General features: G+C 62.9%; 57 protein-coding genes and 3 tRNA genes (1 of these 60 running past the window's edge). 29 read left to right on the forward strand and 31 right to left on the reverse strand.

Going from position 1 to position 52,841, the window contains the following annotated elements; genetic code table 11:
* Positions 1-865: the 5' portion of an elongation factor Tu gene (tuf, locus tag FJ956_RS19040; protein WP_140646975.1), read on the reverse strand. The gene continues 311 nt to the left of window position 1, outside the view; 865 of the gene's 1,176 nt are visible here — the first part of the coding sequence; the start codon lies at positions 863-865; the stop codon falls past the left edge of the window.
* A 228-nt stretch (positions 866-1,093) separates the two neighbouring features.
* On the opposite strand from tuf, the gene FJ956_RS19045 reads away from it, so the two are divergent.
* A complete protein-coding gene (locus tag FJ956_RS19045; RefSeq protein ID WP_140678350.1) occupies positions 1,094-1,981 on the forward strand; it encodes a DMT family transporter in 888 nt (295 codons plus the stop codon).
* Between the two features lie 74 nt (positions 1,982-2,055).
* Here the strand turns inward: FJ956_RS19045 and FJ956_RS19050 are convergent, their stop codons facing one another.
* Positions 2,056-2,313, reverse strand: coding sequence for a GlsB/YeaQ/YmgE family stress response membrane protein (locus FJ956_RS19050; RefSeq protein ID WP_027170387.1), 258 nt, complete (start codon positions 2,311-2,313; stop codon positions 2,056-2,058).
* 130 nt (positions 2,314-2,443) lie between these two features.
* Between FJ956_RS19050 and FJ956_RS19055 the strand changes: the two genes are divergently transcribed.
* Complete coding sequence (locus FJ956_RS19055) at positions 2,444-2,899, forward strand: YidB family protein (RefSeq protein WP_140678352.1); 456 nt, start codon at positions 2,444-2,446, stop codon at positions 2,897-2,899.
* Between the two features lie 73 nt (positions 2,900-2,972).
* Here FJ956_RS19055 and FJ956_RS19060 read toward each other — a convergent pair.
* Both FJ956_RS19060 and FJ956_RS19065 read right to left on the reverse strand, forming a co-directional pair.
* A tRNA-Gly gene (locus FJ956_RS19060) sits at positions 2,973-3,046 on the reverse strand.
* Positions 3,047-3,133: 87 nt separating this feature from the next.
* Positions 3,134-3,218, reverse strand: a tRNA-Tyr gene (locus FJ956_RS19065).
* 199 nt (positions 3,219-3,417) lie between these two features.
* Between FJ956_RS19065 and FJ956_RS19070 the strand changes: the two genes are divergently transcribed.
* Entirely contained in the window at positions 3,418-4,281 is an 864-nt protein-coding gene (locus FJ956_RS19070; protein ID WP_140678354.1) for an RNA methyltransferase, read from the forward strand.
* A 49-nt stretch (positions 4,282-4,330) separates the two neighbouring features.
* On the opposite strand, the gene FJ956_RS19075 is transcribed toward FJ956_RS19070, so the two are convergent.
* From FJ956_RS19075 to gcl, 3 genes are all read right to left on the reverse strand, one after another.
* Positions 4,331-5,221, reverse strand: coding sequence for a 2-hydroxy-3-oxopropionate reductase (locus FJ956_RS19075; protein WP_140678356.1), 891 nt, complete (start codon positions 5,219-5,221; stop codon positions 4,331-4,333).
* 105 nt (positions 5,222-5,326) lie between these two features.
* Entirely contained in the window at positions 5,327-6,124 is a 798-nt protein-coding gene (gene otnI, locus FJ956_RS19080) for a 2-oxo-tetronate isomerase (RefSeq protein WP_140678359.1), read from the reverse strand.
* A gap of 27 nt (positions 6,125-6,151) precedes the next feature.
* Positions 6,152-7,933: a glyoxylate carboligase gene (gene gcl, locus FJ956_RS19085; RefSeq protein ID WP_140678361.1), complete on the reverse strand. Its 1,782-nt coding sequence runs from the start codon at positions 7,931-7,933 to the stop codon at positions 6,152-6,154.
* Between the two features lie 203 nt (positions 7,934-8,136).
* Between gcl and bhcR the strand changes: the two genes are divergently transcribed.
* Positions 8,137-8,958, forward strand: a complete 822-nt coding sequence (bhcR, locus tag FJ956_RS19090) for an HTH-type transcriptional regulator BhcR (RefSeq protein ID WP_140678363.1) — start codon at positions 8,137-8,139, stop codon at positions 8,956-8,958.
* Here bhcR and FJ956_RS19095 read toward each other — a convergent pair whose 3' ends face one another.
* A complete protein-coding gene (locus FJ956_RS19095; protein ID WP_140678365.1) occupies positions 8,959-9,318 on the reverse strand; it encodes a hypothetical protein in 360 nt (119 codons plus the stop codon).
* A gap of 112 nt (positions 9,319-9,430) precedes the next feature.
* On the opposite strand from FJ956_RS19095, the gene FJ956_RS19100 reads away from it, so the two are divergent.
* Positions 9,431-9,895: a hypothetical protein gene (locus FJ956_RS19100; protein ID WP_246672086.1), complete on the forward strand. Its 465-nt coding sequence runs from the start codon at positions 9,431-9,433 to the stop codon at positions 9,893-9,895.
* Between the two features lie 108 nt (positions 9,896-10,003).
* Here FJ956_RS19100 and FJ956_RS19105 read toward each other — a convergent pair whose 3' ends face one another.
* From FJ956_RS19105 to FJ956_RS19115, 3 genes are all read right to left on the reverse strand, one after another.
* Positions 10,004-10,363, reverse strand: coding sequence for a BA14K family protein (locus tag FJ956_RS19105; RefSeq protein ID WP_246672087.1), 360 nt, complete (start codon positions 10,361-10,363; stop codon positions 10,004-10,006).
* Positions 10,364-10,513: 150 nt separating this feature from the next.
* Positions 10,514-10,714: a hypothetical protein gene (locus FJ956_RS19110; RefSeq protein WP_140678367.1), complete on the reverse strand. Its 201-nt coding sequence runs from the start codon at positions 10,712-10,714 to the stop codon at positions 10,514-10,516.
* Positions 10,715-10,896: 182 nt separating this feature from the next.
* Positions 10,897-11,064: a hypothetical protein gene (locus FJ956_RS19115; protein WP_140678369.1), complete on the reverse strand. Its 168-nt coding sequence runs from the start codon at positions 11,062-11,064 to the stop codon at positions 10,897-10,899.
* A gap of 149 nt (positions 11,065-11,213) precedes the next feature.
* Here FJ956_RS19115 and FJ956_RS19120 point away from each other — a divergent pair.
* From FJ956_RS19120 to FJ956_RS19135, 4 genes are all read left to right on the forward strand, one after another.
* Positions 11,214-11,289, forward strand: a tRNA-Thr gene (locus FJ956_RS19120).
* Between the two features lie 456 nt (positions 11,290-11,745).
* The gene (locus FJ956_RS19125; RefSeq protein ID WP_140678371.1) at positions 11,746-12,447 is read left to right on the forward strand and encodes a Crp/Fnr family transcriptional regulator; all 702 of its coding nucleotides are present in this window, start codon (positions 11,746-11,748) and stop codon (positions 12,445-12,447) included.
* Positions 12,448-12,530: 83 nt separating this feature from the next.
* Positions 12,531-12,776, forward strand: coding sequence for a hypothetical protein (locus tag FJ956_RS19130; protein WP_140657593.1), 246 nt, complete (start codon positions 12,531-12,533; stop codon positions 12,774-12,776).
* Positions 12,777-12,784: 8 nt separating this feature from the next.
* Positions 12,785-13,012, forward strand: a complete 228-nt coding sequence (locus FJ956_RS19135) for a hypothetical protein (protein WP_140678373.1) — start codon at positions 12,785-12,787, stop codon at positions 13,010-13,012.
* A gap of 276 nt (positions 13,013-13,288) precedes the next feature.
* Here FJ956_RS19135 and FJ956_RS19145 read toward each other — a convergent pair whose 3' ends face one another.
* Positions 13,289-13,903, reverse strand: coding sequence for a TetR/AcrR family transcriptional regulator (locus tag FJ956_RS19145; protein WP_140678375.1), 615 nt, complete (start codon positions 13,901-13,903; stop codon positions 13,289-13,291).
* Positions 13,904-13,996: 93 nt separating this feature from the next.
* Here FJ956_RS19145 and FJ956_RS19150 point away from each other — a divergent pair, with 93 nt between their 5' ends.
* The 7 genes from FJ956_RS19150 to FJ956_RS19185 all read left to right on the forward strand — a co-directional run bounded on the left by FJ956_RS19150 (position 13,997) and on the right by FJ956_RS19185 (position 21,492).
* Positions 13,997-15,079, forward strand: coding sequence for a spermidine/putrescine ABC transporter substrate-binding protein (locus FJ956_RS19150; RefSeq protein ID WP_140678377.1), 1,083 nt, complete (start codon positions 13,997-13,999; stop codon positions 15,077-15,079).
* A gap of 8 nt (positions 15,080-15,087) precedes the next feature.
* Positions 15,088-15,933, forward strand: a complete 846-nt coding sequence (locus tag FJ956_RS19155; protein WP_140678379.1) for an ABC transporter permease — start codon at positions 15,088-15,090, stop codon at positions 15,931-15,933.
* 2 nt (positions 15,934-15,935) lie between these two features.
* Positions 15,936-16,718 (forward strand): ABC transporter permease, encoded by a 783-nt coding sequence (locus FJ956_RS19160; RefSeq protein ID WP_140678381.1) that lies wholly within the window; start codon positions 15,936-15,938, stop codon positions 16,716-16,718.
* Positions 16,715-17,779, forward strand: coding sequence for an ABC transporter ATP-binding protein (locus tag FJ956_RS19165; RefSeq protein ID WP_140678383.1), 1,065 nt, complete (start codon positions 16,715-16,717; stop codon positions 17,777-17,779). The genes FJ956_RS19160 and FJ956_RS19165 overlap by 4 nt, the downstream gene beginning before the upstream one ends.
* 3 nt (positions 17,780-17,782) lie before the next feature.
* Positions 17,783-18,541, forward strand: a complete 759-nt coding sequence (locus tag FJ956_RS19170; RefSeq protein ID WP_140678385.1) for an MBL fold metallo-hydrolase — start codon at positions 17,783-17,785, stop codon at positions 18,539-18,541.
* Positions 18,542-18,971: 430 nt separating this feature from the next.
* The gene (locus FJ956_RS19180; protein WP_140678387.1) at positions 18,972-19,745 is read left to right on the forward strand and encodes an NAD kinase; all 774 of its coding nucleotides are present in this window, start codon (positions 18,972-18,974) and stop codon (positions 19,743-19,745) included.
* 190 nt (positions 19,746-19,935) lie between these two features.
* Positions 19,936-21,492 carry a DEAD/DEAH box helicase gene (locus FJ956_RS19185; RefSeq protein ID WP_181170227.1) on the forward strand — a complete coding sequence of 519 codons (1,557 nt, stop codon included), beginning with the start codon at positions 19,936-19,938 and terminating at the stop codon, positions 21,490-21,492.
* Positions 21,493-21,689: 197 nt separating this feature from the next.
* Here FJ956_RS19185 and FJ956_RS19190 read toward each other — a convergent pair whose 3' ends face one another.
* The 9 genes from FJ956_RS19190 to FJ956_RS30535 all read right to left on the reverse strand — a co-directional run bounded on the left by FJ956_RS19190 (position 21,690) and on the right by FJ956_RS30535 (position 30,810).
* The gene (locus tag FJ956_RS19190; RefSeq protein ID WP_140678393.1) at positions 21,690-22,292 is read right to left on the reverse strand and encodes a hypothetical protein; all 603 of its coding nucleotides are present in this window, start codon (positions 22,290-22,292) and stop codon (positions 21,690-21,692) included.
* Between the two features lie 254 nt (positions 22,293-22,546).
* Entirely contained in the window at positions 22,547-23,197 is a 651-nt protein-coding gene (locus tag FJ956_RS19195; RefSeq protein WP_112099652.1) for an OmpA family protein, read from the reverse strand.
* Between the two features lie 137 nt (positions 23,198-23,334).
* Positions 23,335-23,703, reverse strand: a complete 369-nt coding sequence (locus FJ956_RS19200) for a GFA family protein (RefSeq protein WP_140678395.1) — start codon at positions 23,701-23,703, stop codon at positions 23,335-23,337.
* A 186-nt stretch (positions 23,704-23,889) separates the two neighbouring features.
* Entirely contained in the window at positions 23,890-24,267 is a 378-nt protein-coding gene (locus FJ956_RS19205; RefSeq protein WP_140678397.1) for a hypothetical protein, read from the reverse strand.
* A gap of 297 nt (positions 24,268-24,564) precedes the next feature.
* The gene (locus FJ956_RS19210) at positions 24,565-24,969 is read right to left on the reverse strand and encodes a GFA family protein (protein ID WP_140678399.1); all 405 of its coding nucleotides are present in this window, start codon (positions 24,967-24,969) and stop codon (positions 24,565-24,567) included.
* Between the two features lie 30 nt (positions 24,970-24,999).
* Positions 25,000-26,131, reverse strand: a protein-coding gene (gene prfB / locus FJ956_RS19215; RefSeq protein ID WP_140678401.1) for a peptide chain release factor 2 whose coding sequence is annotated in 2 segments (ribosomal slippage) — positions 25,000-26,064 and positions 26,066-26,131 — 1,131 coding nt in all. Because the reading frame shifts where the segments join, the coding sequence is not laid out codon by codon here.
* A 181-nt stretch (positions 26,132-26,312) separates the two neighbouring features.
* The gene (locus tag FJ956_RS19220; protein ID WP_140678403.1) at positions 26,313-28,769 is read right to left on the reverse strand and encodes a penicillin-binding protein 1A; all 2,457 of its coding nucleotides are present in this window, start codon (positions 28,767-28,769) and stop codon (positions 26,313-26,315) included.
* 230 nt (positions 28,770-28,999) lie between these two features.
* Positions 29,000-30,199: an N-acetylmuramoyl-L-alanine amidase gene (locus FJ956_RS19225; protein WP_246672088.1), complete on the reverse strand. Its 1,200-nt coding sequence runs from the start codon at positions 30,197-30,199 to the stop codon at positions 29,000-29,002.
* 473 nt (positions 30,200-30,672) lie between these two features.
* The gene (locus FJ956_RS30535; RefSeq protein ID WP_176477023.1) at positions 30,673-30,810 is read right to left on the reverse strand and encodes a hypothetical protein; all 138 of its coding nucleotides are present in this window, start codon (positions 30,808-30,810) and stop codon (positions 30,673-30,675) included.
* Between the two features lie 92 nt (positions 30,811-30,902).
* Here FJ956_RS30535 and FJ956_RS19230 point away from each other — a divergent pair, with 92 nt between their 5' ends.
* Entirely contained in the window at positions 30,903-33,848 is a 2,946-nt protein-coding gene (locus tag FJ956_RS19230; protein ID WP_140678407.1) for a ribonuclease E/G, read from the forward strand.
* Positions 33,849-33,972: 124 nt separating this feature from the next.
* On the opposite strand, the gene FJ956_RS19235 is transcribed toward FJ956_RS19230, so the two are convergent.
* Both FJ956_RS19235 and FJ956_RS19240 read right to left on the reverse strand, forming a co-directional pair.
* Positions 33,973-34,902 carry a glutaminase gene (locus tag FJ956_RS19235; protein WP_140678410.1) on the reverse strand — a complete coding sequence of 310 codons (930 nt, stop codon included), beginning with the start codon at positions 34,900-34,902 and terminating at the stop codon, positions 33,973-33,975.
* A gap of 6 nt (positions 34,903-34,908) precedes the next feature.
* Complete coding sequence (locus tag FJ956_RS19240; RefSeq protein ID WP_140678413.1) at positions 34,909-36,057, reverse strand: aminotransferase class I/II-fold pyridoxal phosphate-dependent enzyme; 1,149 nt, start codon at positions 36,055-36,057, stop codon at positions 34,909-34,911.
* A 185-nt stretch (positions 36,058-36,242) separates the two neighbouring features.
* Between FJ956_RS19240 and FJ956_RS19245 the strand changes: the two genes are divergently transcribed.
* The 6 genes from FJ956_RS19245 to aat all read left to right on the forward strand — a co-directional run bounded on the left by FJ956_RS19245 (position 36,243) and on the right by aat (position 41,587).
* Entirely contained in the window at positions 36,243-37,655 is a 1,413-nt protein-coding gene (locus FJ956_RS19245) for a M48 family metalloprotease (RefSeq protein ID WP_140678415.1), read from the forward strand.
* Positions 37,656-37,714: 59 nt separating this feature from the next.
* Positions 37,715-38,542: a DsbA family protein gene (locus FJ956_RS19250; RefSeq protein WP_140678417.1), complete on the forward strand. Its 828-nt coding sequence runs from the start codon at positions 37,715-37,717 to the stop codon at positions 38,540-38,542.
* A 129-nt stretch (positions 38,543-38,671) separates the two neighbouring features.
* Positions 38,672-39,106: a type II 3-dehydroquinate dehydratase gene (aroQ, locus tag FJ956_RS19255; protein ID WP_095767887.1), complete on the forward strand. Its 435-nt coding sequence runs from the start codon at positions 38,672-38,674 to the stop codon at positions 39,104-39,106.
* A 26-nt stretch (positions 39,107-39,132) separates the two neighbouring features.
* Positions 39,133-39,594, forward strand: coding sequence for an acetyl-CoA carboxylase biotin carboxyl carrier protein (gene accB, locus FJ956_RS19260; RefSeq protein ID WP_140678419.1), 462 nt, complete (start codon positions 39,133-39,135; stop codon positions 39,592-39,594).
* A 19-nt stretch (positions 39,595-39,613) separates the two neighbouring features.
* Complete coding sequence (gene accC / locus FJ956_RS19265; RefSeq protein ID WP_140678421.1) at positions 39,614-40,957, forward strand: acetyl-CoA carboxylase biotin carboxylase subunit; 1,344 nt, start codon at positions 39,614-39,616, stop codon at positions 40,955-40,957.
* 12 nt (positions 40,958-40,969) lie between these two features.
* A complete protein-coding gene (gene aat / locus FJ956_RS19270) occupies positions 40,970-41,587 on the forward strand; it encodes a leucyl/phenylalanyl-tRNA--protein transferase (RefSeq protein WP_140678423.1) in 618 nt (205 codons plus the stop codon).
* Here aat and FJ956_RS19275 read toward each other — a convergent pair.
* From FJ956_RS19275 to FJ956_RS19285, 3 genes are all read right to left on the reverse strand, one after another.
* Positions 41,578-41,970 carry a hypothetical protein gene (locus FJ956_RS19275; RefSeq protein WP_140678425.1) on the reverse strand — a complete coding sequence of 131 codons (393 nt, stop codon included), beginning with the start codon at positions 41,968-41,970 and terminating at the stop codon, positions 41,578-41,580. The two genes, aat and FJ956_RS19275, sit on opposite strands and share 10 nt — an antisense overlap.
* Positions 41,971-42,028: 58 nt before the next feature.
* The gene (locus FJ956_RS19280; RefSeq protein ID WP_140678427.1) at positions 42,029-42,601 is read right to left on the reverse strand and encodes a DUF2155 domain-containing protein; all 573 of its coding nucleotides are present in this window, start codon (positions 42,599-42,601) and stop codon (positions 42,029-42,031) included.
* 120 nt (positions 42,602-42,721) lie between these two features.
* Positions 42,722-43,120, reverse strand: coding sequence for an NADH:ubiquinone oxidoreductase subunit NDUFA12 (locus FJ956_RS19285; RefSeq protein ID WP_140678429.1), 399 nt, complete (start codon positions 43,118-43,120; stop codon positions 42,722-42,724).
* Between the two features lie 382 nt (positions 43,121-43,502).
* On the opposite strand from FJ956_RS19285, the gene panB reads away from it, so the two are divergent.
* Together panB and panC are read left to right on the forward strand one after the other, a co-directional pair.
* Complete coding sequence (panB, locus tag FJ956_RS19290) at positions 43,503-44,342, forward strand: 3-methyl-2-oxobutanoate hydroxymethyltransferase (RefSeq protein ID WP_140678431.1); 840 nt, start codon at positions 43,503-43,505, stop codon at positions 44,340-44,342.
* Positions 44,339-45,190 (forward strand): pantoate--beta-alanine ligase, encoded by an 852-nt coding sequence (gene panC / locus FJ956_RS19295; RefSeq protein ID WP_140678433.1) that lies wholly within the window; start codon positions 44,339-44,341, stop codon positions 45,188-45,190. Before panB ends, panC begins: the two co-directional genes overlap by 4 nt.
* Before the next feature lie 29 nt (positions 45,191-45,219).
* On the opposite strand, the gene FJ956_RS19300 is transcribed toward panC, so the two are convergent.
* The 3 genes from FJ956_RS19300 to gatB form a co-directional block, all read right to left on the reverse strand.
* Positions 45,220-45,918 carry an AIM24 family protein gene (locus FJ956_RS19300; RefSeq protein ID WP_140678435.1) on the reverse strand — a complete coding sequence of 233 codons (699 nt, stop codon included), beginning with the start codon at positions 45,916-45,918 and terminating at the stop codon, positions 45,220-45,222.
* A 156-nt stretch (positions 45,919-46,074) separates the two neighbouring features.
* Complete coding sequence (locus FJ956_RS19305; RefSeq protein ID WP_140678437.1) at positions 46,075-46,569, reverse strand: GNAT family N-acetyltransferase; 495 nt, start codon at positions 46,567-46,569, stop codon at positions 46,075-46,077.
* A 2-nt stretch (positions 46,570-46,571) separates the two neighbouring features.
* Complete coding sequence (gatB, locus tag FJ956_RS19310; RefSeq protein ID WP_140678439.1) at positions 46,572-48,071, reverse strand: Asp-tRNA(Asn)/Glu-tRNA(Gln) amidotransferase subunit GatB; 1,500 nt, start codon at positions 48,069-48,071, stop codon at positions 46,572-46,574.
* Between the two features lie 274 nt (positions 48,072-48,345).
* Here gatB and FJ956_RS19315 point away from each other — a divergent pair, with 274 nt between their 5' ends.
* The gene (locus FJ956_RS19315) at positions 48,346-48,603 is read left to right on the forward strand and encodes a YjhX family toxin (protein WP_140678441.1); all 258 of its coding nucleotides are present in this window, start codon (positions 48,346-48,348) and stop codon (positions 48,601-48,603) included.
* Between the two features lie 108 nt (positions 48,604-48,711).
* Here FJ956_RS19315 and FJ956_RS19320 read toward each other — a convergent pair whose 3' ends face one another.
* Both FJ956_RS19320 and FJ956_RS19325 read right to left on the reverse strand, forming a co-directional pair.
* The gene (locus FJ956_RS19320) at positions 48,712-49,143 is read right to left on the reverse strand and encodes a CBS domain-containing protein (protein WP_140541349.1); all 432 of its coding nucleotides are present in this window, start codon (positions 49,141-49,143) and stop codon (positions 48,712-48,714) included.
* Between the two features lie 130 nt (positions 49,144-49,273).
* Positions 49,274-50,011 (reverse strand): rhomboid family intramembrane serine protease, encoded by a 738-nt coding sequence (locus FJ956_RS19325; protein ID WP_140678443.1) that lies wholly within the window; start codon positions 50,009-50,011, stop codon positions 49,274-49,276.
* Between the two features lie 426 nt (positions 50,012-50,437).
* Here FJ956_RS19325 and FJ956_RS19330 point away from each other — a divergent pair, with 426 nt between their 5' ends.
* From FJ956_RS19330 to FJ956_RS19340, 3 genes are all read left to right on the forward strand, one after another.
* Positions 50,438-51,076 carry a PAS domain-containing protein gene (locus FJ956_RS19330; RefSeq protein ID WP_140678445.1) on the forward strand — a complete coding sequence of 213 codons (639 nt, stop codon included), beginning with the start codon at positions 50,438-50,440 and terminating at the stop codon, positions 51,074-51,076.
* Between the two features lie 172 nt (positions 51,077-51,248).
* Entirely contained in the window at positions 51,249-51,866 is a 618-nt protein-coding gene (locus tag FJ956_RS19335; RefSeq protein ID WP_140678447.1) for a PilZ domain-containing protein, read from the forward strand.
* Between the two features lie 322 nt (positions 51,867-52,188).
* Positions 52,189-52,794: a transglutaminase-like cysteine peptidase gene (locus tag FJ956_RS19340; protein ID WP_140678449.1), complete on the forward strand. Its 606-nt coding sequence runs from the start codon at positions 52,189-52,191 to the stop codon at positions 52,792-52,794.
* Positions 52,795-52,841 lie beyond the last annotated feature (47 nt).

A 52,841-nucleotide genomic window follows, 5' to 3' on the forward strand; every position in this document is an offset into this window, starting at 1 on the left:
CCTGGCCGCGCTCCACGCCTTCACGGTCGACGCCGCGCAAGAGCGCGCCGATGTTGTCGCCGGCCTGGCCCTGGTCGAGCAGCTTGCGGAACATTTCGACGCCCGTGCAGGTCGTCTTGGTGGTCGGACGGATGCCGACGATCTCCAGCTCCTCGCCGACCTTGACGATGCCGCGCTCGACGCGGCCGGTCACCACCGTGCCGCGGCCCGAGATCGAGAACACGTCCTCGATCGGCATCAGGAACGGCTTGTCCAGCGGACGAACCGGCGTCGGGATATAGGCGTCGACCTGAGCCATCAGCTCGCGGATGGCGTCCTCGCCGATGGTCTTGTTGGAATCTTCCAACGCAGCCAGCGCCGAACCCTTGACGATCGGAATGTCGTCGCCGGGGAACTCGTTCTTCGACAGAAGCTCGCGAACCTCGAGCTCGACCAATTCCAGCAGCTCGGCGTCGTCGACCTGGTCGACCTTGTTCAGGAACACAACGATCGACGGCACGCCGACCTGGCGGGCAAGCAGGATGTGCTCGCGGGTCTGCGGCATCGGGCCGTCGGCGGCCGACACAACCAGGATCGCGCCGTCCATCTGCGCTGCACCCGTGATCATGTTCTTCACATAGTCGGCATGGCCGGGGCAGTCGACATGGGCATAGTGACGGTTGGCCGTCTCGTATTCCACGTGAGCCGTCGAGATCGTGATGCCGCGCGCCTTCTCTTCAGGTGCCGCGTCGATCTGGTCATAGCGCTTGTATTCGCCAAAATACTTCGTGATCGCCGCCGTCAGCGACGTCTTGCCATGATCGACATGGCCGATCGTGCCAATGTTCACATGCGGCTTGGTGCGCTCGAATTTACCTTTTGCCATAGTCTCTTTCCTTGGACGGCCTTGACCTTCAGTTCAGTCGAATGCGGGGCGATTAGCGACAACGGCCGAAAAACACAAGTGCCTTGTGGCTGAGCGGATTCCCGCTCGACCCGAACCAACGGTCGATTTCAGTGGGATATGGCACGGATATGGGGGCGCCGCGCGTAAAATCAAAGGCTCCGGGCTGGCCCATTGCCGCCGCCGCGCCGCTCTGATCTTGTTCGCCGGATGCAGTTCATTCCATCCAATATCCGCGGTCCGCTGTTCATGATCGTCTCGACGGGGTCCTACCTCGTCAACGACACGATGATGAAGCTCGCGACCGTCGGACTGCCGCCCTATGAAGTGCTCCTTCTGCGCGGCGCGGCCGCCACGCTGTGGGGCGTGCCGCTGCTTCTGATGCTGGGCTACGCAAGGCAGATCCCGCTGCTCTTCGAGCGCAAGGTGCTGCGCCGCAACCTGTTCGAGCTTCTGGCGATCCTCTGCTATGTCGTCGCCTTGGCCAACATGCAGATCGCGGATTCCACCGCGCTCGGGCAGGTCACGCCGCTCATCGTGCTGGTCGGCTCCTCGATGCTGTTCGGCGAGAAGATCGGCGTCACGCGCATGGCGCTGATCGGCCTTGGCTTTGTCGGAGCGATCATGGTGGCGCAGCCGACCATGCAAGGCATTTCGGTCTATGCGCTGCTCGCGCTCGGCAACGCCGCCTTCGCGGCGGTGCGCGACCTTGCCGGGCGCAAGGTGGGCGCCGAGGTGCCGGGCATGATCGTCGCCATCTCGGCTGTCGTGGTGGTGCTGGCCGGCTCAGGCGCGGCGCATCTCGTCTCCGAGCAATGGGTGATGCCGGAAGGACGTCATCTGCTGCTGATTGCCGGAGCCGGCCTGTTCCTGATCTTCGGCCATTTCTTCATCTTCATGGCCTACCGGGTCGGGCCGACAAGCGCGGTCGCGCCCTTCTACTACTGCTTCACTGTCTGGGCGGTCATTTCCGGGCTGCTGGTGTTCGGCCAGTTCCCCAACGCGCTCGCCGTCTGCGGCATCCTGCTGGTGATCGCCAGCGGCCTGGCGATCGTCTCGCTCGACGAACGAAAGCGCCGGCTGGCGATGGTCGCCTGACAACACGAATCCAACCTAGGTCGACCCGAACGGGTCGACCTTCAGCAGCCGATCAAATGCGGCTTTGCTTGCCCCTACAGCGTGCGCTTGCCGGAAATCTGGTGATAGGCCCACAGCACGACGACCGAGCCGATGACGGCCACGATCAGGCTCCAGATGTTGAGGCCGGTGACGCCCGACGCGCCGAAGGCGCTGAAGATAACGCCGCCGACAATGGCGCCGACGATGCCGAGCACGATATCCATGATCATGCCCTGACCGGTCTTGTTGACGATCTTGCTGCCGATGAAGCCGGCAACGATGCCCAGAATGATCCAGCTGATAATGCCCATAATTTCCCTCCAAATTTCCCCGCCGCGCCATCATGGTCATATGATTGTCAAAAGCTCAAGACAGCTTGAAATTCCGTCCGTTTGCGCCATTGTGGGGCCGGGCGGACTTGGCTGGATAAGGAGATCCACTATGGGCCTTTTCGACAACGCCGTTCCGGGCGGCAATATCACCAAACCCCTGATGATCGCGCTCGGCGCGCTTTTGGTCGGCAAGATGCTGAGCGGCAGGAGCGAAGAGGCGGCCACGCCGCAAGCGCCGACGCCGACGCCCGCGGGAACCGACGCGTCCGCCGATGGCGGCCTGCTCGGCGGTCTCGGCGGCCTGCTCGACAAGCTGAAGAATGCCGGCCATGGCAACGTCGCCGACTCATGGGTCGGCACCGGCCAGAACCAGTCAATCAACCCGGGCGATCTCGGCTCGGCGCTCGGCCCGGCGGTGATCCGCGAGATCGCGCAGCGCACCGGTATGAACGAGCAGGAACTGCTGCAGCAGCTCTCCACGGCGCTGCCCGGCATCGTCGACAAGCTGACGCCGAACGGCCAGGTGCCGCAGAACCATCAGGTCGCCTCGGCCTTCAACAGCTAAACGAAGCGGCCTGCTAACACGCCGCGTGCCACGGTGCGCGGCGTTTTCAATTGAGGTTCCCGAAGAAGAAATCTGGAGCGGGTAGCGGGAATCGAACCCGCATATTCAGCTTGGAAGGCTGCTGCTCTACCACTGAGCTATACCCGCGCCTTGCACTGAGGTACCGGATTCATCCGAAAAGCGCCATGCATTTTCGGTCCGAGACTTTTCGTTTCAGGGCTTCCGGGCCGGCAGTGGTGGAGAGGGTTGGATTCGAACCAACGTAGGCTAAGCCAACGGATTTACAGTCCGTCCCCTTTAACCACTCGGGCACCTCTCCAGTCTGCCGCCGGAGCCATGCAACGAGGCATTTTCGCCGATCCGGAGCCCGAGTAAGATCTTCTCCGAAATCAGCGAAGCGCCTTATGGCGGCAAGGCCGGTGGGTGTCAACCGGCGCGGCCAGGGTTTTTCGAGGATGTCCGGCATTCATTTCCCCAGCCCATATCCTTAGCCGGACGGGACGGGTATAGAGGCCGCCATGAGCGACGATAAAAGCAACAAGTCCGGCACGCGCAAGGACACCCACTATGCCAAGCTTAGGCGCGCGCATCGCGACCAGAAGACGGGCGGGCCGCCGGCATTCCGGCCGCGCCAGCCGGTGCCGCCAGGCGAGGCCGCCGCCGACGGGCTGGTGCGGCTTTACGGCCTGCACACGGTGCGGGCCGCGCTCGACAATCCGCGCCGCAAGATCAGGACGATGCTGGTGACGCGCAACGCAGCCGAGCGGCTTTCGATCGGCGACCTTGCCGCCCTGCCCTTCAGGGCCGAGCTGGTCGAGCCGAAGGACATCGACAGGATCACCGGATCCGACGCCGTGCACCAGGGCGTGCTGATCGAGGCGGAGCCGCTCAAAGCCAAGCGCCTCGACGCCCTCGGCGACACAAAGCTGGTGCTGGTGCTGGACCAGGTGACGGACCCGCACAATGTCGGCGCGATCCTTCGCTCCGCCGTCGCCTTCGGCGCCGGCGCGCTGATCACGACTGCCCGCCACAGCCCGCAGGAATCCGGCGTGCTGGCCAAATCCGCGTCCGGCGCGCTGGAGCATATCGACCAGATCGAGGTGAAGAACCTCGCCGATGCGCTGGGTCAGTTGCACGAAGCCGGCTTCCAGACCATCGGGCTCGATTCCGAAGGGCCGGCCGAGCTCGAAAAGACCTTCGATGGCGAGAAGATCGCGCTTGTGCTGGGCGCCGAGGGCAAGGGCCTGCGCCAGAAGACCCGCGAGACCGTGGCCGCGCTCGCCCGCCTCGACATGCCTGGCGCCATCCGCTCGCTCAACGTGTCGAATGCGGCGGCGGTGAGCCTTTATGCGGCGAGGAAATTCATAGTGAGTAGTGAGTAGGCTTTGACACCAATTCCCTACTGACTGCTGACTAATGACTAATAACTACTCACTTCTTACCCACCTCATGTCCCGCCATCCGCTCCAGCGCCCTGACCAGCGCCGAGTGATCTTCGCTGGACCCGCCATTGGCGGCGCAGGAATTGAACAGCTGCTGTGTCGTTGAAGTGTTGGGCAGCGACACGCCCAGCGCCTTGGCGCCTTCCAGCGCCAGATTGAGGTCCTTCTGGTGCAACTCGATGCGGAAGCCGGGCGCGAAGGTGCGCTTGATCATGCGCTCGCCATGCACTTCGAGGATGCGCGAGGCGGCGAGCCCGCCCATCAACGCCTGCCTGACCTTGGCCGGATCGGCGCCGGCTTTGGAGGCGAAGACCAACGCTTCGCCGACCGCTTCGATGGTCAATGCCACGACGATCTGGTTGGCGATCTTGGTGGTCTGGCCGACGCCGTTCGGGCCGACCAGCGTGATGTTCTTGCCCATCTTCTCGAACACCAGCTTTGCCCGTTCGAAGGCCTTCTCTTCGCCGCCGACCATGATGGTCAGCGAGGCCGCCTTGGCGCCGACCTCGCCGCCCGACACCGGCGCGTCGAGATAGTCGCAGCCGAGCTCGTTGATCTTCCTGGCGAATTCCTTGGTCGCGATCGGCGAGATCGAGCTCATATCGATGACGAGCTTGCCCTTCGACAGACCAGCGGCGACGCCGTTCTCGCCGAACAGCACGTCGGCGACCTGCGGGGTGTCAGGCACCATGGTGATGATGATGTCCGCGGCCTTGGCCACCGCGTTGTGGCCGGAAACGGTCTTCAGCCCCTTGGCGACGAGATCGGCCGGCGGCTTCGAGCGATGATCGCTGGCGACGACCTTGTAGCCGGCGTCGAGAAGGTGTCCCGCCATTGGCGCGCCCATGATGCCGAGGCCGATGAAACCAATGGTTTCCATTTGTGTCTCCGTCAATTTATCTAGGTCGCGTTCCTTCGCGCCCCCCTCTGGCCTGCCGGCCATCTCCCCCACGAGGGGGGAGATCAGCAGTTTCGTCGCCGGCTCTTAAGCCGCCGCACTGCCCTGCCCGGCGAATCCGCTGAACCAGCCGAGTCCGGCTTGCGTGCCGGCCTTCGGCTTGTATTCGGCGCCGATCCAGCCGGAATAGCCGAGGCGGTCGATGTGGTCGTAGAGGAAAGGATAGTTGATCTCGCCCGTCCCCGGCTCGTGACGGCCGGGATTGTCCGCAAGCTGGATATGCGCGATGCGACCGAGGTTCGCCTCGATGGTACGGGCGAGATCCCCCTCCATGATCTGCATGTGATAGATGTCGTATTGCAAATAGATATTCTTCGAGCCGATGCGGTCGATCAGCGCCAGCGCCTGGTCGGAATAGTTCAGGAAGAAGCCAGGGATGTCGCGGGTGTTGATCGGTTCGATCAAGAGCCTGATGCCGGCCTGCTCCAGCTTCTCGGCCGCGAAGGCGAGATTGTCGGCAAAGACATTCTCCAACACCGCGCGGTCAGCCCCCTGCGGCGCGATGCCGGCCAGGCAGTTGATCTGCTCGCAGCCCAGCGCATGGGCGTAGCTGATCGCCTTGGCGACGCCCTGGCGGAATTCCGGCACGCGGTCCGGCAGCACGGCAATGCCGCGCTCGCCCTTGCCCCAATCGCCGGCCGGCAGATTGAAGAGAACCTGGCTGAGGCCGTTCTTCTTCAGGCGCGCCGCGACGACGTCCGGGGCATGGTCATAGGGACCGATATATTCGACGCCCTTGAAGCCGGCGCGGGCGGCGGCATCGAAACGGTCGAGGAACTCGTGCTCGCCGAAGAGCATCGAGAGATTGGCTGAAAAACGCGGCATTCTTTTTCTCCTTCTATTCGCCGGGTCTCAATCGAGCATCACGATCGCTGTCGGCGCATCTTCATGGCTTTCGGCAAGGTCCTCGAATTCGGTGATCTTGTCGATTTCGGTGCCCATGGAAATGTTGGTGACGCGCTCGAGGATGAATTCGAGGACGACCGGAACCTGGTGCTCCTTCATCAGCCGCTGCGCCTCCTTGAAGGCGCCGGCGAATTCCTCGGGCTTCTTCACACGGACCGCCTTGCAGCCCATCGCCTCGGCGACCGCGACATGATCGACGCCGTAGCCGGCCTCCGGATCGCCTGCACGGTTGACGTTCTCGAAGGCGAGGCTCACCTCATAGTCCATCGAAAAACCGCGCTGGGCCTGGCGGATCAGGCCGAGATAGGCGTTGTTCACGACGACGTGGATGTAAGGCAGCTTGTGCTGCGCGCCCACCGCCAGCTCCTCGATCATGAACTGGAAGTCGTAGTCGCCGGACAATGCCACGATATCCCGGTCCGGATCGGCGGCGCGCACGCCGAGCGCCGCCGGCAGCGTCCAGCCGAGCGGGCCGGCCTGACCGCAATTGATCCAGTTGCGCGGCTTGTAGACATGCAGGAACTGGGCGCCGGCGATCTGCGACAGGCCGATCGTGGTGACATAGGTGGTGTCGCGGGCGAACGCCTTGTTCATCTCCTCATAGACGCGCTGCGGCTTAAGCGGCACCTGCTCGAAATGCGTCTTGCGCTTCATCGTCTTCTTGCGCTGCTGGCATTCCTTCGCCCAGCCCGACCAGTCGCGCAGCTTGCCGGCCGTGCGCCATTCGGTGGCGACGTCGAGCAGGATCTTCAGTGCGGCACCCGCGTCCGAGACCAATCCCAGATCCGGCGCGAAGACGCGGCCGATCTGGGTGGGTTCGATGTCGACATGGATGAATTTTTTCCCCTTGGTGTAGACGTCGACCGAACCGGTATGGCGGTTGGCCCAGCGGTTGCCGATGCCGAAGACGAAGTCGGCTTCAAGCATCGTCGCGTTGCCGTAGCGGTGCGAGGTCTGCAGGCCGCACATGCCGGCCATCAGCCGGTGGTCGTCGGGGATCGCGCCCCAGCCCATCAGCGTCGGGATGACCGGCACGCCGGTGACTTCGGCGAATTCGATCAAAAGATCGGAAGCGTCGGCGTTGATGATGCCGCCGCCGGCGACGATCAGCGGCTTTTCGGCTTCGTTGAGCATCGAAAGCGCCTTTTCGGCCTGGGCGCGCGTCATCGCCGGCTTGAACGGAGCGAGCGGCTCATAGGCGTCGATGTCAAATTCGATTTCGGCAAGCTGCACGTCGACCGGCAGGTCGACCAGCACCGGCCCGGGCCGCGAGGAGCGCATCAGGTGGAACGCCTTCTGCAGCGCCATCGGCACCAGATAGGGTTCCATGACGGTGACGGCCCATTTGGCGACCGGTGCCGCGATCGAAGCGATGTCGACGGCCTGGAAATCCTCCTTGTTGAGGCGCGCGCGCGGCGCCTGCCCGGTGATGCAGAGGATCGGGATCGAATCCGCCGAGGCCGAATAAAGGCCGGTGATCATGTCGGTGCCGGCCGGGCCGGAGGTGCCGATGCAAAGGCCGATATTGCCGGCCTTGGCCCGCGTATAGCCTTCGGCCATGTGCGAGGCGCCCTCGACATGGCGCGCCAGCACGTGGCGGATGGTCCCCCTCGCCTTCAGCGCCGAATAGAGCGGGTTGATCGCCGCGCCCGGCACGCCGAAAGCACTGGTGATGCCTTCCTTTTCGAGAACGAGAACCGCAGCGTCGACAGCGCGCATCCTGGCCATGACAAGCCTCCATTTCGTTGGTTGGCTTGACAATGACAGCGTGCCTTCGATTTTTCAATTTTTTCAGAATATTTTTTCATTTCTAGAAAACGGCTATTATCAATTGATTTTTCTTCGCTTTTCGTTTTCCAGAAAATCTTTCCTCGCGACTACTGAAAAACTTTTTCATTGCATCCGGTGTCAAATCGGCGAGAATGCAGCCCATGGAAACGACGGAAAAACGCCAACGCGGCCGGCCACGCGCCTTCAACGGCCCATCCGAAGCGGCGTCGGTGCAGTCGCTCGACCGGGCGCTGCGGATTCTCGCGATCGTCGCCGAGGCCAGCGGCTTGTCGCTCAGCGAGATCGCGGCGCAAAGCGGCATCGCCGCCTCCACCGCCTATCGCATGCTGACGACGCTGGAGAACCACGGCATGGTCGAGTTCGATACGACCGACCAGCTCTGGTCCGTCGGCGTCGAGACCTACCGCATGGGCGCGGCCTTCCTGCGCAGGCGCAAGCTCGTCGACCGCGCCCGTATCGTCATGCAGGAATTGATGGAAAAGACCGGCGAGACCGCCAATCTCGGCGTCGCCGAGGACGATTGCGTCGTCTTCGTCAGCCAGGTCGAGACGCACCAGGCGATCCGGGCCTTTTTTCGGCCGGGCACCCGCAGCCCCTTTCATGCTTCCGGAATCGGCAAGGCGGTGCTGGCGCATCTCGAGCCGGAACGGGTGGCGGCCATCCTGCGCAAGGCGGGCCTGCAGCGCTACACCGACAAGACGCTCTCCGACATTTCCGCGCTGGCCCATGATCTCGCCGTTATCAAGCATCGCGGCTGGTCGGTCGACGACGAGGAGCGCCATCCCGGCATGCGCTGCGTGGCCGCCGCCATTTTCAACGAGTTCGGCGAGCCTATCGGCGGCGTTTCGGTGTCCGGACCGACGGTGCGAGTGACGCCCGAGCGGCTGGCCGAGATCGGTCCGCTGGTGCGCGAGGCCGCGGTCGAGGTGACGAAGATGATCGGGGGCGTCAAAGCGTTCTGACTAGGAAACGCCCGGCAAAGCGCTCTTTGCCGATATGTCGAAGAAATCGAGCAGGATGGCCAGGCCGACGCCACAGGCCGCCAGGATGAGGCCGGCGATGAATATCCGACTGGCGCGGTCGTGAATGCTGCGCTGCAGGGATTTGATGTCGAGCAGAATGGCCAGCGCCCGGATCTGCAGCGCAATGCCGACCAGGATCGGCAGGACGGCAATCAGATGGTAGGTCTGCCATGGGATCGGGTTGGCCGCCCAATGGGTGATGAAGCCCAGCGAGAACGCCAGCAGGATGCCGACGATGGTGATGGTGCCGTTGCGGAAAACCGGTTCGACCCGTTCTTCCTTGGGATCCTGATTGTCCAAGCCACCCTCCCCTCGATTGCCGTCAAAGCCAGACTAAACGCTTGCAAAATCGCTGTACATCGTTGGTTGCTCGGCAGGAACGGACCGGCCATGGCCAGTTCGGGAGCTGGACTTGACCGTCTTGCCGGGGCGTTGGCATGCATGCGAAAGGGCACGGATGCGGAAAACAGCTTATCTCCTATCCGCCGCTTCACTTTGCGGATGCGTGGCGACGACACCGCCGCCGGCAGCACCCGTCGGCAGCCCCAGCAGCAACCCACAGGTCGATCCTATTCCAATCTCGCTGGCCCTGGAGGAAATCATCGCAGCCGGCGTCCGCCAGCACCTGAAAAACCCCCTCGCCGCAAAGTTCGGAACGATGCTCGCCGGAGAGCGCACGCTGAACGGCCGCGACGAGACCGTTGTGTGCGGCTATGTGGACGACAAGGACTCTCCCGGCGGCAGCGAAGCGTTCATCGGCAAGATCTATCCCGATGCCGGAAACAGTTTTGAACTCGTCGCGATAAACGACGCTTCAGTCAGCGGCGCCTGCCGCATGGCGGGATTGGCGTTGCCCGAGCTGAAACCCAGTTCCTAAGAACGTTGTCTGCCTCATATCAAACCAATCAGGCGGATGCGTAGCGCTCGAACGCAAGAAGAGGGGCTGCGTGCAGCCCCTCTTGCCTGTCGTTGATTTAGCCCCCTCTCAGAGCCGGCAATAGCGCGGACCGTCATAGCTCATATAGGTGTCGGAGCGCTCGTCGTAGCTGGCGTAGCGGGCGTAGCAGCGGCGGACGTGGATCGAGTCGTAGCCGTCGTCCTCGACATAGACCGTACGGGGCTGCTGGGCGAGCAGGCTGCCGAGCACGAAACCGCCGACGCCGGCGGCGATGCCGATGCCGAGCTCGCGGCGGTGATGATGGTCGTGGGCGGCCGAAGGCTGGACGGTGCCGACGAGCGAGCCGGCGGCGACGGTGGTGGCGATGAGGCCGGAAACGATGGTGCGCTTGAACATGACGATCTCCTGGGTTTCGTTGGAGAGGCGAACCATCCGCCTCTTGATCATGGGTCGCGGCCGGCCGAAAAAAGGTTCGAAGATTTTTCGATATTTTTTCGCCGGCGGTTCTGCCGGGCTTCCGTTCGTAGGCCGGCTCGGTCCCCGGAACGCAAAAAGGGCGGCCCCGAGGCCGCCCTTCGAAGACAAATGGTCTTCTCGTCAAAGGAAGATGATCACCTTGCCGTGGTGGTGATGGTGATGATGATTGTGGTGCCACCACCACCAGGGCTTGCCGTGATGATTGTGGTGATGATGATGGTGATGATTGCCATGGGCCGAGGACGTCTGAACCGTGGCGGCCAGCGCGCCGGTGGCGACGAAAACGGCGACGAGGCCTGACGTAAACGTACGCTTCAACATGATGATCTCCTGGATCCTTGATCGAGGCGACCATTCGCCTCTCGGGAGATCAGTCGTGGCGAAGCAGCAAAAGGTTCGAGAAATTGAGCGAATAGAGAGTAGCGAATGGTGAGTAGGGAAAAGATAGCGTGCGCTGAACCCAAATCCCTATTCGCTATTCGCTACTCTCTATTCGCTGCCTTTCACCCCATCCCCGTGACATGCCTCAGCCAGAAGGCCAGCACGATGAAGCCGATGAAGGTGGCGACGCCGGTCCAGTCGATGTTGGCCTTCTTCAGATCGCCGATGACCTTTACCAGGAGAAGCCAGGTCACGACGATGAGCGGCAGGATGATGACGAATCTGATCATGCGGCACCCGGTTCGATGCGATTGCACCTGGACAGGATGTAGGAAGCGGCGCGACGCTTTTCAGCATGCAGGCTCTGCGGCGATCCATTAGCAACCCAAAATGGAGTTTTGTCTTTACTGGCGCACGAAATATGCTACCGGAGCGCCATGCCCTTGTAGCTCAGCTGGTAGAGCAGCGGTTTTGTAAACCGAAGGTCGCGGGTTCGATTCCTGCCGGGGGCACCAGAAAGTCAGTCTTCCGGTCTTCCCCGCAAATCTAAGTGCGGCACTTGAGGTGGCAGGCTCGTTCAATCGCCTAACACTTTGGAAGCCGCTATCTTTTTCAACGCCGTGTTTGAGGGCTATACGCAGGGGTAATGTGCCGCTCTAGCCAAGCCCACGGCTTGTGGCACTCGGGCAAATCATCAAGCGAAACGCAACAGGTTTTGGACGATTTTGTTCCGCTCGCCTAATATTTTCAATTCCCCGGCGTATCTACTGGCGTTCCGCATTGGCCACAGGGGGCAAAACATACCGCGCCTTAAGCGATGCGAAATCCGGCAGGCAAAGTTTGGCATGCAAGCGAGCCGTCGTTGCTAATCGGCCGTCGGAAGCCTACGCTTTCGATATCGGCCGCCAGACACGTACGGATGCAGCCGACAGTGAGAGGAAAGTGCTCTTGCCCGCAACGGGAGAAGAGCCATGCCTCAATCCACTTTTCGCAATCACGTACTGAAATCCATCGCCCCTGATGATTTCGCACTCTTGCAGCCGTCGATACATCACGTCGAACTAGGCATCAAAGATCAGTTAGAGGTCCGATATCAGCCGATAGAGCAGGTGTATTTTCCCGAGACGGGGATCGCTTCGGTAGTCGCTGCCATGACTGGAGGGCGACAAAGCGAAGTCGGCATCATCGGCCACGATGGTATGACGGGTGTTACGGTCATTCTCGGCCAGGAGAGTTCTCCCAACGAGACCTACATTCAGATCGCTGGCCAGGGCTGGTGCCTGCCGGTTGAAAATCTTCGCGCGGCCCTCGCAAAAAGCCCGACCCTTGGCCGATCGTTGCTTCGATATGCCAACGCCTTCCTCATCCAGGCCTCCCGGACCGCGCTGGTCAACGGCCACTCGAAGATCGAGGAGCGACTGGCTCGGTGGCTGCTCATGGTCCACGATCGCTCTTCAGGAAGCAGGATTTACCTGACGCACGAATTTCTGGCGACCATGCTTGGCGCCCGGCGCCCAGGGGTCACAACGGCCCTGCAAATGCTTGAATATCGGGGGCTGGTCCAGGCCAGACGTGGCGAGATCACGATCGTCGATCGCAGCGGACTGATAAAGCTCACACACGGTGCCTATGGCGAGGAAGAGCAACGCCATTTCGGCATTGTCTCCGGCTGATTGTCCGGAAGCGTACATATGCTTGATGGTCGCTGAAAATAGGGCGTAAATCACGTTGGTTTGGGTTCAGGGAGGAACTCGCAATGACCAACGCTTTTCACAGCGTCACTGTTGAAAAGGCGACCGAGGCCTATGTCCTTTCCAGGGGGCGAGCCCGGTTCCTTTCCATCTCACAGGCAATCCGCGCCATCCGGACACTTATGCCTGCCTGCAGAACAAGCGACCACGAGTTGGAGGGTATGTTGGCGGCGGCCTGCATCGTTCACGGCATTCCCGTGGCCTTCGACGCAACGATGGCCGAGGGCGAGGAAATGCGGCTCCATTCGTAGGATCAGAGATGCTCACGGTCGCCCAGACAGCCATTTCGTCGGACGTTCGGCAGGCGATTGTCCGCTACCTGATCGATAAGGTCTACGATCCCAGCATTTCGATCGCCGACTCTGTCCATGCCGTGAGACAGATGTTCCCACTCTGCGAGTTGACGGATTGGCAACTTGGCGATCACATCGCACGAGCCGCGATCGACGCAGGATTTGCGGTTGAATTCGACGCCGAGGTTCCCTGAATGAAGACAATGGCAGGCGCATATCTGGATCACCTTTTGGAGTGCCCCTTTTGCGGGACGATCCGCCTTCAGATCCCGGCCGACGCCCAGCCCTCAACGCCAATCAGGTGCGCTGATTGCGGGCAAAATCTCGGCACATGGGACGATTTGCAGACCGATTTTGAGTCCCAGGGGGGCAATGACGGAATATTCCGCCTCGACAAGGGGCGCATCCTGAAGCTCGATTAACGCCCGCTCATCAAGCGAAACTTTGCATGCCGGGACCTTTCCTGAGGCTCACACCCCAATCGCCGCCACCAATATCCGGTTCTGCCTTCGTATCGCCGCGCGCAATTCCGGTATCTTCGCCTCGTCGCGCTTCACGAACTCGATGAACATCATGTTCATGTTGTTGAAGATCAGCTCGCCAACCGCCGGCCCATCGATGTCCGAGCGCACAAGGCCGATCTTCTGCAGGCGGACTATCAGCGCGCTGATCTGATTGGTCAGTTCCCGGTCCAGCCCGGTATAGGCTTGGCCGAAGGGGCTGTCGGGCAGTTGCGTCGAGATCGCCATCGCCTGGCGCCACATCTCCTTGCTGAGATAATTCAGCGAGTGCTCGATGTAGATGCCGATCAGTGTGTCGAGCGCGTCGCCGACATTTGCCGGCGGGCTGGCGACCACCCCTCGCCCGGCGTTCAGCACCTCGTTGACTTCCATCGACACGATGGCGCCGAGGATGTCGCCCTTGTTTTGGTAGTAGTTGTAGATGGTGCCGATCGAGACCTCTGCTTGCGCTGCGATCGCCTCGATCTTGGCGCCTTCATAGCCGGCCTCGCGGAAAAGCTCCGTCGCCGCATCGATGATGCGGCGGTGCCTGTCTGCCTTCTGCCGTTCGCGCAATCCACTCATATCGGCCTCTCTGCCACAAAATCATAATTGACTCAATTTTAGAATTGGTTCAACTTTTCTTCCAACAAGCCAGCAAGGCAGGGAGAACACTCGATGACCGTCAATGCCCGGACTCCGCTTTCCATCCTGAAGTCTCATCTTTCAGCCGCCTGCGCGGCCGCGGCGCTGCTGCTCGCTATGGGCGGCGCCCAGGCCGCCGAGCTCAACGCGCTGATCTGGTGCGACCATTCCGATCCGGCGCTGCTGCAGCCCTTCGAGGAGGCCAACAACATCAAGGTCAACGTCAAGGAATTCGAGGGCACCGGCGCCGGTCTCGCCATCGTCGACCAGTCGCAGCCGGGCGACTGGGACGTGATGGTGATCGATTCCATCGACGTGCCGCGCGGCGTCGAGAAAGGCCTGTTCGAGCCGCTGCCCGAGGACAAATTGCCCTTCGCCGACCTTTTTCCGGAAGTAAGGATGGACAAGTCCACCGTTGTCGACGGCAAGCGCTACGGCATCACCGAAAAGTTCGGCTACAACACGATCGGCTTCAACAAGACCAAGGTCGATCCGGCCGACATGCAGTCGCTGGCCTCGCTCACCAGCGACAAGTACAACGGAAAAGTCGCGATCTACGACTATTACCTGCCGGTGATCGGCATGGCGGCGCTCGCCATCGGCAAGAAGACTGCCGAGATCACCGAAGCCGACCTGCCGGCGCTCAAGGCCGAGCTTCTCAAGATGAAGGCCAACGCCAAGCTGGTCGGCGAAGTCACCGCCAGCCAGACCGCCTTAGCCACCGGCGAAGTCGACATCCTGGTCGGCGGCGGCGAATGGGTGACGGCGGGGCTCGCCAAGGAAAACCCGGCGCTCGACTTCTCGATCCCGAAGGAGGGTGCTGTGCTGTGGTCGCAGTCGCTCGCCATGTTCAAGGATTCCAAGAACAAGGACATGGCGCTGAAGTTCATCCAGTACATCATGAGCCCGGAAGGCCAGGCGCGGCTTGCGACCTCGTCCTGCTATTGGGGCATGCCGTCCAACACCAAGGCGGCGCTGACCGAGGAACAGAAGAAGATCCTGCGCTTCGACGAGCAGCCGGGCTTCCTCGCCCGCGCCCAGGCTTATCCGGCGCCGAACGCCGATCTCGACAAGAAGATGCAGGACATGTGGACCGAGATGCTGCAGGCGCAGTAAATCGGCCGATGGCATCCGCGGGAAACAATTCGAGTGCCCTGCCCTGGGCGCTGGTCACGCCGGCGCTGGCATGGACGCTTCTGTTCTTTGTGCTGCCCTTCATCGCCATGGGGTTTTCCAGCCTCACTGCGCATGAAGGACGCGGCTTCACTTTAGCCAATTACAGTCAGTTCTTCACGGACCCGTCCTACTGGCGGGCGATGGTGAACTCGCTGGAAGTGACGGCGATCGTCACCGTGATCTCGATCCTGCTTGCTTATCCCTTTGCCTGGATCCTGGCGGAACAAGTCCCGGAGCGCTGGCAACGGCTGGCGCTGATGCTGGCCGTGCTGCCGTTCTGGACCTCCTATGTCGTGCGCTCCTATTCCTGGCTGCTGGTGCTGGCGCAGAACGGCGTCATCAACCGGGCACTGACCGGCATCGGCCTCGTCGGCGAGCCGCTGCAGCTTGCCAATACGCGCTTCGCTACGGTCACCGGCTTCGTGCATTTCTTCGTCATGCTTCTGACGCTGACGATCTTCGCCAATTTGAAGCAGCTCAGCCCGAGCTACCGCAAGGCCGCCGCGGACCTCGGCGCCGGGCCGGTGCGCACCTTCGTGCATGTCGTGCTGCCGCTCACCTTGCCCGGCATCATGGTCGGCACCTTCCTGACTTTCGTGCTCTGCATCGGCGACTACATCACGCCGCAGATACTCGGCGGCAACAACGAGCTGCTCATGCCGCAGCTCGTGATGATGCAGATCGGCCGCCGCGGCGATTTCCCGCTGGCTTCCGCGCTGTCGATCATCCTGATGGCCGTCGTCACCATCGCCTATCTCGCCTGCGCGCGCTGGCTGAAGATCGAGCGGGCGTGACGATGCGCGCCGCCGTCCGCTTCGCCGCCTGGGTCTACGCCATCGCCGTCTACGGCTTCATCTTCCTGCCGGTGGTCGTGCTGGTGCTGTTTTCGCTGCAGGCGACGTCGTTTCCGATCCCGCCCTTCACCGGCCCGTCACTGCGCTGGTACCAGGCGGTGCTGTCCGATGCGCGGCTCACCTCGGCATTGGTCAATTCGCTGCTGGTGGCGGTGCTCTCCTCGCTTGCTTCGGTCACGCTAGGCTTTCTCTCCGCCTGGGGTTTCGCCCGCTTCGTGCTGCCGGGCTCGGCCATCCTGCGCGGCCTGATCACTCTGCCGCTGACCGTCAGCTACCTCATCATCGGCATGGGCTTGCTGGTGCTGTTCAACTGGGCTGGCGTGCCGAAATCGCTGCTTGCGGCCGGCATCGGCCATGTCGTGATCAACCTGCCGCTCTGCTTCGCCATCATCTACAGTCAGATGGGCGATCACCAGATCAACATCGAGCGCGCCGCGCGCGACCTCGGCGCCGCCGAATGGAAGGTGCTGCTCATGATCACCGTGCCGGTCATGGCGCCGGCGATCTTCGCAGGCTTCTTCCTGTCGATGACCTTCTCCTGGGACGAGTTCGTGATCTCCTTCCTGCTCACCCGTTTCGAGACGACGCTGCCCGTGGAAATCTGGAACCTGCTGCGCTCCGGCCTCAATCCCAAGACCAATGCCGTCGGCTCGCTGGTCTTTGCCGTCTCCATCGTTCTGGTGGTGTTTTTCGAGCTGACGCTGTTGCGGAGAAAGCCGGCATGAGCGCGCCCTTGGTCGATATCCGCAACGTCTCGCATCGCTTCGGCCAGCTACCGGTGCTGAAGAACGTCTCGCTGGCGATCGAGCCCGGCAGCTATACGATCCTGCTCGGCCCGTCCGGTTCCGGCAAGACGACGCTGCTTTCGATCCTCGGCGGCTTCGTCACGCCGAGCGAAGGCAAGGTCTTCATCCGCGGCGCGGATTGCACCGCGGTGCCGCCGGCCAAACGCCCGACGACCACCGTCTTCCAGGACTACGCGCTGTTTCCGCATATGAGCGTCGGCGGCAATGTCGGCTTCGGGCTGCGCATGCAGGGCGTCGATGGCGCGGCCCGGGCGGCCAAGGCGCGCGAGGCACTTGCGCTTGTCGGGTTGGCGGCCGCCTTCGACAAGAAGCCGCATCAGCTTTCCGGTGGCCAGCGCCAGCGCGTGGCGCTCGCCCGCGCGCTGGTCGTCGAACCAGCGGTGCTTCTGCTCGACGAGCCGCTCGGCGCGCTCGATCTCAAGCTGCGCCGGCAGATGCAGGACGAGTTGAAGGCGATCCAGAAGCGCGTCGGCACCGCCTTCATCCATGTCACGCACGACCAGGAAGAAGCGATGGCGCTGGCCGACCATTGCGTGGTGATGAATGACGGACGCATCGAGGACGAAGGTCCGCCAGAGCGGGTCTATGCGCGGCCGGCGACGCGCTTTTCCGCTACCTTCATGGGCGAGAGCACGATCCTTGCCGGCACAGTCACCGAGGCGGGGAACGGGACCGTCACGGTCTCCACGGCGGTGGGGCCGATTTCACTGCCAGGTGCCCCGCCTGCCGGCGCCCCGGTCGCGCTCGCCATTCGGCCCGAGCACCTGGTTCTCGGCGAAGTAAAAAGCGATGTCGCGCTGGGCACGGCCAAGGTCGGCGATGTCGTCTTCCAGGGCAGCTTCAAGCGCGTGCTGGCCACCTCGATGCAGGACCCGGCATTGCAGTTCATCGCCAAGGCTCCCGCTTCCGCCACCGTTCAGGCAGGCGACACGATCCCGGTTTCATGCAACGCTCAAGACATCATCCTGCTGGCGGACTGATCCATGGGTATGCTTCCGGTCATCGAGGCTCCGGACTGGTACGAAACCATCCGCATGGGCGACGGCGTCACGCTCATCCATGAGCCGTGGATAAAGCCGTTCTTCCGCTGCAACATGTGGCATGTGCGCGGGCGCGACCGCGATCTGTTGTTCGATACCGGCCTTGGCCATTTCAGCCTACGGCGCTATGTGCCGCTGGTGAGCGAGCGCGGGCTTACCTGCGTCGCCAGCCACACGCATTTCGACCATATCGGCTGCCATCACGAATTTCCCGACCGCTGCGTGCATTCGGCCGAGGCCCAAATCCTTGCCGATCCGCGCAACGAATGGACGGTCGCCGACCGTTACGCCAATGAGGAGATGTTCGACGGCGCGCCGGCGGGCTGGGACACGGCGCGCTATCGCATCCTGCCCGCGCCGGCCGACCGCCTGCTCGGGCATGGCGACGTCATCGATCTCGGCGACCGCGCCTTCGAGGTCATCCACACGCCTGGACATTCGCCCGGCGGCATCGCGTTTTACGAGAAAAGGACCGGCATCCTGCTGTCGGGCGACATCGTCTATGACGGGCCGCTGATCGACGACGTCTATCATTCCGATATCGAGGACTATGTCGGGACGCTGCTCGCCATGCGCGACCTCGACGTCTCGGTCGTGCATGGCGGCCATTTTCCGAGCTTCGGCAAGGTGCGCTATCGGCAACTCATCGACGAATATGTCGCGGGAAAGCGAAAGCCCGGCTGTCACCTGCAGGGTGGTTGAGCGAGCAGAAAAGCGCGGCCTACAGCGCCCTTTGCGGGCAAGGTGTTCCCGTGGCGTCGCCACAACGGGATGCCGTCGGCTGCGGCCGCTGGCTCATCTCTTCGGAATGACGCACCAGTTCAGCGAACATGAGCGCGAAACTTCCCATCATCAGGAAGACTATGATCAGACGCGTTACCGGCAATAGACAGGTCTCTCGACTGGCCAGCCCCCGCCAACCCATCCACTGTCGGCTAACATGATCGATCCGGCTTTACGAGTGTTTAAGCTCCGTCTTAACCATAGCAGCCATCACATTCATGTCGCGGCTGTCACGAAGCGCGATTGTCAGGTGTGACCCGCCCACCAGCGCAGCGCCCTTCACAGATGTGGGTGGCGCATGCTACGCCGTCGCCGGCGCGGCCCCGCAGACGGTCGCCCTCCGGGAGCCATGAGCAAAGCCTCCAACCGTTTCGCCTTCGTCTCTTCCGATACCGACGACGCCCGCGCGGCGCTGGAAAGCCTGTCCGCGCGCTATGGGCAGGTGCCTGTCGCGGAGGCCGAGATCGTCATTGCGCTCGGCGGCGACGGCTTTCTCCTGCAGACGCTGCGCGAGACGATGAGCACGGGCAAGAAGGTCTACGGCATGCACCGTGGCACCATCGGCTTTCTGATGAACGAATATCGCGCCGGTGGCCTCGAGGAACGCATCGCCAACGCGGTCGCCGAGACGATCCGGCCGCTCGAAATGGTCGCGGTGACGCATGACGGCGAAACCGTTTCGGCGCCGGCCATCAACGAGGTGGCGCTGTGGCGCCAGTCCTACCAGACGGCGAAGATCCGCATCACCGTCGATGGCCAGGTGCGGCTGGAGGAGCTCAACTGCGACGGCGTGATGATCGCGACGCCCGCCGGCTCCACCGCCTACAATCTATCGGCACATGGACCTATCCTGCCGCTCGATGCGCCGCTTCTGGCGCTGACGCCAGTGAGTCCTTTCCGACCGCGCCGCTGGCGTGGGGCGCTGCTGTCCAACAAGGCGACCATACGCTTCGACATCCTGGAAGCCGAAAAGCGCCCGGTGAATGCCGCGGCCGATCATACCGAGGTCAAGGCGGTGGCCTCCGTCACCGTGCGGGAATCGCCGACGGCGACGGCAACTTTGCTGTTCGATCCGAACCATTCATGGAACGAACGCATCCTTGCCGAGCAGTTCCGCTACTGAGCCGGCGCAACGATACTGTTTCGATTAAGCGTCGCGATTAAGGTTACGTCTTCACAATCGCTGTATTTCGGTCCGTTTCTGTTGACAAATCGAGGGCTTGCGCCTAACTGCAACACCGATCTTGCAGGCGCGCGGCGCCTGTCGCGGCTGCTGTGTCGCGATTTTCCCAACCAACAAAGACAACAAACACTTGTCCTCAGACACCACGATCGCTCAAGAAGCGTTGACATTCTCAGACCTCGGCCTGTCGCCGAAGGTGCTCTCCGCAGTCACCGATGCCGGCTACACCAAGCCGACGCCGATCCAGGCCGGCGCCATCCCGCATGCGCTGCTCGGCAAGGACGTGCTGGGTATCGCCCAGACCGGCACCGGCAAGACCGCTTCCTTCGTGCTGCCGATGCTGACGCGCCTGGAAAAGGGCCGGGCGCGAGCCCGCATGCCGCGCACGCTGATCCTCGAACCGACCCGTGAGCTGGCCGCGCAGGTCGAGGAAAACTTCATCAAATACGGCAAGAACCATAAGCTCAACATCGCGCTTCTGATCGGCGGCGTCTCATTCGACGAGCAGGACAAGAAGCTCGAGCGCGGCGCCGACGTGCTGATAGCCACGCCCGGCCGCCTGCTCGACCACCGCGAGCGCGGCAAGCTCCTTCTCAACGGCGTCGAGATTCTCGTCATCGACGAGGCCGACCGGATGCTCGACATGGGCTTCATTCCCGACATCGAGCGCATCTGCGAGATGATCCCGTTCACGCGCCAGACGCTGTTCTTCTCGGCGACGATGCCGCCAGAGATCACCAAGCTCACCGAAAAATTCCTGCACGCGCCGGTCCGCGTCGAGGTTTCCAAGGCCGCATCCGCTGCAACCAACATCATCCAGCGGCTGGTCAAGTCGGGCTCAAAACCCTGGGACAAGCGCGAGACGCTGCGCAATCTCATGAAGGCCGAAGACGCCGAGCTGAAGAATGCCATTATCTTCTGCAACCGCAAGATCGAGGTGTCGGAGCTGTTCCGCTCGCTGCTGAAGCATGATTTCGACGCCGGGGCGTTGCATGGCGACATGGACCAGCGGGCGCGCATGCAGATGCTGGCCAATTTCCGCGACGGCAAGCTGCGCTATCTCGTCGCTTCCGATGTCGCCGCGCGAGGCCTCGACATTCCCGATGTCAGCCATGTCTTCAATTACGACGTGCCGATCCATGCCGAGGACTATGTCCATCGTATCGGCCGCACCGGCCGAGCCGGGCGCTCGGGCAAGTCGTTCACCATCGCGACCAAGTCCGACACCAAATATATCGACGCCATCGAGCGCCTGATCGGCACCAAGATCGAGTGGCATGACGGCGATCTGTCGACCGTCGTCGCCAGCGAAGCCGAGGACGAGGCGCCGCGCCGTGGCCGCGGCGCGCCGCGGCGTGCCGGCCGCAAGGACGAGGACCGCAAGGACGATCGCAAGGACCGCGGCGAGCGCAAGAAGGACCGTCACGCCAAGCGCGACGAGACGCCCGATACGGCACGCGAGGAACAGCCTGTCGCCGAAGTGGCCGATATCGCCGAACGCCGCGCCCGCAAGGACGCGATCCGTTCCGAGAACGAGCGCAAGGGCCCGGGCAACCGTCACGAGCAGCGCGGCGACGCCCGTCCGCAGCGCGACCGCCCCGGCCGCCACCGTCAGGAAGAAGACGACGCAACCGTCGGCTTCGGTGACGACGTGCCGGCCTTCATGCGGATCGTCGCGAAGGTCTGAAGTCGATGCCAGCATAGCCTGGAATGAAAGCGGCCCCGTAAACGGGGCCGTTTCTTTTCTGCTTCGCCCTAAAGCGCGTCGCGATCTTTCAGATTCGCTCCATGCGCTTTAGTTATTGATTCTATGCATGTCTTTGTCCCGAAACCGGTTCCCACTTTCGGGAGACATGCATTAGGCAATCCAGCCAAAGGCGATGCCTACATCGGTCCCGGCATCATCTTGGTCGGCTTCTCCAGCATGGGGAAATCGGCCTTGCTGCATTTCACGTTCGGGTTCGTTGGGGTGAACATGCCGTTCGGATTGTCCCTGAACAGCCATGCATGCAGGTCGTAGTGGACGAACTCCCTCGGAATGAGCGGATAGTGCCCTTCCATCGGCCCCATGAATTTTTGGCCCAACAATGTCGGTGCCGCCTTGGTGTCCGGTGTCAGCGGCACCAGCCATTCCACGCCGACCAGCTTCAAGCCCTTCTTCGTCGGCTCGTAGATCAGGACATTGGGCTTCATCGGATCGAGCGGCTTGCCGATACTCGGGACGTTGACGAAATGGATGCCCATGGCGCCCTTCGGATAGTACATCGCGCCGTCTATCTTCTCGCCGCTATAGTGGACGCAGCCGACGGTCGACAAATAGAGGTCGCGGACAGCGGCCGTGTAATCTTCATACTTGGCCAGCGATTTCTTCAAGGCTTCGATGTCGGCCTTGTTGGCGTCTTCGGCCCGGGCGACCCCGAACGATGTGCCGATAAGACACGCCAAAGCGAGAACGCCGCAGCGCCCCAAGCGAGCTGTTCTTGTCATTCATTCCTCCCAGATTCCCTTGATCTGGCCGTGCAAGACCGGGGCGGTAGATGTTGATTGCGCGGCCAATTGACCGCCCCATCCCCTCTGGAACAGCAGGATGGTAGTCCTTTCCTCGGCTCTGGAAAAGTATCAATTAGAAAAAGCTAATGTCCTAAGACCTTCGACCCCATCTTTGGACCCTTTCAAACAAAAACGGCCCCGAACGGGGCCGTTTGCCTTGATGGAGTTGCGCCTCCACGCGCCGTTTTCTCTCAGGTGAGCGGCGACAGCTGGATTTCGACGCGCCGGTTCTGCTCGCGGCCGGCGGCGGTCGCATTGGATGCGATCGGGCGGGTCTTGCCGAAGCCGGTGACGGCGAAGCGGCGCTGATCGACGCCCTGGCCGGACAGGTAATTTGCGACGGCAAGCGCGCGACGCTGCGACAGATCGAAATTGTGCTGGTCGCCGCCGGTCGAATCGGTGTGGCCGAAAACGTCCACCGTGGTCTGGCGGAACTTCTTCAGCACCAGCGCTACCGAATTCAGCACCGGATAGAAGCCCGGCTTCACCGCGTCCTGGTCGACATTGAAGGTGATGTCGGACGGCATGTTGAGGATGATCTGGTCGCCGCTGCGGGTGACGCTGACGCCGGTGCCCTGCAGCTGACGGCGAAGCTCCGCCTCGTTCTGGTCCATCGTCGCGCCGATCGCGCCGCCTGCGAGCGCGCCGATGCCTGCACCGATCAGGGCGTTGCGGCGGTCATTGCCGCCGGCCAGCAGACCGAGGCTGGCGCCTGCCAGCGCGCCGAGGCCGGCGCCGGCTGCCGTATTGGAGATCTTCTGATCGCCGGTATACGGATCGGTGGTGGTGCAGGCGCTCACCAATAGAGCCGTCGCAACGGCGACGAGCACAGTCTTCTTCATGAGATTGGTCCCTCTCCAATTCGCGGCCTTTGCGACCGCGCCAAATCAGCCCTTCCGCAGCCTTGTAGCATGAAATGCGGCGAAAAACGGAACGGGGATACGGCCGGCAAAGTCTGGCGGTCGTTCCCGCTTCGCGTCTACCACAAATTCTTGCCGTCGATGACCACCACCTCGACCTTATCCAGGTCGAAATCGTCGAACAGGCGCGAATTGACGCTGATCTTCGGGTTGTCGAAGTCCGGCTTTCCGGTCGACCAATCAGGCGTTTCGGTGAAGGTGCCGCAGCCGCAGGTGGCGCAGAACCCGTGCTTTACGGTCTTCGAGCCCCAGCGATAGAAGGAGACGTTCTCCGACGGGCTCGTGAGCTTGAATTGCGACGGCACATAATACGCCCATAGCGACCCGCGCTTCGAGCAGAACGAGCATGTGCATTGCGTCACCGTCCGCGGCGCCTCGGCAACCTCGAAGGTTGTCGCCTTGCAATGGCAGCTTCCCTTGATGGTCATGGACTCACCTCTCCCTTGTCCGCCACGCGCTTTCTTTCACGCAATTCCGAACGGAAAACCTGGAATTGCTCCGTGGCAAGGCAACATAAAGAAGCCGTCCTGACAACTGTCTGTCAGCAGGGTATGCAGCATTCTGCTGCCGTGGATCGAGGCCCGCGTCTTGCCTTCCGCGGCAGGTCCAAAGCCCTAGTAAGAGGGTGGCGGCACGAACAGGCAGATGGTCTTGCCGGCGTCGAGCCCGGCCTGATGCGCGCACCAGTGGTACTCGCCGTCGGGCGAATTCTTGACCCGCTTGTCGGCGTAAGCCACCACCTCGCCCGTGCCTTTTATGACATAGCCCTCGGGCCGCTCGCTGATCGACGACTGCGGCACCTCCTTGCAATCGAAGTTGGCACAACAGGCAAAGGGGTATTTCCAGCCTTGCGGCATGGCCGCCGTGGGCTGGGCGTCGTGCGCGATGGCCGGCGGCGCCAGCACCGAGATGGCTCCAACAGCGAACAGGGAAAACAAAAGTCGGCCAGCCGGTCGAACGGCTTGGGCCGATCTTGATATGGCAGCAGACATCGAAACGTTCCTTTCGAGCATCAAGCGTTTTCGCTTGCCCGTTCCCGGAACGTATCTTCCCAGTGGCCGGATCGTCGGTCGCAGATATGCCGCACCCGGCCATAAATGCTTTTATCCCACAGCCCGAATGCTGAGCTGATTCCATAGCCAGCGCAAGAAGTGGGCGCGCCGTGGCGGCGCGCCGGGCTTCAAGCCTCGGCGACGGAAAGATGCGCAGACTTGGCTGGTAAGAACCAGACGACCGACCTGCGCCCAGGGTGCCTAAGAACGAAGTTCCGCTGACGGAGGTTCCGGCCTTCAGCCGTCGACATGTTCACGATATTGCGGCAGATCGTCTGTAATCGTGAACCACGGCGCCTTTGAACCGACTAAGATATGTGCGCTCGGGCGAATGCCTGGATCGTCCATCAACGTCCCCATGGCGACATGGACGTAGGCGCCATCACGCACCAATGAATAGACGAGCGAGCCACATCGGCCGCAATGCGCGTCGTGGCCGCTCACGTCGCCGAAGATCAGTAGTTCGTCCTCGCTCGTGACGAGACGGAACTTTTCGCGCTCGATTCCGGCGAAGGGTTTGAACGCCGACCCCGTGGTGCGCCGGCAGTTCGAGCAATGGCAGTTGGCCGCGTAAGAGAACTCGTCCGCCACCTCGTAGCGGGCGGCGCCGCAAAAGCATTTTCCGGTAAGTGTGCGCGTCACCGGCTCCTCCGTCGTGTAGCGCCGGGACTCCTAATCGAGGTCCGCCACCGCTTCGCCGGCGCCGCCCTCGATGCGATGCGAGAGCGAGGCTTCCATGAACTCGTCGAGATCGCCATCGAGCACGCTCGACGGCGAGGTGCTTTCGACGCCGGTGCGCAGATCCTTCACGAGCTGATAGGGCTGCAGCACGTAGGAGCGGATCTGGTGGCCCCAGCCGATATCGCTCTTCGACGCCTCGGTGGCGTTGGCGACCGCCTCGCGCTTCTTCAGCTCTTCCTCGTAAAGCCGCGAGCGCAGCATTTCCCAGGCCTTGGCGCGGTTCTTGTGCTGCGAGCGCTCGGCCTGGCAGGCGACCGCGATACCGGTCGCCAAATGGGTGATGCGCACCGCCGAGTCGGTGGTGTTGACGTGCTGGCCGCCCGAACCCGAGGAACGATAGGTGTCGATGCGCACATCGGATTCGGAAACGTCGATTTCTATCTTGTCGTCGACGACAGGATAGACCCAGATACTGGAGAACGACGTGTGGCGGCGTGCATTGCTGTCATAGGGCGAGATGCGAACCAGGCGGTGGACGCCGGACTCTGTCTTCAGCCAGCCATAGGCGTTGTGGCCCTTGATCAGCACGGTGGCGGACTTGATGCCCGCCTCTTCTCCGTCATGGATTTCCAGCACCTCGACCTTGAAGCGGCGGCGCTCAGCCCAGCGCGTGTACATGCGCAGGAGCATCGAGGCCCAGTCCTGGCTCTCGGTGCCGCCGGCGCCGGCATGGATTTCGAGATAGCTGTCGTTGGCGTCGGCCTCGCCCGAGAGCAGCGTCTCGACCTGGCGGGCCTTCGCCTCGCCCTGCATCGAACGCAGCGCCGCCTCCGCTTCCGCGATAATGCCGTCGTCGCCCTCTTCCTCGCCGAGCTCGATCAGGCCGATATTGTCTTCCAGCGCCTGCGTCATCCCCTTGACGGCGGCGATGCCGTCCTCGAGCTCCTGGCGCTCCCGCATCAGCTTCTGCGCTTCGATCGGATCATTCCAGAGGCTGGAATCCTCGGCGCGCGAATTCAGGTATTCAAGCCGCTTTACAGCCTGATCCCAGTCAAAGATGCCTCCTCAGCAGGGTTATCGCCTGCCTGATCTCGTCTACAATGTTGAGCGTTTCCGCGCGCATGGCTCTTCGTTCGGTCCTGTTCTTTTCGGTCTTTTCGGAATAGGCGCGATACATAGGCACGGCATCGCCGCCTGTAAAGCGAAATGGGCCGGCTCAACCGTGACCGAAAAGTGGAAACCGGTTTTCGGAAAAGGTCACGGTCTAGGAATAAGTCGCCGGCCCATTTCGAGAATTCAGGAGGTCAGTAGAGGCCGCCGCCGCCGTCCTGGATGGCCTGGTTGGCCTGCGGCGACAGCCCCGCGCCGGAACCGTTGGAGCCATCGGCGCCCATGCCGATCACCCAGTAGCTGTCGGCCGGACCGGTGCCGGGCTTGAACGCCTCGATGATGGTGTTCGGATCGCCTTCGGCGGCACGCATGCCGGTCTTGCGGTTGATTGCGATCAGCTTCATGCCATCGGGAACCTGGAAGTCGGTGTTCGGCTTGCCGTCGAGCGCAACGCGCATGAAGTCCTTGAATATCGGGGCTGCCAAGCCGCCGCCAGTGGCACCATGGCCAAGGCCGCGCGGCGTGTCGTAGCCCATATAGAGGCCGACGACGAGGTTCGGGGTGAAGCCGATGAACCAGGCATCCTTCTCGTCATTGGTCGTGCCGGTCTTGCCGGCGATGTGGCGGCCGAGCTCGCCGATGGTGGCGCCGGTGCCGCGCTGCACCACGCCCTCCATCATCGAGGTGATCTGGTAGGCGGTCATCGGGTCGAGCACCTGCTCGGAATTGTCGACCAGCTCCGGCTCCGGCTGGTTCTTCCAGTCGGCGGCGTTGCAGCCTTCGCAGCCGCGGTCGTCCTGCTTGAACACCGTCTTGCCGTAGCGGTCCTGGATGCGGTCGATCAGCGACGGTTTGATCGATTTGCCGCCATTGGCCATGATCGAATAGGCCGACACCATGCGCATGACGGTCGTCTCGCCGGAGCCCAGCGCCATCGGCAGATAGGGCGCCAGATGATCGTAGACGCCGAAGCGCTCGGCATATTCCACGACCAGTTTCATGCCCATGTCGTTGGCGAGCCGCACGGTCATCAGATTGCGCGACTTCTCGATGCCGGAGCGCAAGGTGGCCGGACCGGCGACCGTGCCGTCATAGTTCTTCGGCGTCCAGGTGGTGTTGCCGCTCTGGATGGTGATCGGGCCGTCCATGATCACCGAGGCCGGCGTATAGCCATTGTCGAGCGCCGCCGAATAGACGATCGGCTTGAACGAGGAACCGGGCTGGCGCATCGCCTGGGTGGCGCGGTTGAATTCCGACTGCGCGTAGGAGAAGCCGCCGACCATGGCGAGCACGCGGCCGGTGTGCGGATCCATGGCGACGAGGCCGCCCTCGACCTCCGGCACCTGGCGCAGCATGTAGGTGTTGTCGGAGCCGTCATTCTTCTGCACGAAGACCACATCGCCTGGCTCCAGCACTTCCGCCGGCGACTTCGCCCTGACGGACTTGCCGTTGACGAAGTGGCGCATGGCGAAGCCCATGTCCTCCTTGCTGACGGTGCCCTGGACACGTTCCTTGACCAGATCGCCGGAAATCTGCCGCGTCGGCTGGATGCCGATGGTCAGCCCGGTTGCCGAGCTGTCGAGCACGACGGCCAGCGTCCATTCCGGCACGTCCTCGAGGCCCTTCACATTGCCGAGCGGCACGCCCCAGTCGCCGGAGACGTCGATATGCGTCACCGGACCGCGATAGCCGCGCAGCATGTCGTATTTGAGCAGGCCGTTCTGCATCGCCTTGCGGGCGATAAGCTGGACCTTCGGATCGAGCGTGGTGCGCACCGACAGGCCGCCTTCGTAAAGCGCGTTCTCGCCGTAGCGCGCGATGATCTGGCGGCGGACTTCCTCGGTGAAGTACTCGCCGGCAAACAGGTAGGAACCGTTGCGGCGCGGCGTCACGCCGAGCGGTTCGGCCTTGGCCTTGTCGCCCTCCTCGCGGGTGACGTAGCCATTCTCGACCATCTGGTCGATGACCCAGTTGCGGCGCTCCAGGGCACGGTCGGCGTGCTTGAAGGGGTGATAGTTGTTCGGGCCTTTCGGCAACGAGGCGAGATAAGCGGCTTCCGCGACAGTCAGCTCGTTGACGGACTTGTCGAAATAGGTGAGCGCGGCGCCCGCGACGCCATAGGCGCCAAAGCCGAAGAAGATTTCGTTGAGATAGAGTTCGAGGATGCGGTCCTTCGAATAGGCCTGCTCGATGCGGAAGGCCAGAATCATCTCCTTGATCTTGCGCTCATAGGTCTGATCGGAAGAGAGCAGGAAGTTCTTCGCCACCTGCTGCGTGATAGTCGAGGCGCCGACCTGCCGCCGGCCGGAACCGAGATTCTGCAGGTTGACGATGACGGCGCGGCCAAGGCCGGTGATGTCGATGCCGGGATGGTTGTAGAAGTTCTTGTCCTCGGCAGACATGAAAGCGGCCTTGACGCGGTCCGGGATGGCCTGGATCGGCAGATAGAGACGCCGCTCGCGCGCATATTCAGCCATCAGCGCGCCGTCGGAGGCGTGGATGCGCGTCGTCACCGGCGGTTCGTATTTGGCCAGAACCTCGTAGTCGGGCAGGTCCTTGGTCAGATGGCTGATGTAGATGGCAAGACCGGCCGCCACCAGCAGCGCCAGCGTCGTGCCGATGCCAAAGAAATAGCCGATGAGACGAATCATGCCCGCTCCAGTCCGAGGTTCGGGAATTTCCTAAACGAAGCCGACAGTCGCGCAAGCTTCCCGGGGCGGTCCCAATCCGCAATCGAAAAACCCATGTCGCGGCCATGTGGACAAAATACGGCAGCGCGAAATTTGAGGACTCGGTTGCCGAATAATAACGCCGGGTGTTGTCGTCATGCAACGCTGCTTGTGGTTGCAGACGTCCGGCGGTTGCAGGCAGGTGCGGCGGGTCAGCCGCCCGTCGCGGTTCCGGCCTTGGCGGCGGCAAACAGGGCAACCGCGTTGGTTATGCTTTGCGCCGCCTTGCCGCGCCAGTCGGCGTTCAGCAGTTGCGCCTCGTCCTTGTTGTTGGAGAGGTAGCCGAGCTCGACCAGGACGGATGGCACGTCCGGAGCCTTGAGCACCCTGAAGCCGGCCGAACGCTGCGGATTGTTGATCAGGCCGACGCTCGTCGACAGCTGACCGACCAGCGTGTGGGCGAAGCTCATAGAGAAACCATGGGTCTCACGGCGGATCAGGTCGATCAGGATGTCAGTGACTTCCTTGTTGTCGTCCTCGATCTTCAGTCCGGCGAACTGGTCGGACAGGTTCTCTCGATCGGCGAGCGCCTGGGCCTCCGGATCGGAAGCCTTGTCCGAAAGCGTGTAGACCGTGGCGCCGCGAAGACCTTTGACGGCGATCGTATCGGCATGGATGGAGATCAAAAGATCGGCCTCGTGCTGGCGCGCGATGCGCACGCGTTCGTCGAGCGCCAGGTACACGTCGTCGTCGCGTGTCATGTAGACATCGTATTTGCCGACCGCGGCCAGCTTGTCGCGCAGTTCCTTTGCAAAAGCGAGCGTGACGTCCTTCTCGACCGTGCCGGCGGAGCTTTCGGCGCCGCCATCGACGCCGCCATGACCGGGATCGATAACCACCGTGAAGTGATGGCCGGGCGCCGAGACCGGTCCGGTGCCGACCCGCTCGCCCTTTTCGGTCGAAACCGTCGAACCGGTCGTCAGCGACTGGTTGGCGAGAGCTTCGTCGAACTCCCTCTCGGAGGCAGCCGACATATCGATGGCGATGCGATAGCCGCTGCCGTCGTCGTTCTTGAGCACGTCGAGCTTGTCGACGGCGAAAGGGCCTTTGCCGGTGAGGATCAGGCGCGAGCCATGTCCCTGATCGCCGTAGCGAACGGCCCGCACAAGGCCGCGCGGCTTCACATCCTTGGCGTCGAGCCCGAATCGCGTGCGCGGCAGATCGACGACCAGGCGATTGGGGCCGCGCAGCAGGAACCATTTGACGTCCGGCTCGCGGTCGAAATTCACGACGATGCGCATCTTTGTGGCGTCGCCGGCCATCTTGTAGCCGGTCGCGCCAAGCAGAGTGTCGGCACGCGCGGCGGCTGTAAGGCAGAACAACAGCGCCAGCAGCAAGGCAGTCCAGGCCACGCGCAGGAAATGCCCAGCGGCCCCACCCCTCTTGTCTGCGGCGCCCGCCGGTCCCATCTCTTATCCGTCGCTCCCGGTTTGACGCATTGCGCCCGGTTTTCTCGCACAGTGCCTGTCAGGCCGCCAACTCGATTAACGATTGGTATTCAGAGAAGGTTAACCAAGCCTTTCATGGAGCGGGAAGAAGGCACCTTCCCCGGGGGAAGCGCTTTTTGCCGGCATCCGAAATCGGGGTTGCCTTCCATCCCGCCAAATCATAAAAGCGACGTTGGATCACTGCAATCCTGGAACCGCTCGCCTCAGCAGTTTCCTGCCAAAGGTTGGATGCAAAGGCGGCTCCTTTACCCTTCCAGGCTCGGGTGGTCGCGACGATTTTCGCAGGCGTGCCCTCGTGGCGGGGGAATCGCTTGCGTGAGGAAAACGGCCGGGTTGGTCCCGCGCCGGCTCTTTATGAGCAAACAAGCTGGTCCGGCTTAGCCCGGGCTTTGGTTCAAAAGGTTCTGCCGGGTGCCGATGGCTTCAAGCGCAATCATGGAAAGGTCCGCATCAAACCGCGCCGTAATGGCTGCGGGCGGCACCGCCATTGCGCTCAAGCGGCGGCCGGCGGACATTCAATTATCCGGCATGCACACAGATACAGGCGCACAGCGGCGGGCATTGCCACGCCAGCTGCCGCTGTCGGCTGCCGGCAGGAAACAAAATAATGCCCAACAAAATGCTGATAGACGCCTCCCACCCGGAGGAAACACGCGTTGTTGTCGTTCGCGGTAACCGCATCGAAGAATTCGACTTTGAATCCCAGGACAAGAAGCAGCTCAAAGGAAACATCTACCTCGCCCGCGTAACCCGCGTCGAACCTTCCCTCCAGGCAGCCTTTGTCGAATATGGCGGCAACCGTCACGGTTTTCTCGCCTTCAGCGAAATTCATCCCGATTATTACCAGATCCCGGTCGCCGACCGTCAGGCCCTGCTGCGCGCCGAAGCGCAGGAGGCCGAAGACGAAGACGACGAGGAGGCCGAGAACGGCGAAGAGCAGCAGGCGCGCGATCGCGGCGGCCGGCGCAACCGGCGTCGTGGCGGCAAGAGCCGCGACCGCGGCGAACACAAGCACGCTTCCTCTGAGAACGAGGAAAGCACGGTCGAGACTATAGCCGTTGACGAAACCGCCGCCGAGGTTGCCGGGGGCGAGGAAGCCGGCGGCGAGACCGATACCCCGGCAGAAAATGCCGGAACAGCCTCCGAGGCCGTCGAGGCCGTATCGGAAACGGCTGAAGAACCTGCCGCCGAGGCTGGCGGAGATGACACCACGGACGATGAGGATGGCAAGCCATCCGAAGGTGGCCCGACCTCGATTGCCGCCAGCATCGAAGCAGATGTGATTTCCGAGGCGGTCCCGCAGGCGGATCAGCCCGAGCAGAGCGGCGAAGCCGCCGCCAGCGACGATGATCGCGGCATGCTGGAGGACGTCTCGGCCTCGCACTCGGACGAGCACGAGGTCGAATCGGTCGGCGCCGAGGACGCGCTCGAGGAAATCCGCAACCGCCGCAAGCCGGTGCGTCGCCAGTACAAGATCCAGGAAGTCATCAAGCGCCGCCAGATCCTTTTGGTGCAGGTGGTCAAGGAAGAGCGCGGCAACAAGGGCGCGGCGCTCACCACCTATCTGTCGCTTGCCGGCCGCTATTCGGTGCTGATGCCGAACACGGCGCGCGGCGGCGGCATCTCGCGCAAGATCACCAACGCCCAGGACCGCAAGCGGCTGAAGGAGGTCGTGACCGATCTCGACGTGCCGCAGGGCATGGGCGTCATCCTGCGCACTGCCGGCGAAAGCCGCACCAAGGCGGAAATCAAGCGCGACTACGAATATCTGATGCGGCTTTGGGAAAACGTCCGCAACCTGACGCTGCAGTCCTCGGCCCCTGCCCTGGTCTATGAGGAAGGCAGCCTGATCAAGCGTTCGGTGCGCGACCTCTACAACAAGGACATCGACGAGATCCTGGTCTCCGGCGAAGACGGCTACCGCGAGGCCAAGGATTTCATGCGCATGCTGATGCCGAGCCACGCCAAGGTGGTTCAGCCATTCCGCGACACCACGCCTATCTTCGTGCGCAACGGCATCGAGGCGCAGCTCGACCGCATGCTGCAGCCGCAGGTGACGCTGAAGAGCGGTGGCTACATCATCATCAACCAGACCGAGGCGCTGGTTTCGATCGACGTCAACTCCGGCCGCTCCACCAAGGAGCATTCGATCGAGGAGACCGCGCTCCACACCAATCTGGAGGCGGCAGAGGAAGTCGCGCGGCAGTTGCGATTGCGCGACCTTGCCGGTCTGATCGTCATCGACTTCATCGACATGGAGGAGAACCGCAACAACCGCTCCGTCGAGAAGCGGCTGAAGGATCACCTCAAGAACGACCGCGCCCGCATCCAGGTAGGCCGCATCTCACACTTCGGCCTGATGGAAATGTCGCGCCAGCGCATCCGCGCCAGCGTGCTGGAATCGACCATGAAGCCTTGCCCGCATTGCGGCGGCACGGGCCATGTGCGCTCCGATTCCTCCGTGGCGCTGATGGTCGTGCGGGCGATCGAGGAATTCCTGCTCAAGGATTCGCGCAGCCACATCGTCGTGCGCACGCCGTCGGCGACCGCGCTCTATGTGCTCAACCACAAGCGCGCCAACCTGGTGGAACTCGAAGCCCGCTTCGGCCTGACGATCACGATCGAGGCTGACGAGACGCTCGGCACTCAGCACTACGCGATCTTCCGCGGCGCCGTTGCGGAGAAGCCGGAAGGCTTTGTCGAGGTGCGCAGCCTGCCGGCCTATGTCGAGCCGGAAGAGCCCGAGGACGAGATCGTCGTCGAGGAAGAGGAAGATGAAGTCTCGGCCCAGGCCGAACAGCCGCGCCACGCGCAGCAGGGCCAGCACCAGCAGCGGTCCGAGGATGGCGAAGGCCGTGATCGCAAGCGTCGCAAGCGTCGGCGGCGGCGCGGCGGCAGGGATCGCGACCGCGAGCACAACGGGGACGTCGCGGCGGCGCCGATGGAAGCCGGCGAAGCCGATGATGATGATGCAACGGAAGAGACCGCCGAGGAGGTGATCGCCGGCGACGAGGCCGTGGCGGCCGCTGCCGACGACGGTTCCGGAAAGAAGCGCCGGCGCGGGAAGCGCGGTGGCAAGCGCAACCGCCGTGAGGACGAAGCTTCAGACGCCGTTGCCGGCGAAACTGTCGGCGATATCGAGGGTGAGTCGGTTGAAGGCCAGGACGCCGCAAGCGAGCCGGCAATCGCCGCTCCTGCGGAAGAACCTGCCGCTCCGGCGGCAGCTAATGACGATGCCGAGGCGGTCGAAAAGCCGAAGAAGCCCCGCCGTTCGAGGGCTAAGAAGGTGTCCGAGGAAGCCGCGGCCGAGACGGTGTCCGAACCTGTGGCTGAGGCCCAGGTCGCGCCCGTGGCTGCCGAGCCGGAGCCGACAGCTACCGCTCCCGCGGCCACCGAGGCCGAGCCTGCCACCAGCGCCCACCCGACGCGGCGCAAGCCGCAGTCGGTCGACGCGCCGGTCGTTCCCGTCGTGTCTTCGAAGGTGTCCGACGAGGCCAAGGCCGAAGACAAGCCGAAGCGCGCCGGCTGGTGGCAGCGCAAGGGCTTTTTCTAGACCTTTCAGATCGTTAGGCTGACCTTTTGAAACAATCCCGCGCCGCTCCGGCGCGGGATTTTTCATTTCGCCGAAAGGCTTTCCAACGCAGTTCCGGGTGGAAAAACGCCAGCGTTTTGCTGCTTTATGGCGCGAAGATCGACCAGTTCATCATCCTGGCGAGCTTCTCCAGCGCGATGGAGCCGAGCTTGGAGTTGCCGTTCTCGTTGAGGCCGGGCGACCACGCCGCCAGCGAAGCAACCCCTGGAACGATGCCGAGAATGCCGCCGCCGACACCGCTTTTGCCGGGGATGCCGACGCGGAAGGCAAAATCGCCGGAACCGTCATAGTGGCCGCAGGTCAGCATCAGCGCGCCGATGCGGCGCGCCCGTTCGGCCGAGACGACCGAATGCCCGGTCGCCGGGTTCCTGCCGCCATTGGCAAGAAACCGGCCGGCCAAAGCGAGCTGACGGCAGCTCATGGCAATCGCGCAATGGTGGAAATAGACCCCCAGCGCCAGCTCCGGTTCGTGATGGAGATTGCCGAAGGATTTCATGTAGTTGGCGAGGGCGAAGTTGCGGTAGCCGGTGGCGCGCTCGGAGGCCGCCACCTCGCGGTCGATGATGATCGTCTCGTCATCGGCGAGGAACTGGATGAAGCGCAGGATTTCGCCGATCGCCTCGCGCGGCTGATGGCCGGCGAGCAGGACGTCGGAGACGACGACGGCGCCGGCATTGATGAACGGATTGCGCGGGATGCCGTTCTCGTGCTCGAGCTGGACGATCGAGTTGAACGGGTTGCCGGACGGCTCGCGGCCGACGCGATGCCATAGCGCGTCGCCGACCTTGCCAAGCGCCAGCGTGAGCGTGAAGACTTTCGAGACGCTCTGGATCGAAAAGGGTTGATCGGCATCGCCGGCAAGGATGACGCGGCCGTCATTGGTCACGGCGGCGATGCCAAATTTCTTCGGGTCGACCTTGCCGAGCTGCGGGATGTAGGTCGCCACCTCGCCGCGATCGCTTCGCTGCCCCATTTCGGCGGCCACTTCGGCCAGTGCCTGCTCGAGTTCCGGCATGGCTTTCTATTTCAGCCAGCGTTCGATGCGCGCCAGCGCCTCGACCATGTCGTCATGGCTGCCGGCATAGGAAAAGCGCATGGTGCGATGGCCTTGCAGCGGGTCGAAATCACGGCCGGGCGTCGCCGCGACATGCGCCTCGGCCAGCATTTTGCGCGCAAAGGCCATGCTGTCATTGGTGTGGCGGGTGACATCGCAGAAGGCATAGAAGGCGCCGTCCATCGGCGCGGCGAGCGCAAAGCCGAGTTCCGGCAGGCGCTTCATCAGAAGATCCCGGTTCCAGGAGTAGCGCGCCTTCACCGCTTCCAGCTCGGCCGTTGCCTTGAACGCCTCGATCGCTGCGACCTGCGACAGTTCAGGCGGCGAGATATAGAGGCTCTGGGCGACACGCTCTACCGGCCGGACAAGCTCTTCCGGCAGCACCATCCAGCCGACGCGCCAGCCGGTCATGCAATAGTATTTCGAGAAGGAATTGATCACGGTCACGCCGGCGCCGTGCTCCAGCGCGGTGACATCCGGCGCCGCGTAGGCCAGCCGGTGATAGATTTCGTCCGAGATCACGGCGATGCCGAGTTCCTCGGCCGTCCTGACCAGCGCGGCAAGCTCGTCGGCCGGAATCACCGCGCCGGTCGGATTGGCGGGGCTGGCGAACAGCACGCCCTTCAGCGGCTTGTCGCGATGCGCGGCCTTGAGGTGCTCGGCATGCAGATAGGCATCCGCGCCGAGCTCGATTTCGACGATCTCGATGCCGAGCGCGGCCATGATGTTGCGGTAGGCCGGATAGCCGGGCGCGGCGATGGCGACGCGGTCGCCCGGATCGAACATGGCCAGGAAAGCAAGGTTGAAGGCGGCGGACGAGCCGGTCGTGACGGCAATGCGCGATGGCGCGACGTCGATCCCATAGTGCTCGCCATAATGCGCCGCGATCGCCTTGCGCAGATCGGCGAGACCCAAGGCGTCGGTGTAGCCGATGCGGCCATGCCGCAGGGCCGCGGCCGCCGCCTCGCGGACGCCGACCGGCGCGGGATCCGATGGTTGGCCGACGGCCATCGACACCACGGGCACTCCGGTGGCCTTCAGCCGGTTGGCTTCGGCCAGGATGTCCATGGCGTGGAAGGGCTCGACTTCCCCTCGGCGCGAAAGCGAAACGACCATCTGACCTCTTCCAACTGCTCTATTTCGGCGAATTCTGGACGCAAGCCAGAGCAGACTTGCCGTTGAACTGCCCTAGTTAAAGGACAGCGCCGCACAAATGCCCGATTGATGTGGGGATCACAAGCGCGCAGGAAGTTGCCGGCGCCGACTTTTCATCTTTCGCCCGCTCGTCTACCAGTGGACCTATGTTGAGCCGACCCCGACCCTCGATTGGCAAATCGACCTCCCTTAGCCGAACCGCGCGCGGCTTCGCGACGCTTCTGCTTGCCGCCACCGTTGCTTTGTCGAGCTCGGTCAGCGCCTTCGCGCAAGGCGTGCCGGTGGTGCGCGACGCCGAGATCGAGGCGCTGGTGCGCGATTATGCCCGGCCGATCTTCAAGGCGGCGGGGCTTGCCAATGACGGCATCGACATCGTTCTGGTCAACGACCAGAGCTTCAACGCCTTCGTCACCGGGCGGCGGCTGTTCATCAACACCGGCGCGCTGGTGACCGCCGAAACGCCGAACGAGATCATCGGCGTCATCGCGCACGAGGCCGGCCATATCGCCGGCGGCCACCAGCAGAAATTGCGCGACCAGCTCGACCGCGCCAAGACCATGGCCATCATCGCCACGCTGCTCGGCGCCGGCGCCATGGTTGCAGGCGCCACCACGAACAGCCGCGGCCTTGCCGGCGCCGGCATGGGGGTCGCCGCCGGTGGCGGCGAGATGGCGCAGCGCTCGATCCTCGCCTATCAGCGCACCGAAGAGATCACCGCCGACCGCTCGGCGATCACCTATCTCAACGCCACCGGCCAGTCCGGCATGGGCATGCTGAAGACCTTCGGCCGCTTCCAGAGCGCGCTCTCGCTCGCCGGCACCCAGGTCGACCCCTACCGGATCAGCCATCCGATGCCGCAGGAGCGCATCGCCAACCTGGAAGTGCTCGTCAAGCAGAGCCCGTTCGTCAACGTTGTCGACCCGCCGTCGCTGCAGCAGCGGCATGACATGATGCGCATCAAGATCGCCGCCTATATGCAGGGCCAGGCAGCCGTCGCGCGGCTGATGCGCAAGAACCCGGCCAGCCTTGCCTCGCGGTACGGCGATGCGCAGCAGACCTATCTCTTCGGCAGTCCGGGCGCGGCGCTCACCAAGACGGCGGCGCTGATCGAGGAACAACCGAAGAACCCCTATTTCCAGGAATTGCGCGGCGATATCCTGATGAAGGCCAACAAGCCGAAGGACGCGGCGGATGCCTATGCCAAGGCGGTCAGCCTCGATCCCGCGCGCTCCGGCCTGCTGCTGGTTTCGGTTGGCCAGTCGCTGATGGCGGTCGGCACGCCCGATTCGCTGAAAAAGGCTGTCGCCCAGCTCAACAACGGCGTCGCGCGGGACAGGGAAAATGCCGACGCCTATCGCTTTCTGGCGCAGGCATATGGCGAACTCGGTGACATTCCGGCTGCCGATCTTGCCACCGCCGAGGGCCACTATTATGCGGGCGACTACAAAAACGCTAAGATCTTCGCCATGCGCGCTCAACAGAAATTGAAGCGCGGCGAACCCCGCTGGGTCCGCGCGCAGGATATTATAAACTACACGCCATCGAACAAGCTCAAATGAACCTCCCGGACGTTGGCGGCGACCAAGGCGGACCGGAAAAGGCAAAAGGATCGACAATCATGAACAAGGCAATCCTGCTTGGCAGCGCTGGCGGTCTGGCTGTGGCGCTCGGCATGCTGGCTTTCGGTTTCATGGCGGGAAACCCGCAGCCCGCGAGGGCCGACACCGTGCAAGTCGCCCAGGTCACGTCTTCCACCGATACCAAGGCCTCCACCGACACCAAGATCGATCGCAAGGAGGTCGAAGGCATCATCCGCGATTATCTCTTGAAGAACCCGGAAGTTCTGCTCGAGGTTCAGGACGCGCTCGAGGCCAAGCAGAAGGAAGAGCAGCGGCTCGCGGCACTCGGCGTCATCAAGGGCTCCAAGGACGAGATCTTCAACTCCACCTTCGACGGCGTCGTCGGCAATCCGAAGGGCAAGGTCACGATCGTCGAGTTCTACGATTACAATTGCGGCTTCTGCAAACGCGCCATCGAGGACATGCAGGCGCTGACCAAGTCCGATCCGGACCTGCGCTTCGTGCTCAAGGAGTTCCCGATCCTCAGCCCGGATTCGCAGAAGGCCAGCGTCGTCTCCATGGCGTTCCACCTGATGCATCCGGAGAAATATCGTGAGTTCCACACCGCGCTGCTCGGCGGCCAGGGCCGCGCCACCGAAGCGACCGCGATCAAGGTTGCGCTTTCGCTGGGCGCAGACGAGGCAGCGCTGCGCGAGAAGATGAAGGATCCGCGCATCGCCGAAACGCTCTCGCGCACCTACGACCTAGCGACGAAACTGTCGATCACCGGCACGCCGTCCTATGTGGTCGGCAACGAAGTGATCTTCGGAGCGCTCGGCCAGCAGGTTCTGGCGGAAAAGATCGAAGAGGCAAAGAGCGCGCTCTAGACGCCCGCGGTGCAAGCCGGCCGTTGTGGACGGCGAAAGAACGCACTTGCGCTCTTTTCGCGGGCGGTTATGCCCATTATAGAGGCCCAGTGCGCCGGCTTGGGGTCGGCGTAGAACAAGGTCGGCATATTGAAAACGATTTTCGTCCTCAACGGTCCCAATCTCAATGCGCTCGGCAAGCGCGAGCCGGGGATTTATGGCGGCAAGACGCTTGCGGCCATCGCCGAGGACTGCAAGGCGGCCGGCGCCGCGCTCGGGCTCGAGATCGATTTTCGCCAATCCAACCATGAGGGCGATCTGGTCGACTGGATCCAGGAAGCCAGCGAGAAGGCGGCAGGCATCGTTATCAATCCCGGCGCCTACAGCCACACATCGATCGCCATCCACGACGCCATCCGCGCCGCAGCACCGCTGCCCGTCGCGGAAGTCCATCTTTCCAACATTCACGCGCGGGAGCCCTTCCGCCACGTCTCCATGGTCGCGCCGGTCGCTGTCGGCATGATCTGCGGGTTCGGGCCGCTCGGCTACACGCTCGCGCTGCAGGCACTGGCGGCTCGCCTGTGACCGGCCCCCAAACAGAAGGCTCGAAAATGTCGATAAAAAAGACCGGTGTTGACCAGCAGCTGATCCGCGATCTGGCGGGCATTCTGAACGACACCAATCTGACCGAGATCGAGGTCGAGCTCGGCGATCTCAAGGTGCGCGTCTCGCGCCAAACGCAGGCCGTCCACGCCGTCGCCGCGCCGCTTGCCGCGGTTGCTCCCGTTGCCGCGGTAGCGGCTCAGCCCGCAACGGCAGCCGCGGCCGCCGATGTGTCCAAGAACGCAGTGCCCTCGCCGATGGTCGGCACTGCCTATCTGGCACCCTCGCCCGACGCCAAGGCGTTCATCGAGGTCGGCCAGAAGGTCAAGGAAGGCCAGACGCTGCTCATCATCGAAGCGATGAAGACGATGAACCAGATCCCCTCGCCGCGTGCCGGCACGGTGACGGCGATCCTCATCGAGGATGCCCAGCCGGTCGAATACGGCATGCCGCTGGTGGTTCTTGAGTAGAGCCGGGAACAACCAAGAGATGTTCCAGAAGATCCTCATCGCCAATCGCGGCGAAATCGCGCTCCGGGTGCTGCGCGCCTGCAAGGAACTCGGCATCCAGACGGTGGTGGTCCACTCGACCGCGGATTCCGACGCCATGCATGTTCGGCTTGCCGACGAGAGCGTCTGCATCGGCCCGCCGCCCTCGCGCGAAAGCTATCTCAACATCCACCAGATCGTCGCCGCCTGCGAGATCACCGGCGCCGACGCCGTGCATCCGGGCTACGGCTTCCTGTCGGAGAATGCCAAGTTCGCCGACATCCTGGCGGCCCACAACATCACCTTCATCGGCCCGTCGGGCGACCATATCCGCATCATGGGCGACAAGATCGAGGCCAAGCGCACGGCAAAGCGCCTCGGCATACCAGTGGTGCCCGGCTCCGACGGCGCGATCAACGACGACAAGGAAGCCAAACGCGTCGCCGCCGAGATCGGCTATCCGGTGATCATCAAGGCCTCCGCCGGCGGCGGCGGTCGCGGCATGAAGGTGGCGCACACCGAAGCGGATCTCGAAGTCGCCTTGCAGACGGCAAAGTCGGAGGCGGGCGCGGCCTTCGGCGACGACGCCGTCTATATCGAGAAATACCTGGAGAAGCCGCGCCATATCGAGGTGCAGGTGTTCGGCGACGGCGCCGGCCGCGGCGTGCATTTCGGCGAGCGCGACTGCTCGCTGCAGCGCCGCCACCAGAAAGTCTGGGAGGAGGCCAATTCCCCCGCGCTCAACGCCGAGGAGCGTTCGCGCATCGGCGGTATCTGCGCCAAGGCCATTGCCGATCTCGGCTATTCGGGCGCCGGCACGATCGAATTCCTCTACGAGAATGGCGAGTTCTATTTCATCGAGATGAACACGCGCCTGCAGGTCGAGCATCCGGTCACCGAAGCGATCACTGGCATCGACCTCGTGCATGAGCAGATCCGCGTCGCCTCGGGCGGCGGGCTGTCGGTCAAGCAGGAAGACATCAAGTTCAACGGCCATGCCATCGAGTGCCGCATCAACGCCGAGGATCCGCGCACCTTCACGCCCTCGCCCGGCACGATCACGCATTTCCACACGCCCGGCGGCCTCGGCATCCGCGTCGATTCCGGCGTTTATTCCGGCTACAAGATCCCGCCCTACTACGACAGCCTGATCGGCAAGCTGATCGTGCATGGCCGCAACCGCGTCGAATGCATGATGCGGCTGCGCCGCGCGCTCGACGAATTCGTCGTCGACGGCATCAAGACGACGCTGCCGCTGTTCCGCGACCTTGTCGGCAATCCCGACATCGCCAATGGCGACTACGACATCCACTGGCTGGAAAAATACCTGGCCAAGGGTGAATAGCACGGGGATGCGATGACCCGCCCCTACGCGCCAGGCTATCGCATTCCGACCGACCTGCTGCTCAGGGCCTATGCCTCGGGAGTCTTCCCGATGGCCGAGAGCGCCAACGACCCCGAAGTGTTCTGGGTGCGGCCGGAAACGCGCGGCATCATTCCGCTGGACGGGTTCCACACGCCGCGCAGCCTGAAGAAGACGATCCGCAAGCATCCGTTCGAGATCCGCTACGACTTCGATTTCGAGGCGACGATCGACGGCTGCGCCGAAAAGAGCGAGGAGCGCCGCTCGACCTGGATCAATGCGCCGATCCGCGAAGCCTATGTCGAGCTCTATCGCCTGGGCCACTGCCATTCGGTCGAGGCGTGGCGCGAGGAACGCCTGGTCGGCGGCCTCTACGGCGTCTCGCTCGGACGCGTGTTCTTCGGCGAAAGCATGTTCGCCAGGGAGACCGACGCTTCGAAGACCTGCCTCTACCATCTCGTCGAGCGGCTGAAGGCGCGCGGCTTCGCGCTGCTCGACACGCAGTTCACCACCGAGCATTTGAAGCGCTTCGGCGCCGTCGACGTGCCGCGCGGCCAGTATGAGAAGCTGCTCGCCGAAGCGCTGAAGGGCGAGGCCGTCTTTTATCCTTGAGCTGGCTCTGCCGCCTCGATCGGCGTCTGCGCATGGAACATCATCTTCCAGCCGTCGGCTCGATGGACATAGCCGGTGCTGACCAGAGCGGCATAGGACTGGCCGTTCTCGCGCGTCGCGCGCGCCTCGTAAGTCAGCATGACGATGTCGCTGCCCGGCTCGACCATGCCCTTCAACTTGATGTCCAGGTCGCGCCATTTGTTGGGCTTGGTGGCGGTCTTTGCGAGATCGGCATTGGTCATCGCCTGCGCCATCTGCGGGAACGCCACCAGGCACTCCACATCGGCATTGGCTTCATAGTAGGCGGAATCGCCCGACCAAAAGCCCTTCTCGATATCGAGAAGCTCCTGCTTGTTGGCGGTGATTGTTTTCGTGACAGTCATCGCGGAATCCTCCTCGCCTTGCCGATTTGAACGGCCAAAGGGCGGGCAGGTTCCGAGGTCAGTTCGCGTTGGTCGTGTCGTCCGGGTCCGGCGCCGCATCAGCCGGCTCGGACGCGGCGTCAGCCGGTTGCGCCGGAGCATTGGGCTTGGCGACATTGGTCTTCGGCTTGGCCGTGTCGGCCTTGGCCGCGGTCGGCGGCGGCACGTCCGACTTCTGCTTGCAACCCTTGAGCCAGACGTCATAGACGGCGTGCTCGACGGCGTTGAGGCCCGGGCTTTCGGCAAACATCCAGCCGGTGAAGATGCGGCGGATCTTGCGGTCGAGCGTGATCTCGTCGACCTCGACGAAGGAATCGGTCTTCGGCTGTTCCGTATCCGGCCGCGAATAGCAGACGCGCGGCGTCACCTGCAAAGCGCCGAACTGCACGGTTTCGTCGATATAGACGTCGAAGGTGATGATGCGACCGGTGATCTTGTCGATGCCGGCGAATTCGGCCACCGGATTGGTGACGCGGTCGGAGGCCGCGGGCGCTGCGGCCGGCGCCTGCGCGGCGGCGAACGCCGCCGTCGAGGCAACCAGAATGGACGCCGCCGCGATCAGCGCCTTTGAGGTATGGCCGAAAGAGCTCATGCAAAATACCGGTGGTTGTGCCCGGGTGATTCTCTCAACGCCCAAGGCTAGTCATGGCTGCGCAGTCAGCAAGCAGCTAAATGCCAATTGTGGCGATAAAGGACCGAATAGCGCCTTCGATTATGATCCGGGCGTCCAGGCGTCGTAATCGCCGGTCACCTGCGGACGATGCTGGTTGGTCAGGATGGAACCCTGCGGACGATAGGCGCCGGGCGTTCCGGTCAGGTTCGGCCGATGCTCCTTCTGCCACTCGCGAGCCTTGTAGCTCTCGCTCGATGGAGGTGTATCGACGCGATGATGGATCCAGCCATGCCAGCCCGGCGGGATCTTCGAGGCTTCCGAATAATCGCGATAGATGACCCAGCGGCGGGTGCGGCCTTCCGAATCGATGCCGCCCTCATAGTAGACGTTGCCGGCTTCGTCCTCGCCGACCCTCTTGCCGAAGCGCCAGGTGTGGAAGCGCGTGCCGAGCGTCTGGCTGTTCCACCAGGTGAAGAACTGCAGCAGGAAAGTTTTCATCCACATCCTCGCGGCGGCAGCGGCTGCGCCTTTCCCCTGCTTATGGCGTCACGCCACCGCGAAGGCAAGGGTTTTGCCACACCCCGAATGGAAATGCTCCATGCGTTCATATCTTGATGCATGTCATCGTCCCAGAACCGCTCCACACTTCTAGGCGACATGCATTAAATCGATGCAGTTGTGCTGCAGGCGGCAGCGCGGCTTGCCAAGCGCCGCCTGTCTTCCTAAAGCTCGGCCCGCCCGTTTCGGGGTACGCCCAGAGCCGGATGATTTCAGGTCGAATCGACCTGAAATCATCCGGCTCTAAATCAAAGAGATAGAGCATGATGTCGTCCGAAAACCGCTACACACTTTTCGGCATCATGCTCTAGGGAGGTGACGATTGAGCCGGGATCCGTCCGCCGACAGCCGGATCAGCGCCGAGGACATTCGCCGCCGCAAGGGCGGCGTGCCGATCGTCTGCCTTACCGCCTACACCTATCCCGTCGCCCGCCTGCTCGATCCCCATGTCGACCTGCTGCTGGTCGGCGACAGCGTCGCCATGGTCCTGCACGGCCACGCCACAACGCTCGGCGCCTCGCTGGAGATGATGATCGCGCACGGCCAGGCCGTGATGCGCGGCTCGGCCAAGGCCTGCATCGTGGTCGACATGCCGGCGGGCAGCTATGAGGCCTCGCCGGCACAGGCCGCGGCGTCGGCAAGACGGATCGTCGGGGAAACAGGCTGCCAGGCCGTGAAGCTCGAAGGCGGCGTCGACATGGCCTCCCGGATCGCCGCGATCGCCGCCGAGGGAATACCGGTCATGGGCCACATCGGCCTGCAACCGCAATCGGTGGAGAAGGACGGCGGCTACAAGATCAAGGGCCGGACAGAGGACAATATCGCTGCGCTGCTCAGCGATGCCGAGGCGGTGGAACAAGCCGGAGCCTTCTCGGTCGTCATCGAAGGCACGATGGAGGCCGTGGCCGCGAAGCTTACCCATCACATTTCCATACCGACCATCGGCATCGGCGCCAGCGCCGACTGCGACGGCCAGATCCTGGTGATCGACGACATGGTCGGCCTGACCATCGACCGCGTGCCGAAATTCGTCAAGGAATACGCGGACTTGCGCAGCGCGATAGCGGATGCGGCGGCGCGCTACGCAGCCGAGGTGCGGAGCCGCGCCTTCCCCGGCCCCGACCACGTCTTCACGACGGCACCCGGCAAGGACAAGACATGAACGCGCCAATCGTCGCCGACAGCGTCACCGCCCTTCGCGCCCAGGTCCGGGACTGGCGGCGGGCCGGCCTCAAGGTGGCCATGGTGCCGACCATGGGCGCGCTGCATGAAGGCCATATCTCGCTGGTCAGGATCGCGCTCGAACGGGCCGATCGCTGCGTCGTCTCGATCTTCGTCAATCCGACGCAGTTCGCGCCGACGGAAGATCTCGACAAATACCCGCGCCAGTTGGCGCGCGACCTCGACCGGCTGCACGACGCGGGCGCGCATCTCGCCTTCACGCCTGGCGTAAACGAAATATACCCCTCCGGCTTCGCCACGAAAATCTCGGTCGGCGGCCCCTCCCACGGCCTGGAGACCGACTTCAGGCCGAGTTTCTTCGACGGCGTCGCGACAGTGGTGGCCAAGCTCTTCCTGCAGGCGGCGCCCGATTGCGCCGTGTTCGGCGAGAAGGATTATCAGCAACTTTGCGTGGTCAGGCAGCTCTGCCGCGATCTCGACCTGCCCGTCGAGATCGTCGGCGCGCCGACGGTGCGCGATGCTCATGGCCTCGCCATGTCGTCGCGCAACGCCTATCTGGGCGAGGCCGAGCTCGACATCGCGCGCAAGCTCAACGTGATCCTGCGCCGCACGGCGGCGGCGCTTTCAACCGGCGCGGATGAAGCCGGCGCCACCGACGCCGCCGCGAAGGCCCTGGTCGCCGTGGGCTTCCAAAAGGTAGACTACGTCGCCGCCCGCATGAGTGTCACGCTCGAGCCCTGGCAGCGGAATGGCGACGGACGCCTGCTCGCGGCGGCCTGGCTCGGCACGACACGCCTGATCGACAATGTGGAAATTTCCTCCGCCTGATCGGACTTTCGTTCGATCAGGCCCGGCGCTTACTCTTGCGACGGCATGTGCAGATACATCGACTGGATGCCGACGCGCCCAGGACCGGTGAAGCGATTGACGACGAAATTCATGGCGGCGCCGAAGAAGCCGCTGGAAAGGCGATCGATCCTTGTATCCATTTTCACCGATGCGTCCTTGAACAGCCAGCCGCCTGGCTCGATGTCGATGGTCTCGCCGGGCGCCAGCACCTTCTCGAAGACATTGCCGTAGCCGTGCAGCCAGACGATGCCGTCGCCCGTCTCGCCACGAAAGCGGTCGATGAAGAAGCCGCTCTGGCCGAACAGCATCGTGCCCAGCCCGCGCACACGCTCGAACGTGTAGTCGACGCTGGCGGTCGCGGCCAGGAACTGATGCTCGCGCACCTGTATCTCCTCGCCGCGCCGAAGATGGATCGGCACGATATGGCCCGGCCCGTCGCGGCTGAAGGCGATGACGCCCGGCCCGGACGCCTCGGTGACGAAGATCTGCATACCCGCGATCATGCGCTTCAGCGCGCCCTTCAGCGATTTCAAGCCGATGGTGATCGTGGTGTTCTTCCATAAAAGGATGTGGTGCTCGAAATAGACCGGCATGTTGGTCACATCGACCGACAGCACAGGCACCAGTTCGCCGGCGACGTGATAGGTCACGCCACCAAACGTCTCATCCGACACCTCGGTCGTCATCAGTCCCGGCAAGCTCGGCATGGCAATCCCCCTCACCGCCGTGCTGCCGGTTGACCGGACTGTCGCCGGCGCGTCGGCTGTCGCAGCATTGCCGCCGGGTTTTCGGCCGTCAAATGAAAGCTGGCATTGGGCGCGCCGCTCGCAACAACGTGAAGCAATTGCTGCGGCGTCGAGCGATCAGGCGATCAGCGGCCGCTCAAGGAGCAGTGACGCGATGCCGGACTGCGCAGGCCCGCGATTGTCGGCGCGGCCGACCTGGACGAAACCGTTCGCCATATAGAAGGCGACGGCGCGCTTGTTCGCTTCCGCCACCTCGACGCGTACCGCGCGCGCTTCGGGGAAGCTCTCGATCACTTCGTCCAGCAACATGCCGCCAATCCCCCGGCCCTGTAGGTCCGGCGCAACATGAAGCTGCTCCAGATCGACCAAGGCGCCCTGGTCAGCGCTTTCCGCATAGGCGACGCCGCCGATGCGCTTGCCATCGTCGGCGACCAGGAACTCTGCATCCGGGCGCTCGATGCGCGCTTTCAATTTTTCCGGCGAACACCAAAGCGCGATGGTTCGATCGATCCGCTCGGCACCATAGATGGCGTCGTAGGTCGCATGCCAGGTCTCGGCCAGCAGTCCCCGGATAGCCGCAATGTCACGGTCGCTGGCGGTGCGGACAAACACCGTTATTCGATGCCGAGCTTGGCCTTGACGAGGTCGTTGACCGCCTGCGGGTTGGCCTTGCCGCCCGTCGCCTTCATCACCTGGCCGACGAACCAGCCGGCCATGGTCGGCTTGGCGCGCGCCTGCTCGGCCTTGTCCGGGTTGGCGGCGATCACCTCGTCGACCGCCTTCTCGATGGCGCCCGTGTCGGTGACCTGCTTCATGCCGCGGCTCTCGACGAGCTGGCGCGGATCGCCGCCCTCGTTCCAGACGATCTCGAACAGGTCCTTGGCGATCTTGCCGGAGATGGTGCCTTCCTTGATCAGGTCGATGACGGCGCCGAGCTGCTCAGGCGAAAGCGGAGCATTTTCAATGTCCTTACCGGCTTTGTTCAAGGCGCCAAGCAGGTCGTTGATGACCCAGTTGGCGGCGAGCTTGCCGTCGCGGCCCGAAGCCACCTTCTCGAAATAGTCGGCAATCGGCTTTTCCGACACCAGCACCGAGGCGTCATAAGTCGACAGGCCCAGCGACGAAATCAGCCGTGCCTTCTTGTCGTCGGGCAGTTCCGGCAGGTGTTGCGCCAATGCATCGACATAGGCCTGGTCGAATTCCAGCGGTAGAAGATCGGGATCCGGGAAATAGCGATAGTCATGCGCCTCCTCCTTGGAGCGCAACGAGCGCGTCTCGCCCTTGACCGGGTCGAACAGGCGGGTCTCCTGGTCGATCTTGCCGCCATCCTCCAGAATGGCGATCTGCCGGCGCGCCTCGGATTCGATCGCCTGGCCGATGAAGCGGATCGAGTTGACGTTCTTGATCTCGCAGCGGGTGCCGAATGCGCCGCCCGGGCGGCGCACCGAGACGTTGACGTCGGCGCGCAGCGAGCCTTCGTCCATGTTGCCGTCGCATGTGCCGAGATAGCGCATGATGGTGCGCAGCTTCGTCACATAGGCCTTGGCCTCGTCGGCCGAGCGGATGTCGGGCTTGGAGACGATCTCCATCAGCGCCACGCCGGAGCGGTTGAGGTCGACATAGGACATGGTCGCATGCTGGTCATGCATCGACTTGCCGGCATCCTGTTCTAGGTGCAGTCGCTCGATGCCGACCTCGATGTCCTCAAACTCGCCCTGGCGGTCGGGCCCGACGGAGACGATCACCTTGCCCTCGCCGACGATCGGCTGCTTGAACTGGGAGATCTGGTAGCCCTGCGGCAGGTCCGGATAGAAATAGTTCTTCCGGTCGAAGACCGACTTGTGATTGATCGCGGCCTTCAGGCCGAGCCCGGTGCGGATCGCCTGCTTGACGCATTCCTCGTTGATGACCGGCAGCATGCCGGGCATTGCCGCGTCGACAAGGCTGACATTGGCATTGGGTGCCCCGCCGAAAGAGGTCGAGGCGCCGGAAAACAGTTTTGCCTCGGAGATCACTTGCGCATGCACTTCGAGCCCGATGATGATCTCCCAGTCGCCGGTGGCGCCGGGGATCAGACGTTTCGCGTCGGGGGTGCGGGTGTCGATGATGCTCATGGAGGCCTGCGGATTGGAAACGTGAGTTTCACGTCAAAAGTGAAAGTCACTCGCTAGTCCAAACCGCCCGGCGAGACAAGCCTTAAGCCTTCCGCTGGCCTTTCCCGCCACGTTCGCCTATAGGACACCCATTCCAATGGAGAGTGGATGTCCACTTACGCTCAGTCCCGGTGAAGCCCTGACCTCTTAAGCGAGGCAGGGCAGAAAAACCTGAAACCCCGTGCCGCGACGTCTCGCGGCGGCGGCTTTTGTTGTTTTTCCCGGAACCTATCCAATGGACATTTCGCGCAGCGAACAGCGCATCCTGCACCTGCTGGCCCAAGGCGGGCGCATCGAAATAGAGAAGAACGAGAGCAGGAAGATCGCCTCGGTCCGGTGCCTGACCCGCGACGGCTGGCGCTATCCGGGCTTCGACCTGGAGCTCTTCCGAAAGTTGAGGCGGAAGAAGGCGGTTTCCTCAACGAACGGCGGTCCTTACCGCATCACCCGACGCGGGCTTGAGCTCGTGCGCGCCGAACTCGACAACCGCTAGTGCCTTGTTTTACGCAATTCCGGACGGAAAACCGCCCACACTTTTCCTGGAATTGCTCTAGCGCCCAATGCCGCCGGCCGAAACGCCGGCGGCACCTTTCCGTTTGCTTCAGGCCGTGGCGATGTAGGCCCTGATCTCTTCGGCTTCGCGCTCGACGTCCTCGATACGGCGCTTGACCACGTCGCCGATGGAGACGATGCCATCGAGCTGGCCGCCCTTTTCCACCGGCAGATGGCGGAAGCGGCCTCGCGTCATGATCTCCATGACCTCGTTGACCGTGTGGTTTTCGTTGCAGATCTTGACCTTCGGCGTCATCGCCGAGCGCACGGCGATGTCGAGCGCGGCGGCGCCCTCTTTGGCCACCACCCTGACGATATCGCGTTCCGAGAGAATGCCTACGATCTTGCGATCGCCATTGGTGATGACGAGCGCGCCGATCCTGTGCTCGGCCAGCATGCGAATGGCCTCGCTGAGTTTTTCATTGGGCCCGAGCGTGAACACGTCATGGCCCTTGCTTTCAAGAATTGCCTTAACCGTCATGGCGTCCTCCACTGCCGTTGACGCCGGCTCCGCCTGACCGGCTGTTGAGCCCCGGCGCCCTTAGGAAGACACTGGGTGCTTGGGCAACATCGTGCGCCGTGATTGGTTGCATTTCAAGTGCGCCTAAGGACTAGGCGGCTGCCAGCGGACGGTCGAAAAAACGCAAACCGAAAAAGCCGGCGACGAAGCCGCCGATATGGGCTTCCCAGGCGATCTGACCATCGATGCCCGGCGCGAAGCCAAGCAGGCCCGTGGCCAGATTGATCACCATCCAAACGCCAAGAAAGGTCATGACGCCGCGCGAGCGCAACACGGATGCGATCGGCAGCGGCTCGCCGGCGAAGGCCGCGCTGCCTGACAAGCGGTCGACGCGGAACCCATAGCGCGCAGCCGCGCCCATCATGCCGGAGATCGCACCCGAGGCACCGACGAGCGGCGCCTCGCCATAGGGATGCAGCGCCCAGAACAGAACAACCGAAGCCAGCCCTGTCACGGCGTAGAATATCGCGAAACGCAGCGCGCCGAGACGATTGGCGAGCGGCGAACCGAAGGCTGCAAGCCAGATCATGTTGATGGCGATATGGGCAATGCCCCCATGCATGAACGCATAGGTGAACGGACGCGTGAACAGGAACCAGTCGAAGCCGTACTGGCCGGTGTACAGCACCGGAATGAAGGCACCGTCGTAGAGCAGCGTCGTTTGCTGCGCTTCGTTCAGCACGTATTGCTGCAGCAGATAGACGACCACGCATATGCCGATCACGGCGAGCACCACCGGAGGCAGATTGAACACGGGTTCGCGGCGGCGCGGCTCGGAAGCCTCGTCCGGCGTCGGTTCGGTTTCGGTGGGGCTTACAGGCTCGCTCATGCGCCTTTGCGGGTGTGGGGGCTAGGGGTTTTCGGCGAGCATGTAGATCACGCCCTTTCGAATCACAAACGGCTAATCGCCACAGCACAGATCAGAAAAGGAGCGAATCAAAGCGGAGCGAATCAAAAAAGAAGGCCGTCCAGGATTTCCCTGAACGGCCGGTCGAGTCCCCTGCTCCCCATAAACTCGTGACTGAAGTGCTGCCGATCGCTGCAGGAACGACCGTTTTGGAGTGGTTTTGATGTGCCACAGGCTTCGGCGGCACGCAATGTAAACCACTTGTTAACCTTAACGACCCCGAAGCGTGAACAAACGTTAACGATACTGGCACGCATCCTGCTCCGCACCGCATGAAGGTCATCGGAGGGCGCCCTGTCTGTTCGCCGATGGGACATCAAAAGACAGATTGTGCGGAGCGGAATGGACATGAAAGAAAAAGGATCAATCGCGCTGTTCCAATATTGGAACCAGCTGCGTGATGGTCGCCTCGCCCCGAAGCGATCGGAGGTGGAGCCGGCCGACATCAAGTCGCTTCTGGCCGACACCTTCATCCTGGAGCGCGACATCCGCGGCGAGGCGGTGTTCCGGCTCGCCGGCACGCGGCTCTGCGCATATTATGGCCGGGAGCTCAAGGGATTCTCCTTCCCTTCGCTCTGGCGCGAGAAGGATCAGCGGCTTGTGTCGCGGCTCATGCACGGCGTTTTCGACCAGAAATCGGTTCTGCTGATGACCTATGAGGGGTTCAGCCGCAACGGTCGTTCCAACAAATTCGAGCTCCTGGCGCTGCCGCTGGACGCGGGCGCCCAGAACCCGCGCTGCCTCGGCATCATCAGCACCGCCGACAAGCCGTTCTGGCTTGGCGCCGATCCGCTCGCCGACGCGCTCATCGATACGATCCGGGTGATAGATCCCGACAAGGAGCCTATGTTCCTGAAGAACCGCCCGGCGATCGACGTCCCCTCGCTCGTTCCGGCCGAATTCGATCCTCCGGAGACCATTTCGGCGCTCGGCCGCGTGCGCCGCATCCGCCATCTCGTCGTCTTCGACGGCGGGCGTCACGAGTGAGCCCGGCTGTCTGAGGTCTTCCGTCGCTCCCGGTAAATTTTTCCGCGTCGCGCGAGCCCGCAGGCCCAGGCTTTGCGGCCGATTTTTCCCGTTTGTTAACCTGCTTTGCTGTAGTTTTTCGGGTGAAATTCCTCGCATCGTCGCGCGGAATGCCAACGGGGTGTAGGCAGTCATGAGGTCAGCGGCGGTAGAATATGCGCCGTCACGAGCTGAACGGCGCAACTTTCAGCGTGTCCGCGTCAAGATTTACGGGCGCTTCATGCTGGAAGACCGCACCGAGCATCCTTGCCAGGTGATCGACATGTCGCCCGGCAATGTTGCGTTGCGTACGGACCGGATCGGCATGCCGGGCGAGAAGGTCATCGCCTATATCGACCATATCGGTCGTGTCGAAGGCGTCGTGACGCGCACGTCGCAGGACGGTTTCGCCATGACCGTCATCGCCTCGGACCGCAAGAAGGACAAGCTTGCCGCGCAGCTCACCTGGCTAGCCAACAAGCATGAGCTCGACCTGCCCGAGGACCGCCGCCACGAGCGCGTGGCGCCGCGCAATCCAATGAGCGTCCTGCAGCTCACCGACGGGCGCCAGTATCAGTGCCGCATCATCGACCTGTCGCTCTCGGGTGCTGCCGTCGAGATCGACGTCAAGCCGGCGATCGGCGTCCAGGTCACGTTAGGCACGATGCGCGGCCAGGTGGTGCGCCATTTTGAGGACGGTGTCGCCATTGAGTTCGCCGTCATCCAGCGGCCGGAAACGCTCGATCAGGAATTCAACGCGCCGCGCTCCTGAGACGCGCGAAGCGCGCTCCCGAGACGGAGCTGACGCTCGCTCCTGAGACGCGCTGACGCTCGCTCCTGAGACGCGCTGACGCAAGCAAAGCAAACCGGCCCTTATCGGCCGGTTTTTGTTGTCCGGTCTTGGGAGGTCGGACGCGGGCCGCCAGTGACATCGGAACCTTGCGCGGGCCGGATGAAAATCTGAACAATCCGAAATCCCGATAGTTCAAATTTTATGTTTATTCTACTGGCGTTTTACTCAATATCTACTTCGGGTTTTTGCGCCAAATAAATCCCAACGTGGCACAGTCTCCTCAAACGGGGAGACTACAACAATGAAAATGACGAGGGGCAAGCTGTTGCTCTTGGCAATGGCGATGCAGCTTTCCGCGTGGGGCACGGCAAGCGCAGGACCGGCTTTCATGCATACGGGTGGCCGCACCACCCAGCCGGTCGGTCACTACGATTTCTGCCAGCGCATTCCGGTCGAATGCAACCAACGGACGCCGAAGGGTCCGCCGGTCGAGCTGACGCGCAAGCTGTGGGCGACGATCGTCAACGTCAACAATTCGGTCAACGTCCGGGTCAAGCCGCGCACCGACATGGAGATCTACGGCGTCGAGGAATACTGGGCTTACCCCGACAACGGCTATGGCGACTGCGAGGACTACGCGCTGGAGAAGCGCCGCGAGCTGATGGCCGTCGGCGTGCCTGCAGGCAATCTGCTGATGACGGTGGTGCGCCAGCCGAATGGCGACGGCCATGCGGTGCTGACGGTGCGCACCAGCCTCGGCGAATTCATCCTCGACAATCTCGAGCCGAAAGTGCTCGCCTGGAACGACACGGTCTACACCTATCTCAAACGTCAATCGACGGAGAACTCGGGCGCTTGGGTAACGATCAACGACGGCCGCGAGGACGCGGTCGCCAGCGTCCGCTAAGGCGCCAACGCGATCGGGTACGCCGCGGTGATGCGGCGGCGTACCCG

It is taken from the genome of Mesorhizobium sp. B2-4-3, assembly GCF_006442815.1.
Classification (GTDB): Bacteria; Pseudomonadota; Alphaproteobacteria; order Rhizobiales; family Rhizobiaceae; genus Mesorhizobium.

Bases quoted from the DNA above. Each gene is read 5' to 3' on its own strand.
- FJ956_RS19325 (WP_140678443.1), bottom strand. From the start codon at position 50,011: ATGAGCGAGCCTGTAAGCCCCACCGAAACCGAACCGACGCCGGACGAG.
- panC (WP_140678433.1), top strand. From the start codon at position 44,339: ATGAACGCGCCAATCGTCGCCGACAGCGTCACCGCCCTTCGCGCCCAG.
- FJ956_RS19230 (WP_140678407.1), top strand. From the start codon at position 30,903: ATGCCCAACAAAATGCTGATAGACGCCTCCCACCCGGAGGAAACACGC.
- FJ956_RS19195 (WP_112099652.1), bottom strand. From the start codon at position 23,197: ATGAAGAAGACTGTGCTCGTCGCCGTTGCGACGGCTCTATTGGTGAGC.
- FJ956_RS19155 (WP_140678379.1), top strand. From the start codon at position 15,088: ATGGCATCCGCGGGAAACAATTCGAGTGCCCTGCCCTGGGCGCTGGTC.
- accB (WP_140678419.1), top strand. From the start codon at position 39,133: ATGTCGATAAAAAAGACCGGTGTTGACCAGCAGCTGATCCGCGATCTG.
- FJ956_RS19200 (WP_140678395.1), bottom strand. From the start codon at position 23,703: ATGACCATCAAGGGAAGCTGCCATTGCAAGGCGACAACCTTCGAGGTT.
- FJ956_RS19130 (WP_140657593.1), top strand. From the start codon at position 12,531: ATGACCAACGCTTTTCACAGCGTCACTGTTGAAAAGGCGACCGAGGCC.
- FJ956_RS30535 (WP_176477023.1), bottom strand. From the start codon at position 30,810: ATGTCCGCCGGCCGCCGCTTGAGCGCAATGGCGGTGCCGCCCGCAGCC.
- FJ956_RS19135 (WP_140678373.1), top strand. From the start codon at position 12,785: ATGCTCACGGTCGCCCAGACAGCCATTTCGTCGGACGTTCGGCAGGCG.
- FJ956_RS19235 (WP_140678410.1), bottom strand. From the start codon at position 34,902: ATGCCGGAACTCGAGCAGGCACTGGCCGAAGTGGCCGCCGAAATGGGG.
- FJ956_RS19170 (WP_140678385.1), top strand. From the start codon at position 17,783: ATGGGTATGCTTCCGGTCATCGAGGCTCCGGACTGGTACGAAACCATC.
- FJ956_RS19240 (WP_140678413.1), bottom strand. From the start codon at position 36,057: ATGGTCGTTTCGCTTTCGCGCCGAGGGGAAGTCGAGCCCTTCCACGCC.
- FJ956_RS19110 (WP_140678367.1), bottom strand. From the start codon at position 10,714: ATGTTGAAGCGTACGTTTACGTCAGGCCTCGTCGCCGTTTTCGTCGCC.
- FJ956_RS19330 (WP_140678445.1), top strand. From the start codon at position 50,438: ATGAAAGAAAAAGGATCAATCGCGCTGTTCCAATATTGGAACCAGCTG.
- bhcR (WP_140678363.1), top strand. From the start codon at position 8,137: ATGGAAACGACGGAAAAACGCCAACGCGGCCGGCCACGCGCCTTCAAC.
- FJ956_RS19275 (WP_140678425.1), bottom strand. From the start codon at position 41,970: ATGACTGTCACGAAAACAATCACCGCCAACAAGCAGGAGCTTCTCGAT.
- gatB (WP_140678439.1), bottom strand. From the start codon at position 48,071: ATGAGCATCATCGACACCCGCACCCCCGACGCGAAACGTCTGATCCCC.
- FJ956_RS19075 (WP_140678356.1), bottom strand. From the start codon at position 5,221: ATGGAAACCATTGGTTTCATCGGCCTCGGCATCATGGGCGCGCCAATG.
- FJ956_RS19165 (WP_140678383.1), top strand. From the start codon at position 16,715: ATGAGCGCGCCCTTGGTCGATATCCGCAACGTCTCGCATCGCTTCGGC.
- FJ956_RS19160 (WP_140678381.1), top strand. From the start codon at position 15,936: ATGCGCGCCGCCGTCCGCTTCGCCGCCTGGGTCTACGCCATCGCCGTC.
- FJ956_RS19150 (WP_140678377.1), top strand. From the start codon at position 13,997: ATGACCGTCAATGCCCGGACTCCGCTTTCCATCCTGAAGTCTCATCTT.
- aat (WP_140678423.1), top strand. From the start codon at position 40,970: ATGACCCGCCCCTACGCGCCAGGCTATCGCATTCCGACCGACCTGCTG.
- FJ956_RS19115 (WP_140678369.1), bottom strand. From the start codon at position 11,064: ATGATCAGATTCGTCATCATCCTGCCGCTCATCGTCGTGACCTGGCTT.
- FJ956_RS19245 (WP_140678415.1), top strand. From the start codon at position 36,243: ATGTTGAGCCGACCCCGACCCTCGATTGGCAAATCGACCTCCCTTAGC.
- FJ956_RS19300 (WP_140678435.1), bottom strand. From the start codon at position 45,918: ATGCCGAGCTTGCCGGGACTGATGACGACCGAGGTGTCGGATGAGACG.
- FJ956_RS19220 (WP_140678403.1), bottom strand. From the start codon at position 28,769: ATGATTCGTCTCATCGGCTATTTCTTTGGCATCGGCACGACGCTGGCG.
- FJ956_RS19125 (WP_140678371.1), top strand. From the start codon at position 11,746: ATGCCTCAATCCACTTTTCGCAATCACGTACTGAAATCCATCGCCCCT.
- FJ956_RS19335 (WP_140678447.1), top strand. From the start codon at position 51,249: ATGAGGTCAGCGGCGGTAGAATATGCGCCGTCACGAGCTGAACGGCGC.
- FJ956_RS19205 (WP_140678397.1), bottom strand. From the start codon at position 24,267: ATGTCTGCTGCCATATCAAGATCGGCCCAAGCCGTTCGACCGGCTGGC.
- FJ956_RS19050 (WP_027170387.1), bottom strand. From the start codon at position 2,313: ATGGGCATTATCAGCTGGATCATTCTGGGCATCGTTGCCGGCTTCATC.
- FJ956_RS19320 (WP_140541349.1), bottom strand. From the start codon at position 49,143: ATGACGGTTAAGGCAATTCTTGAAAGCAAGGGCCATGACGTGTTCACG.
- FJ956_RS19340 (WP_140678449.1), top strand. From the start codon at position 52,189: ATGAAAATGACGAGGGGCAAGCTGTTGCTCTTGGCAATGGCGATGCAG.
- FJ956_RS19180 (WP_140678387.1), top strand. From the start codon at position 18,972: ATGAGCAAAGCCTCCAACCGTTTCGCCTTCGTCTCTTCCGATACCGAC.
- accC (WP_140678421.1), top strand. From the start codon at position 39,614: ATGTTCCAGAAGATCCTCATCGCCAATCGCGGCGAAATCGCGCTCCGG.
- gcl (WP_140678361.1), bottom strand. From the start codon at position 7,933: ATGGCCAGGATGCGCGCTGTCGACGCTGCGGTTCTCGTTCTCGAAAAG.
- otnI (WP_140678359.1), bottom strand. From the start codon at position 6,124: ATGCCGCGTTTTTCAGCCAATCTCTCGATGCTCTTCGGCGAGCACGAG.
- FJ956_RS19070 (WP_140678354.1), top strand. From the start codon at position 3,418: ATGAGCGACGATAAAAGCAACAAGTCCGGCACGCGCAAGGACACCCAC.
- FJ956_RS19280 (WP_140678427.1), bottom strand. From the start codon at position 42,601: ATGAGCTCTTTCGGCCATACCTCAAAGGCGCTGATCGCGGCGGCGTCC.
- FJ956_RS19190 (WP_140678393.1), bottom strand. From the start codon at position 22,292: ATGACAAGAACAGCTCGCTTGGGGCGCTGCGGCGTTCTCGCTTTGGCG.
- FJ956_RS19105 (WP_246672087.1), bottom strand. From the start codon at position 10,363: ATGATCAAGAGGCGGATGGTTCGCCTCTCCAACGAAACCCAGGAGATC.
- FJ956_RS19045 (WP_140678350.1), top strand. From the start codon at position 1,094: ATGCAGTTCATTCCATCCAATATCCGCGGTCCGCTGTTCATGATCGTC.
- FJ956_RS19285 (WP_140678429.1), bottom strand. From the start codon at position 43,120: ATGAAAACTTTCCTGCTGCAGTTCTTCACCTGGTGGAACAGCCAGACG.
- FJ956_RS19055 (WP_140678352.1), top strand. From the start codon at position 2,444: ATGGGCCTTTTCGACAACGCCGTTCCGGGCGGCAATATCACCAAACCC.
- FJ956_RS19145 (WP_140678375.1), bottom strand. From the start codon at position 13,903: ATGAGTGGATTGCGCGAACGGCAGAAGGCAGACAGGCACCGCCGCATC.
- FJ956_RS19315 (WP_140678441.1), top strand. From the start codon at position 48,346: ATGGACATTTCGCGCAGCGAACAGCGCATCCTGCACCTGCTGGCCCAA.
- FJ956_RS19250 (WP_140678417.1), top strand. From the start codon at position 37,715: ATGAACAAGGCAATCCTGCTTGGCAGCGCTGGCGGTCTGGCTGTGGCG.